The sequence below is a fragment of the Streptomyces sp. SAS_281 genome (assembly GCF_052542855.1).
Genome location: NZ_JBMNDO010000004.1, coordinates 1 through 55534, shown reverse-complemented (window position 1 = coordinate 55534; position 55534 = coordinate 1). Strand labels below are relative to the sequence as shown.

Annotated in this window: 50 protein-coding genes, 1 tRNA gene, 1 rRNA gene and 2 pseudogenes (1 of these 54 cut by a window edge); 14 read left to right on the top strand and 40 right to left on the bottom strand. The window is 69.6% G+C overall.

Going from position 1 to position 55534, the window contains the following annotated elements:
* From ACN6LM_RS03060 to ACN6LM_RS03040, 5 genes are all read right to left on the bottom strand, one after another.
* A protein-coding gene (locus tag ACN6LM_RS03060) for an NAD(P)-dependent oxidoreductase (RefSeq protein ID WP_445063699.1) crosses the window boundary here: on the bottom strand, positions 1-766 show its 5' portion. Its footprint begins 149 nt before the window's first position; the window shows 766 of its 915 coding nt (coding positions 1-766); it begins with the start codon at positions 764-766; its stop codon lies off the left edge, out of view.
* A complete protein-coding gene (locus ACN6LM_RS03055; RefSeq protein ID WP_445063698.1) occupies positions 763-1227 on the bottom strand; it encodes a PPOX class F420-dependent oxidoreductase in 465 nt (154 codons plus the stop codon). Before ACN6LM_RS03055 ends, ACN6LM_RS03060 begins: the two co-directional genes overlap by 4 nt.
* Positions 1228-1253: 26 nt before the next feature.
* Positions 1254-2072 carry a YceI family protein gene (locus ACN6LM_RS03050; protein ID WP_445063697.1) on the bottom strand — a complete coding sequence of 273 codons (819 nt, stop codon included), beginning with the start codon at positions 2070-2072 and terminating at the stop codon, positions 1254-1256.
* 213 nt (positions 2073-2285) lie between these two features.
* Positions 2286-4709, bottom strand: coding sequence for an MFS transporter (locus tag ACN6LM_RS03045; RefSeq protein ID WP_458576025.1), 2424 nt, complete (start codon positions 4707-4709; stop codon positions 2286-2288).
* Positions 4710-4810: 101 nt separating this feature from the next.
* A complete protein-coding gene (locus ACN6LM_RS03040) occupies positions 4811-5332 on the bottom strand; it encodes a MarR family winged helix-turn-helix transcriptional regulator (protein ID WP_445063695.1) in 522 nt (173 codons plus the stop codon).
* Between the two features lie 249 nt (positions 5333-5581).
* Here ACN6LM_RS03040 and ACN6LM_RS03035 point away from each other — a divergent pair, with 249 nt between their 5' ends.
* Positions 5582-5794, top strand: coding sequence for a hypothetical protein (locus ACN6LM_RS03035; RefSeq protein WP_161208819.1), 213 nt, complete (start codon positions 5582-5584; stop codon positions 5792-5794).
* Positions 5795-5968: 174 nt separating this feature from the next.
* Here ACN6LM_RS03035 and ACN6LM_RS03030 read toward each other — a convergent pair whose 3' ends face one another.
* The 5 genes from ACN6LM_RS03030 to ACN6LM_RS03010 all read right to left on the bottom strand — a co-directional run bounded on the left by ACN6LM_RS03030 (position 5969) and on the right by ACN6LM_RS03010 (position 10167).
* On the bottom strand, positions 5969-6835 hold the full coding sequence (locus ACN6LM_RS03030) for an RNA polymerase sigma factor SigF (RefSeq protein ID WP_445063694.1): 867 nt from the start codon (positions 6833-6835) through the stop codon (positions 5969-5971).
* Positions 6836-7069: 234 nt separating this feature from the next.
* Entirely contained in the window at positions 7070-7957 is an 888-nt protein-coding gene (locus ACN6LM_RS03025) for an RNA polymerase sigma factor SigF (RefSeq protein WP_445063693.1), read from the bottom strand.
* 251 nt (positions 7958-8208) lie between these two features.
* Positions 8209-8502 (bottom strand): Dabb family protein, encoded by a 294-nt coding sequence (locus ACN6LM_RS03020; RefSeq protein WP_164400049.1) that lies wholly within the window; start codon positions 8500-8502, stop codon positions 8209-8211.
* A gap of 9 nt (positions 8503-8511) precedes the next feature.
* The gene (locus tag ACN6LM_RS03015; RefSeq protein ID WP_203600732.1) at positions 8512-8676 is read right to left on the bottom strand and encodes a hypothetical protein; all 165 of its coding nucleotides are present in this window, start codon (positions 8674-8676) and stop codon (positions 8512-8514) included.
* Between the two features lie 333 nt (positions 8677-9009).
* Complete coding sequence (locus tag ACN6LM_RS03010; protein ID WP_445063692.1) at positions 9010-10167, bottom strand: DUF371 domain-containing protein; 1158 nt, start codon at positions 10165-10167, stop codon at positions 9010-9012.
* 99 nt (positions 10168-10266) lie between these two features.
* On the opposite strand from ACN6LM_RS03010, the gene ACN6LM_RS03005 reads away from it, so the two are divergent.
* On the top strand, positions 10267-10761 hold the full coding sequence (locus ACN6LM_RS03005) for a TrmH family RNA methyltransferase (protein ID WP_445063691.1): 495 nt from the start codon (positions 10267-10269) through the stop codon (positions 10759-10761).
* A gap of 11 nt (positions 10762-10772) precedes the next feature.
* On the opposite strand, the gene ACN6LM_RS03000 is transcribed toward ACN6LM_RS03005, so the two are convergent.
* From ACN6LM_RS03000 to ACN6LM_RS02980, 5 genes are all read right to left on the bottom strand, one after another.
* The gene (locus tag ACN6LM_RS03000; protein WP_445063690.1) at positions 10773-11435 is read right to left on the bottom strand and encodes an rRNA methyltransferase; all 663 of its coding nucleotides are present in this window, start codon (positions 11433-11435) and stop codon (positions 10773-10775) included.
* Positions 11436-11611: 176 nt separating this feature from the next.
* Positions 11612-11699: transfer RNA gene (locus ACN6LM_RS02995), tRNA-Ser, on the bottom strand.
* Positions 11700-11776: 77 nt separating this feature from the next.
* Positions 11777-12274 (bottom strand): tRNA adenosine(34) deaminase TadA, encoded by a 498-nt coding sequence (gene tadA, locus ACN6LM_RS02990; RefSeq protein ID WP_445063689.1) that lies wholly within the window; start codon positions 12272-12274, stop codon positions 11777-11779.
* A 9-nt stretch (positions 12275-12283) separates the two neighbouring features.
* Entirely contained in the window at positions 12284-12832 is a 549-nt protein-coding gene (locus ACN6LM_RS02985) for a tRNA adenosine deaminase-associated protein (RefSeq protein ID WP_445063688.1), read from the bottom strand.
* Between the two features lie 192 nt (positions 12833-13024).
* Entirely contained in the window at positions 13025-13270 is a 246-nt protein-coding gene (locus ACN6LM_RS02980) for a hypothetical protein (protein ID WP_445063687.1), read from the bottom strand.
* A gap of 116 nt (positions 13271-13386) precedes the next feature.
* On the opposite strand from ACN6LM_RS02980, the gene upp reads away from it, so the two are divergent.
* Entirely contained in the window at positions 13387-14022 is a 636-nt protein-coding gene (gene upp, locus ACN6LM_RS02975; RefSeq protein WP_164399753.1) for a uracil phosphoribosyltransferase, read from the top strand.
* Between the two features lie 45 nt (positions 14023-14067).
* Here the strand turns inward: upp and ACN6LM_RS02970 are convergent, their stop codons facing one another.
* The 4 genes from ACN6LM_RS02970 to ACN6LM_RS02955 form a co-directional block, all read right to left on the bottom strand.
* Entirely contained in the window at positions 14068-14664 is a 597-nt protein-coding gene (locus tag ACN6LM_RS02970) for a LytR C-terminal domain-containing protein (protein WP_445063767.1), read from the bottom strand.
* 131 nt (positions 14665-14795) lie between these two features.
* On the bottom strand, positions 14796-15092 hold the full coding sequence (locus ACN6LM_RS02965) for a type II toxin-antitoxin system VapB family antitoxin (RefSeq protein WP_018101777.1): 297 nt from the start codon (positions 15090-15092) through the stop codon (positions 14796-14798).
* Between the two features lie 69 nt (positions 15093-15161).
* On the bottom strand, positions 15162-15782 hold the full coding sequence (locus tag ACN6LM_RS02960) for an HhH-GPD-type base excision DNA repair protein (RefSeq protein ID WP_445063686.1): 621 nt from the start codon (positions 15780-15782) through the stop codon (positions 15162-15164).
* A gap of 93 nt (positions 15783-15875) precedes the next feature.
* Positions 15876-17957, bottom strand: a complete 2082-nt coding sequence (locus ACN6LM_RS02955) for a TerD family protein (protein ID WP_445063685.1) — start codon at positions 17955-17957, stop codon at positions 15876-15878.
* A 264-nt stretch (positions 17958-18221) separates the two neighbouring features.
* On the opposite strand from ACN6LM_RS02955, the gene serS reads away from it, so the two are divergent.
* Complete coding sequence (gene serS / locus ACN6LM_RS02950; RefSeq protein ID WP_445063684.1) at positions 18222-19514, top strand: serine--tRNA ligase; 1293 nt, start codon at positions 18222-18224, stop codon at positions 19512-19514.
* Positions 19515-19522: 8 nt separating this feature from the next.
* Here serS and ACN6LM_RS02945 read toward each other — a convergent pair whose 3' ends face one another.
* The 4 genes from ACN6LM_RS02945 to ACN6LM_RS02930 form a co-directional block, all read right to left on the bottom strand.
* Positions 19523-20416 (bottom strand): phosphorothioated DNA-binding restriction endonuclease, encoded by an 894-nt coding sequence (locus ACN6LM_RS02945; protein ID WP_445063683.1) that lies wholly within the window; start codon positions 20414-20416, stop codon positions 19523-19525.
* Between the two features lie 714 nt (positions 20417-21130).
* Positions 21131-23557 (bottom strand): helicase-associated domain-containing protein, encoded by a 2427-nt coding sequence (locus ACN6LM_RS02940; protein ID WP_445063682.1) that lies wholly within the window; start codon positions 23555-23557, stop codon positions 21131-21133.
* Between the two features lie 825 nt (positions 23558-24382).
* Positions 24383-25669: a 7-cyano-7-deazaguanine synthase gene (locus ACN6LM_RS02935; RefSeq protein ID WP_445063681.1), complete on the bottom strand. Its 1287-nt coding sequence runs from the start codon at positions 25667-25669 to the stop codon at positions 24383-24385.
* On the bottom strand, positions 25666-26460 hold the full coding sequence (locus tag ACN6LM_RS02930) for a hypothetical protein (RefSeq protein ID WP_445063680.1): 795 nt from the start codon (positions 26458-26460) through the stop codon (positions 25666-25668). The genes ACN6LM_RS02935 and ACN6LM_RS02930 overlap by 4 nt, the downstream gene beginning before the upstream one ends.
* 285 nt (positions 26461-26745) lie before the next feature.
* Here ACN6LM_RS02930 and ACN6LM_RS02925 point away from each other — a divergent pair.
* Positions 26746-27308, top strand: a pseudogene (locus tag ACN6LM_RS02925) (HD domain-containing protein).
* Here the strand turns inward: ACN6LM_RS02925 and ACN6LM_RS02920 are convergent.
* On the bottom strand, positions 27296-27763 hold the full coding sequence (locus tag ACN6LM_RS02920) for an NUDIX hydrolase (protein ID WP_445063679.1): 468 nt from the start codon (positions 27761-27763) through the stop codon (positions 27296-27298). The pseudogene ACN6LM_RS02925 and the gene ACN6LM_RS02920 overlap by 13 nt on opposite strands.
* Positions 27750-28287, bottom strand: a pseudogene (locus ACN6LM_RS02915) (XRE family transcriptional regulator); the annotation flags it as partial. The pseudogene ACN6LM_RS02915 and the gene ACN6LM_RS02920, both read right to left, overlap by 14 nt.
* Before the next feature lie 404 nt (positions 28288-28691).
* Between ACN6LM_RS02915 and ACN6LM_RS02910 the strand changes: the two are divergent.
* Positions 28692-28817 (top strand): hypothetical protein, encoded by a 126-nt coding sequence (locus ACN6LM_RS02910; protein WP_445063678.1) that lies wholly within the window; start codon positions 28692-28694, stop codon positions 28815-28817.
* A gap of 575 nt (positions 28818-29392) precedes the next feature.
* Here the strand turns inward: ACN6LM_RS02910 and ACN6LM_RS02905 are convergent.
* Positions 29393-32131: a P-loop NTPase gene (locus tag ACN6LM_RS02905; RefSeq protein WP_445063677.1), complete on the bottom strand. Its 2739-nt coding sequence runs from the start codon at positions 32129-32131 to the stop codon at positions 29393-29395.
* A gap of 178 nt (positions 32132-32309) precedes the next feature.
* Between ACN6LM_RS02905 and ACN6LM_RS02900 the strand changes: the two genes are divergently transcribed.
* Both ACN6LM_RS02900 and rrf read left to right on the top strand, forming a co-directional pair.
* The gene (locus ACN6LM_RS02900; RefSeq protein WP_445063676.1) at positions 32310-33347 is read left to right on the top strand and encodes a macro domain-containing protein; all 1038 of its coding nucleotides are present in this window, start codon (positions 32310-32312) and stop codon (positions 33345-33347) included.
* 189 nt (positions 33348-33536) lie between these two features.
* Positions 33537-33653: ribosomal RNA gene (gene rrf / locus ACN6LM_RS02895) — 5S ribosomal RNA — on the top strand.
* Positions 33654-33696: 43 nt separating this feature from the next.
* Here the strand turns inward: rrf and ACN6LM_RS02890 are convergent.
* The 10 genes from ACN6LM_RS02890 to ACN6LM_RS02845 form a co-directional block, all read right to left on the bottom strand.
* Entirely contained in the window at positions 33697-34689 is a 993-nt protein-coding gene (locus ACN6LM_RS02890) for a BsuBI/PstI family type II restriction endonuclease (RefSeq protein WP_445063675.1), read from the bottom strand.
* A 158-nt stretch (positions 34690-34847) separates the two neighbouring features.
* A complete protein-coding gene (locus ACN6LM_RS02885) occupies positions 34848-36407 on the bottom strand; it encodes an Eco57I restriction-modification methylase domain-containing protein (RefSeq protein WP_445063674.1) in 1560 nt (519 codons plus the stop codon).
* A gap of 463 nt (positions 36408-36870) precedes the next feature.
* Positions 36871-37464 carry a histidine phosphatase family protein gene (locus ACN6LM_RS02880; protein WP_445063673.1) on the bottom strand — a complete coding sequence of 198 codons (594 nt, stop codon included), beginning with the start codon at positions 37462-37464 and terminating at the stop codon, positions 36871-36873.
* Positions 37457-38206, bottom strand: a complete 750-nt coding sequence (locus ACN6LM_RS02875; RefSeq protein ID WP_014047307.1) for an SDR family NAD(P)-dependent oxidoreductase — start codon at positions 38204-38206, stop codon at positions 37457-37459. The genes ACN6LM_RS02880 and ACN6LM_RS02875 overlap by 8 nt, the downstream gene beginning before the upstream one ends.
* Positions 38191-39327 (bottom strand): hypothetical protein, encoded by a 1137-nt coding sequence (locus tag ACN6LM_RS02870; protein ID WP_014047308.1) that lies wholly within the window; start codon positions 39325-39327, stop codon positions 38191-38193. The genes ACN6LM_RS02875 and ACN6LM_RS02870 overlap by 16 nt, the downstream gene beginning before the upstream one ends.
* A complete protein-coding gene (locus ACN6LM_RS02865; protein ID WP_445063672.1) occupies positions 39324-40472 on the bottom strand; it encodes a glycosyltransferase family 9 protein in 1149 nt (382 codons plus the stop codon). The genes ACN6LM_RS02870 and ACN6LM_RS02865 overlap by 4 nt, the downstream gene beginning before the upstream one ends.
* Positions 40469-41044: a phosphoribosyltransferase family protein gene (locus ACN6LM_RS02860; RefSeq protein WP_147975103.1), complete on the bottom strand. Its 576-nt coding sequence runs from the start codon at positions 41042-41044 to the stop codon at positions 40469-40471. The genes ACN6LM_RS02865 and ACN6LM_RS02860 overlap by 4 nt, the downstream gene beginning before the upstream one ends.
* 46 nt (positions 41045-41090) lie before the next feature.
* Complete coding sequence (locus ACN6LM_RS02855) at positions 41091-42890, bottom strand: DUF4254 domain-containing protein (protein ID WP_445063671.1); 1800 nt, start codon at positions 42888-42890, stop codon at positions 41091-41093.
* Positions 42887-43534, bottom strand: a complete 648-nt coding sequence (locus ACN6LM_RS02850) for a hypothetical protein (RefSeq protein WP_445063670.1) — start codon at positions 43532-43534, stop codon at positions 42887-42889. Before ACN6LM_RS02850 ends, ACN6LM_RS02855 begins: the two co-directional genes overlap by 4 nt.
* A 3-nt stretch (positions 43535-43537) precedes the next feature.
* Positions 43538-44005 carry an NUDIX hydrolase gene (locus tag ACN6LM_RS02845; RefSeq protein ID WP_445063669.1) on the bottom strand — a complete coding sequence of 156 codons (468 nt, stop codon included), beginning with the start codon at positions 44003-44005 and terminating at the stop codon, positions 43538-43540.
* A 213-nt stretch (positions 44006-44218) separates the two neighbouring features.
* On the opposite strand from ACN6LM_RS02845, the gene ACN6LM_RS02840 reads away from it, so the two are divergent.
* Genes ACN6LM_RS02840 through ACN6LM_RS02830 form a run of 3 tightly spaced genes read left to right on the top strand, consistent with a single transcriptional unit; the run spans position 44219 to position 46866 of the window.
* Complete coding sequence (locus ACN6LM_RS02840; protein ID WP_445063668.1) at positions 44219-45352, top strand: helix-turn-helix domain-containing protein; 1134 nt, start codon at positions 44219-44221, stop codon at positions 45350-45352.
* 25 nt (positions 45353-45377) lie between these two features.
* Positions 45378-45947: an isochorismatase family cysteine hydrolase gene (locus tag ACN6LM_RS02835; RefSeq protein ID WP_445063667.1), complete on the top strand. Its 570-nt coding sequence runs from the start codon at positions 45378-45380 to the stop codon at positions 45945-45947.
* A gap of 4 nt (positions 45948-45951) precedes the next feature.
* Positions 45952-46866, top strand: coding sequence for an FAD-dependent oxidoreductase (locus tag ACN6LM_RS02830; protein ID WP_445063666.1), 915 nt, complete (start codon positions 45952-45954; stop codon positions 46864-46866).
* 84 nt (positions 46867-46950) lie between these two features.
* Here ACN6LM_RS02830 and ACN6LM_RS02825 read toward each other — a convergent pair whose 3' ends face one another.
* From ACN6LM_RS02825 to ACN6LM_RS02810, 4 genes are all read right to left on the bottom strand, one after another.
* A complete protein-coding gene (locus ACN6LM_RS02825; RefSeq protein WP_445063665.1) occupies positions 46951-48669 on the bottom strand; it encodes a relaxase/mobilization nuclease domain-containing protein in 1719 nt (572 codons plus the stop codon).
* Entirely contained in the window at positions 48666-49007 is a 342-nt protein-coding gene (locus ACN6LM_RS02820; protein ID WP_076967746.1) for a hypothetical protein, read from the bottom strand. The genes ACN6LM_RS02825 and ACN6LM_RS02820 overlap by 4 nt, the downstream gene beginning before the upstream one ends.
* 318 nt (positions 49008-49325) lie before the next feature.
* Positions 49326-50666 carry a hypothetical protein gene (locus ACN6LM_RS02815; protein WP_445063664.1) on the bottom strand — a complete coding sequence of 447 codons (1341 nt, stop codon included), beginning with the start codon at positions 50664-50666 and terminating at the stop codon, positions 49326-49328.
* Between the two features lie 252 nt (positions 50667-50918).
* Entirely contained in the window at positions 50919-52436 is a 1518-nt protein-coding gene (locus tag ACN6LM_RS02810; protein WP_014047320.1) for a DnaB-like helicase N-terminal domain-containing protein, read from the bottom strand.
* A gap of 276 nt (positions 52437-52712) precedes the next feature.
* Between ACN6LM_RS02810 and ACN6LM_RS02805 the strand changes: the two genes are divergently transcribed.
* From ACN6LM_RS02805 to ACN6LM_RS02795, 3 genes are all read left to right on the top strand, one after another.
* Positions 52713-53252, top strand: coding sequence for a helix-turn-helix transcriptional regulator (locus ACN6LM_RS02805; RefSeq protein ID WP_014047321.1), 540 nt, complete (start codon positions 52713-52715; stop codon positions 53250-53252).
* A gap of 162 nt (positions 53253-53414) precedes the next feature.
* A complete protein-coding gene (locus tag ACN6LM_RS02800) occupies positions 53415-53711 on the top strand; it encodes a helix-turn-helix domain-containing protein (RefSeq protein WP_014047322.1) in 297 nt (98 codons plus the stop codon).
* The gene (locus ACN6LM_RS02795) at positions 53708-55474 is read left to right on the top strand and encodes a tyrosine-type recombinase/integrase (RefSeq protein ID WP_445063663.1); all 1767 of its coding nucleotides are present in this window, start codon (positions 53708-53710) and stop codon (positions 55472-55474) included. Before ACN6LM_RS02800 ends, ACN6LM_RS02795 begins: the two co-directional genes overlap by 4 nt.
* Positions 55475-55534 lie beyond the last annotated feature (60 nt).

The window sequence follows — 55534 nt, the reverse complement described above, 5'->3', positions numbered from 1 at the left end:
ACGGGTCCCCGGGCGCCGCCGGCTCGTCGGCCAGCACATCGAGTACCGCCCGCCCCACCGCCCCGGAGCGCAACGCCCCCTCCAGCGCCACCAGATCCACCGTCGCGCCCCGCCCCACGTTGAGGAAGGTCGCCCCGCCCATCGCGGCGAACCGGTCCGCGCCGAAGTACCCGGTGGTCGCCCCGGTCAGCGGGAGCGCGGCGACCACCCAGCGGGCGGCGGCCGGTTCGTCGCCCACGACCACCGCGTCGAAGCCGGGCGGCGCCGGGCGCGGGGTGCGGACGGCGGCCACGGTCCGGATGCCGCAGGCCCGGAGCAGCGTGGCGACGGCGGAGCCGATGCGGCCGGCGCCGTGCACCACGGCGGTCTGCCCGGCGACGAGTTCGGAGTCGATGCGGCGCCACTCGGCGCGGGCGTGCTGGGCGGCGAACTCCGGGACCGACTGGCACTCCGCGAGCACCCAGCCCAGCACGTACTGCGCGATCCGCTCGCCCATCCGGCCCACGGTCCGGGTCAGCGGCACGCCGTCCGGCCAGGGCCCGGAGCGCAGCAGGGCGTCGGTGCCCGCGTTGACGCTGTGGAACCAGACCAGGTCCGCCGCGCGCACCGCGTCGGGCAGCGAGGCACCCACGTACACGAAGGGGCCCTCGCCGGGGCCGCGTTCGATGGTGCGCCCGGTGGCCGCCGCCAGTCCGCGCACGGCGGCCTCGCCGACCTCGGGCCCGGCGACGATCCGGGCCCGGTCGAGCAGGGCGGGGGAGATCACGGGGCGAGGTGGGCCGGGAAGCCGCCGGTGGCGACGGGGCCCCAGCGCTCCGGGGTGATCCGGATGATCGACTTCCCCTGCTTCACCATCGCCGCCCGGTACTCGTGCCAGTCGGGGTGCTCGCCGGAGATGTTCCGGAAGTACTCGACCAGCGGCTCGACCGAGTCCGGCGCGTCGATGACCTCGGCGGACCCGTCGATCTGGACCCAGGGCCCGTTCCAGTCGTCCGACAGGACGATCACGCTGACCCGCGCGTCGCGCTTGGCGTTACGGGTCTTGGCGCGCTCGGGGTACGTGGAGACCACGATCCGGCCCGCGTCGTCCACGCCGCAGGTGAGCGGGGAGCCCTGGGGGCGGCCGTCGGCCCGGGTGGTCAGCAGGATCGCCCGGTGCCGGGGCCGTACGAAGTCCAGCAGTGCGTCGAGTTCCACGGCGGTGTTGGTCGCGATGTCGGGTGCCATGGAACCGACCCTACGGCGGGGAGCCGTCAGACGGCGGGCAGGGAATCGCCCTGCACGGCCTGGATGTCGAGCTCGACGCGGAGCGTGGTGCCGATCGCCGCGATGCCCGCCTGGACCACCTGGTTGTAGTTCATGGCGAAGTCCTCGCGGCGCAGTCCGGCGGTCGCGCTGAACGCCGCGCGCACCCCGCCCCACGGGTCGGGGCCGGTGCCGAGGTAGCTCAGGTCGAGGTCGACGGGCCGCGTCACGCCGCGCATCGTCAGCTCGCCGTGCACGGTCCAGCGGTCGGGCCCGGCCGGGGTCAGCCCGCTGGAGCGGTAGGTGATCTCCGGGAACCGGTCGGTGTCCAGGAAGTCGGGGGAGCGCAGGTGCTTGTCCCGCATCCCGTTACCGGTGTCGATGCTCGCCGCGTCGATGACCGCGTCGACCCGGGAGCTCCGGAGGTCCTCGGAGATCTCGACGCGCCCGCCGAACTCGGTGAACCGGCCGTGCACGCTGGAGATCCCCAGGTGCTGGGCGACCGCGCCCACCGAGGAGTGCGCCGGGTCCAGCGACCAGGTGCCCGGCGGCGGCAGCTCGACCCCGCCCTGGCGGCCCAGCACCACCGTGCCCGCGTCGACCGTGCCGCTGGCCGTGACGAGGGCGGTGGAGGCGGCGGGGGCGTACCCGACCGCCGTCACGATCACGGTGTACGCGCCCGCGGACAGCGGGGTGTCGGCCCGTACCGCCCCAGCCTCGTCGGCGGCGGCGCGCAGCACCTGCGTGCCGGTCATGTCGGTGACCGTCACGACCGCGTGCTGCACGGCCCAGCCGTCCCGCGTCCGTACCTGTGCGCGAAGTCCCATCCCGTTCTCTCTCCTTGCTCATGACCCGTCCGTCCACCGGACCGGGGCATTCAATGAGTCGGGCCCCGGGGCGGGGACGGCAGGCCGTCCCCTGCCTGCCGTCCCCGCCGCCGGGGCCCATTTCCACCGGCCGGCGCCGCGCCTCCGCTCGAAGGACGCCGCCCCCGCCAGGGGTTCTGTACGGGTCCGGGGTCTACCCCCGGACCGCGTGGGTCACTCGCCCGGGTGGACGAGCTCGATGTCGTGGCCGTCGACCCCGTGACCGGCCACCGTCAGGGCACCGGCCACCGGCGGGTAGCCGGTCGCGATGACCGTGTACTCGCCCGCGTCCAGGTCGGCGAAGGCGTACGCCCCGTCCTCCCCGGTGGTCGAGGTGGCGATCACGTTGCCGGCCGCGTCGACCAGCGTGACCCGGGCGTCGGGCAGCGGGCGGCGGCTCGCACCGGCCCGCACGACGCCCTGGACCAGCGCACCGGCCTGGAGCGCGGCGTCGACCCGGGTGACCCCCTGGCCGCCGATCTCGACCGGCAGGGCCAGCGGGCGGAAGCCGGCCGCGTTGACCGCGACGGTCACCGCACCGGGGACCAGCTCGCCGAAGGTGAAGTCGCCCGCCTCGGCGGACTTCCCGGTGGCCAGTACATCGCCGCGCACATCGGTCACGATGACCATGGCGTCCGCGATCGGGGTGCCGCTCTCGGCGGCGCGCACGGTGCCGGCCAGGCCGCTCGTACCCGAGAGGAGGATGTCGTACGCCAGCGGCTCGTCGCCGACGACCACGGTGGACGCCTGCGGCTGGAACCCGTCGGCGGACGCGATCAGGACGTACGAACCGGCGCCCGGGGCGGCCAGCGCGTAACTTCCGTCGGCCTGCGCCGCGGCGATGCCCAGCTGCCGGCCGCCGAGCGAGATCAGCGTGACGGCCGCCCGGGCCACGGGTGCGCCCTCGGCGCCCCGGACCACACCGCGGACGGGGGTGCCGTCCTTGGCGAAGTCCACGGGGGCCTCGGCCTCGGCGGCCGGGGCCGCCTCGGCGGTGTCGACGGCGGTGACCCCGGCGGCGCCCTCGGCGACCGCCTCGGTGACGGTGTCGGCGGGGGCCTCGGCGGGCGCGTCGGCCTGCGCCGGGGCGTCGCCCACGGCCCGCGTCCTGAGCGCGACCTCCTTGATGAACAGCGTGATCAGGAAGGCGAGCAGCGCGGCCGGAGCGGCGTACAGGAAGACGTCACCGACGCCGTGCCCGTAGGCGGTCTCCATGACCGTACGGAACGGGGCGGGCAGCTTGTCCAGGTCGGGGATGCCCCCGCCGCCGGTGCCGCCGTGGCCCAGGGCCGCGCCCTGCGGGCCGAGGTCCGCGAGGCCGTCCTTGACGTAGTGGGTGACGCGGTTCGCCATGACGGCGCCCAGCGCCGAGACGCCGATCGCACCGCCGAGGGAACGGAAGAAGGTGACGACGGAGCTGGCCGAACCGAGGTCCTTCGGGTCCACCTGGTTCTGCGTGGCGAGCACCAGGTTCTGCATCATCATGCCGATGCCGAGACCCATCACGAACATGTAGACCGCGATGTGCCAGTACGTCGTGTCGTAGCGGATCGTGCCGAGCAGGCCGAGACCGGCGGTGACCAGGAAGCCACCGCTGACCAGCCATGCCTTCCAGCGGCCCGTCTTGGTGATGACCTGGCCCGAGATGGTCGAGGAGAGGAACAGACCCCCGATCATCGGGATCGTCATCACACCGGACATCGTCGGCGACTTGCCGCGCGCCAGCTGGAAGTACTGGCTGAAGAAGACGGTGCCGGCGAACATCGCGATGCCGACGAACAGCGAGGCGAGCGAGGCGAGCGTGATGGTCCGGTTGCGGAAGAGCCGCAGCGGGATGATCGGCTCGCTGGCGCGGGACTCGGTGAAGACGAAGAGCAGCGCCAGGGCCAGGGAGCCCGCGAGCATCACGCCGGTCTGCCAGGACATCCAGTCGTACTTGTCGCCCGCGAAGGTCACCCACAGGAGCAGCAGCGAGACGGCGGCGCTGATGAAGAAGGCGCCGGTCCAGTCGACCTTGACCTCGCGCTTGACGACCGGGAGCTTCAGGGTCTTCTGGAGCACGATGAGGGCGATGACCGCGAACGGCACACCCACGTAGAAGCACCAGCGCCAGCCCATCCAGCTGGTGTCGGTGATGACACCGCCGAGCAGCGGGCCGCCGACGGTGGCGACGGCGAAGACCGCGCCGATGTAGCCGCTGTAACGGCCGCGCTCGCGCGGGGCGATCATGGCGGCCATCACGATCTGGGCGAGGGCGGAGAGACCGCCGACGCCGATGCCCTGCACCACACGGCAGGCGATCAGCATGCCGCTGCTGGTCGACAGACCGGCGATGACCGAGCCCGCGACGTAGATGATCAGGGCTATCTGGACCAGCAGCTTCTTGCTGAACAGGTCGGAGAGCTTGCCCCACAGGGGGGTGGTCGCCGTCATGGCCAGCAGCGAGGCCGTGACGACCCAGGTGTAGGCGCTCTGGCCGCCGCCGAGGTCGGAGATGATCTCCGGAAGGGCGTTGGAGACGACGGTCGACGACAGTATCGCGACGAACATGCCGAGCAGCAGCCCGGCGAGTGCCTCCATGATCTGCCGGTGTGTCATCGGCGTGCCGTCGGAGGCGTCGTGGCCTCCGTGCTTGGCGTGGCCGCCCCGCACACCGGTTGGTGTGGTCGTAGCCATGTAAGTCCTTGTCTTTGCTTCTGTTACGCGGGTGTACGGGTGTACGAGCCGTCATGGCTGTCGTCCCGGCGGGAGTGGCATTCGCCGCTGTGCTTTCCGGAGGCGCACCCTCCGGTGCCGCGACAGGAGAAGCTGTCGCGCAGCCGGGCGAGCAACGTGTTGAGCTGTCCGACCTCGTCGTCGGACCAATCCTGAAGATGGCAGGCGAACATCTCGGTCGACCGGCGGGAGAGGTCCTCCAGCACCCCCTCACCCACGGGGGTCAGCCGCAGGATCCGGGAGCGCCTGTCCGCCGGGTCCGGGAACCGTTCGATCCAGCCCCGTTCCGCCACGTGGGCGACGTGCCGGCTGGTCACCGACATGTCGACCGCGAGGAGCTCGGCCAGCCGGCTGATCCGCATCTCCCCGTGCCGGCTCAGCAGAGTCAGCACGGCGGCGGAGCCACCGGGGCATTCGGCGGGCAGGATGCGGGCGAGACCCCTCTTGACGGCTCCGATGGCGCTCAGCTGCCGGGCCAGTTCTTCGTACTGACTCCGTGCGGCCACGGGACCCCCAGACAATCTCACCGGTCATCTTGTTGCTTAGGGCAACCATAGAAGCCGTTGGTTGCTGCAGGCAAACGAAAAGGGGCTTGCGGAAGTAAAGGAACGCAAAAGGGTACGCCGGGTGCTGGTCAAACCCGCAGTGTGTGCGGTAGAGGAGGGGGCGATGTGGTCTGTGCCACAGCAGTGGTGGATCGGTGGGCGACGCCCGGGGGTTGGGCCCTTCGCCCGAGTTCGCTAGGGTCCTGCGACATGGCACACAATCCCCACGCACCGCAGGGTCCCGAGGGCTCCTACGACCCGGCCGGCAGCACCCAGATGTTCCGCGCCTTCGTCGACGAGGGCGAACCGCAGCGCGCGCAGCAGCCCGCCGCCGTCTCCTCCGGGCCGAGGACCGGCCTGATCGCCGGAATCGTCGCGGTGGTCATCGTGCTCGGCGCGGTCGCCTGGCTCGCGCTCGGCTGACCCGACCCGTTCAGCGTCCCGTCCGCGCTCCGACCCGCATCCGTCTCCGCGCCGCTTCCTCGCCGACCGGCGAGGGGGCGGCGCTGTCGGTTTGCGGGCGCGGTCGTACGGGAACGCGCACGGCCGCCGAGGGGGCGCCTCGGCGGCCGGATGAGCGGGCTCTCGGTGCGGCGCTCAGTCCGCGATGAGCCCTTCCCTGAGCTGGGCGAGCGTACGCGTCAGCAGGCGGGAGACGTGCATCTGCGAGATGCCGACCTCCTCGCCGATCTGCGACTGGGTCATGTTGGCGAAGAACCGCAGCATGATGATCTGGCGCTCGCGCGCCGGGAGCCTGGCCAGCAGCGGCTTGAGCGACTCGCGGTACTCGACGCCTTCCAGTGCCGTGTCCTCGTAACCCAGCCGGTCGGCCAGCGAGCCCTCGCCGCCGTCGTCCTCGGGGGCGGGCGAGTCCAGCGACGAGGCGGTGTAGGCGTTGCCCACGGCCAGGCCGTCGACCACCTCCTCCTCGGAGACCCCGAGCGCCCGGGCCAGCTCCGGGACGGTCGGCGAGCGGTCCAGCTTCTGCGCGAGCTCGTCGCTGGTCCGGGTGAGGGCGAGCCGCAGCTCCTGAAGCCGGCGCGGCACCCGCACCGACCACGAGGTGTCCCGGAAGAACCGCTTGATCTCGCCGACGACGGTGGGCATCGCGAACGTCGGGAACTCCACGCCGCGTTCGCAGTCGAAGCGGTCGATCGCCTTGATCAGGCCGATGGTGCCGACCTGGACGATGTCCTCCATGGGTTCGTTACGGCTCCGGAACCGCGCCGCCGCGTACCGCACGAGGGGCAGGTTGAGCTCGATGAGTGTGTCCCGCACATAGGCACGCTCCGGGCTGTCGGTCCCCCCGGGGCCCGGGGCGGGGCCCAGCGCGGCGAGCCGCAGGAACAGGGAGCGGGAGAGCGTGCGGGTGTCGATGGCTTCCGGCGAGCTGGTGAGCGCAACGGGTGCGGGCTCGCTCTTGTCGAGCGTGAGCACCTTCGAGCTGCCCTGTTCTACGGACATGCCACCCCCTTGAGGTCGCGGACGGTCGCGGTGGCCACGACCATCGGAGGAACGCAGCCTCCACCTGAATACCGGCGGTGGGGCTGCGGCAAACTCACTTCCCGCAGAATGTCACATGTCGGCAACGCGCTGTAGTGACTTGTCGACAAGTCCAGGGGGAGTCTGCGCAGTTAACAAGGGGTGTGAGGCTTTTGGCTCCGGGGAAACGCCTCGGGAACGGTCTACCCGTTTCGGTTACGCCTCGATCCTGTTTGCGGATCGGAGTCTGGCGAAACTCCGGGCCAGGAGCCTTGACACGTGCATCTGGGAGACCCCCAGTTCGGCACTGATCTGGGACTGCGTCAGGTTGCTGTAGTACCGCAGCAACAGGATCCGCTGCTCCCGTTCGGGCAGTTGTACGAGGAGGTGCCGGACCAGGTCCCGGTGCTCGACGCCCGCGAGGGCCGGGTCCTCGTAGCCGAGCCGGTCGAGGAGGCCGGGGAGGCCGTCGCCCTCCTGGGCGGCCTCCAGCGAGGTCGCGTGGTACGAGCGCCCGGCCTCGATGCAGGCCAGCACCTCGTCCTCGGAGATCTTCAGCCGGTCGGCGATCTCCGCGGTGGTGGGCGAGCGGCCGTGCGCGGTCGTCAGGTCCTCGGTGGCGCCGGTGACCTGCACCCAGAGCTCGTGCAGCCGGCGGGGGACGTGGACGGTGCGCACGTTGTCCCGGAAGTACCGCTTGATCTCGCCGACGACGGTGGGCATCGCGAACGTCGGGAACTGCACACCACGTTCCGGGTCGAAGCGGTCGATCGCGTTGATGAGCCCGATGGTGCCGACCTGGACGACGTCCTCCATCGGCTCGTTGCGGCTGCGGAACCGCGCGGCGGCGTACCGCACCAGCGGAAGGTTGGCCTCGATCAGCGCGGTGCGCACCCGGTCGTGCTCCGTGGTGCCCTGCTCCAGGTTCTTGAGCTGCCCGAACAGCACCTGGGTGAGCGCCCTGGTGTCGGCGGTCCGGGAGCGGGCGGGGGCGGCCGTCTCGTCGGGGGTCTCGTGGACCGTCGTCTGCACCTGGCCCGGCGGCGGGGCGTACGGCCCGGCGGGCGGGGCGGCCGGTGCCGCCTGGTGGGCCTGGGGAGGCACTTGAGGCGCTGTACTGGCCGGCACGATGACGCCACCCCTTCGCGGTCGACAACTACGGCTTGCGGTCAACTTCGGTCGATCCATCCGTCAAAAGCGGTCATAGCATCACAAGACATGACCACTATGCGCAAGCACCCCATGGCGCCGTGTTGACCTCGCCCGGGTTTGAAACGGCCGCCGGGCGTCCGGCGGGCCCTGGACAAAGAAAAGCCCCTCACCGTCACGGTGAGGGGCTCGCAGGGCCGAAGGCGTCAGAACGGGTAGTCGGCGATCACCCAGGTGGCGAATGCGCGCCACTGGCCGGCGGCCGCCTGATGGTCGGGATGCTCGAGGTAGCGCTTCAGCGCGGCCTCGTCCGCGACCGCGGAGTTGATGGCGAAGTCGTACGCGATCGGCCGGTCGGTGATGTTCCAGGCGCACTCCCAGAACTCCAGCTCCGGGACGGTCCCCTCCAGCGCCCGGAACGCCTCCGCACCCGCGACGACCCTCGGGTCGTCCCGCTCGACGCCGTCGTTCAGCTTGAACAGGACCAGATGGCGGATCACGTGGTTCCCCTAGTTGACGAGCTCGGACATGAAGTCGCCGACGCTCTGCGCGGCGTCCGCGATGCCCTCGAACCCTACTTGCACCAGGTCCGCGGCCCGGGCGGGGGAGTTGATGATCGTGTAGAGCACGAAGACGCCTATCACGTAGAGAGCTATCTTCCTCGCTTGCGCCATCAGCCCCTGACTCCCCTTCGATCCCCTGCGGTTTCGATCCCCTGTGCGGTCGGGCGAGTCTATCCACACACATGCGCGGATCTGCCTGCCGTTTCCGTCACTTGTCGTCCACGGGGGGTCAGGGACCAACGTCCCGCGCACAAGGGCCCTTGGTCCGCCCGCGAACGGGGCCCGGCGAGGCAGGATGGAAGGTGAGCCCCTCGGTTTCCGAGGGGCCGGGAACGGGATCCCTGCTGGGGACCCATGCCGTGGCCTCCCCCGACCGCGGCAAGGAGCGGCAGGCCCCGTGACCGGGGGAAGCGGCACATCCCCCCGATGCCGCTTCCCCCTCCCCTACTTCTTCCCGCCGCGCTCCTCGTTTCGCGAGCCCTTGCTCCGGGAAGCCGGCGCATCGCCCAGCGCGTCGTACAGGTCCCGCCGGCTGATCCCGAACGGGCGGAGCACCGTGCTCAGGGTGCGCGCGGTGACCCCCTGCTCCACCAGCAGCGGCACCAGGGGCCGCAGGTCGACGTTCCAGGCGGCGCGCTGCGGGGGCGCGAGGACGAACACGCCCTCCTCCTCGCCCGTGAAGGCCGCCACCGCCTCGGAGAGCGGCAGCCACCTCACCCCGTGCCCGAGATCGGGATGCTCGTCCGGCACGGCGATCCGGCGGTCCTCCGCGGACCCGGCCAGCACCTCCGCGAGTGCGCCGAGGTCGGCGGCGGGCGCCCGGAACACCACGGGGGCCGGTGCCGTACGCAGCAGCTCCGCGTGCGGCGGGGCGGTGAGCGCCCGGCGGTCGGTCCGGCCCAGGTGGACCACCGGCGCGACCGGCAGGCCCGCCGCGAGCAGCGCCGCCACGGTCCCGGCCGCGTCGCCCGCCACCTCGAACCGGGCCCCCTGGCCTGCCGCGTCGGCCAGCCACGCCCCGGCCGCCTGCGAGACGCCCTCCAGCGGGCCGGAGACGGACGCGGCGATCACCCCGCCGTCCGCGAGGGCCGCGCGCGCCCCGTCGGGGACACGGGCCGCGTCCAGGTCGACCGAGGCGTCCGCGGAGCGCCACAGGAGCCCCGGGCGGCCCTCAGGGTCCGGCAGGCCGCGGCGGTGGACGAGGACCAGCGGCCGGCGCGGCCCGGTCTCGGTGACCGTCAGGGTCACCTCGGCGGACGGGTCTCCCAGCGCTGCCACGAAGTCCGGGTCGAGGTCGCTCGCCACCAGGGTGCTGCGGAAGGCGAAGGTGTCCGGTGAGGCGTGATCGCTGCGCCGGAGCACCAGGCGGTCGGTCACCTCGTGGTGCGGGTTGACCACGGCGGTGCCGGTCGCGACATGGGGCCCGGCCGCGAGGCGGACGGCGACGGGGCCGCGCAGGAGGGCCAGACCCTCCTGATCGAAGGCGGCGCCCACCCCTACGACGCAGGTCGCCCGGGGCGTGATCTCCTGCTCGCCGGTGAACTCCAGCGTCTTGGCGTGGGTCGCGCGGATGTGTCCGTGGCCCCGGGCGTGGATCTTCATTGCCTTCTCCAGGGCCTAGGTGCGTTGTCCGGACCGGTCATCGTAGTCCGCGCCCGCAGGCGCGGAGTGGTCCGGCGGGGGCCCAGTAGACTTCCCGGCATGTTCGAACACCTCCGCCATAAGCCGGGCACCCCTCTGCTCCGTAACCGCGAGCTCGTCATCGCGTGCTCGGCGTTTCGCAGCCGCGTGAATCTGTCCAGCGTGGTGCGTACGGCGGGGTGCTGCGGAGTCGAGCGGATCATCGCCTGTGGCAATGTGAAACTCGACCCGAAGATCGCGCGCGATGGTGCCGAGAACGTCGAGATCGAAATGCGCCGGAGCCTTCCGCCGGTGCTGAAGAAGATGCGCGAGGACGGTTACACCATCATCGCGCTCGAACAGGCCACCAATGCGAAGAGCCTGCACGAGATCAGCTTCCCCCGTAAGTCGGTCATCGTCCTCGGAAACGAGCGGACCGGCCTCAAGGAGGACGAGCTCGCGTGCGTGGACGAGTGCGTGGAGATCCCGGTCTGGGGCTCCCCGCACAGCTACAACGTCGCCACGGCCGGCGCCATGGCCATGTACGAGTACTGCAGGCAGTTCCCGACGGGCTGACCCGTCGGGCCTCACTCCTCGGGACCGGCCGTGACCGCTGTCAGGGTGGCGATGACCTCGGTGCTGTCGGAGTCCAGCCTGCGGGCCCACGACGAGGAGACGGCGGCGGCCTCGTCGGCCTTCGTGAGCTGGAAACCGGTGACCTTCCAGCCGGCGGCGAGCGCCTTTCCGGTGAGCACCTCTTCGACGTACGGAGGGGTCAGCTCCGGAAGGCCCTGGATGTCCCGCGGTACGGGCTCCCGCCAAATGCTGGTGCCGACCGTCGCGGTGAGCGGCGCATTCGGCTTGGCGACGGTCCGAAGCCCGCCCCAGATGTCCTCGTCGCCGCGCACGAGACCGTGGAGCAATTTCCCCCACGGCATCAGGACCAGCAAGGCGTCGGCGGCCCCCAGCAGTTCCTCCGGGGCATTCTCGATCGACGCGTTCACGAGCAGCAGATTGGGCACACCGCCCTTGGCGGGCTTGCGGCGGCTGCGAATGCTCGTCTGCGTCATCCGCTGCCAGGCCGGGTCCACGCCCACGACCAGCCAGTCCGGATTCTCCTTGGCGATGCGATAGGACGCCCGGGCGTCCCCCGTGCCGACATCGACGACGACCCGGGAACTCTCCTGGACCAGCCGCTCGAATTCGCCCTCGGCGGCCTTTTCGAGCTTCTTGCCCCGCACGATCTGCATAACGGCCAGTGCTTTCTTCTGTCGGCTGCCCGGCCGGCGGTGGCCGGCCCCGGCGGGCGTCCCGCCGCCCCCGGCATGATCCCCCAGCGCGGCGCCCGGAGACCAACCGGCACCGGGCGCGGGCACAACGCGAAACCGCCCCCGATCCGTTCGCACGGTTCGGGGGCGGTTCTCGCTGGCGGTAGCGGAGGGATTTGAACCCTCGGTGAGTTTCCCCACACTCGCTTTCGAGGCGAGCTCCTTCGGCCGCTCGGACACGCTACCGAGAGAGAGCTTAGACCATGTTGGCCGTACGTCGAAATCCGTTTCCGGGCGGCGGCGCGTGCCCCGGCCCCGGCAGGTCAGCGGTCCCGGAAGAAGGCCGTCAGCGGGGCCGCGCACTCGGCCTCCAGGACCCCGGCGACCACCTCGGGGCGGTGGTTGAGGCGGCGGTCGCGCACGACGTCCCAGAGCGAACCGGCGGCACCGGCCTTCTCGTCCCGGGCGCCGTAGACCACCCGGTCCACCCGGGCCTGCACCAGGGCGCCCGCGCACATCGTGCAGGGCTCCAGGGTGACCACCAGGGTGCAGCCGGACAGGCGCCACTCGCCGAGCGCTGCGGCGGCCCGGCGCAGCGCCAGGACCTCGGCGTGCGCGGTCGGGTCGCCGGTCGCCTCGCGTTCGTTGTGCCCGGCGGCCAGCGGCGCCCCGTCCGGGCCGAGGACGACGGCGCCGACCGGTACGTCACCGGTCGCCGCCGCACGGCCGGCCTCGGCCAGGGCGCGCCGCATCGCCGCCCGCCACGGGTCCCGTACGGGATCGGGCGGGGCCGGGGTGTGCGGACGGGATGCTTCGGTCACCCGCGGACCCTAGCGGACGGTCTCCAGGACCTCGGCCGCCCCCAGCGCGTCCGCGATCTCGGCCAGGGCGTCCGTCCGCAGCATCAGCAGCTCGGCCTCGGGGAGCCCGAGGTCGGACAGGACCCCGGAGTCACCGATCGGGCCGGCCGGGACGACGCCCGCGGAGGGCCCGTCGTCGTCATCGTCGTCGTTGGCGGTGGTCTCGGGTTCGCCGTCCTCGGTGCCGTCGAGGCCGACGAGCTCCTCCAGGGCGGCGATCGTGTCCTCGGCCCCTGGTTCGCGGCCGAGCAGTTCGTCGGTGAGCAGGATCTCCCCGTACGAGGAGCGGGCGGCGGCGGAGGCGTCCGAGACGTAGATCCGGGGGTCCTCCTCACCGTCCACCCGGACGACGCCGAACCAGGCGTCCTCCTGCTCGATGAATACGAGCACCGTGTCCTCGTCAACCGAGGCTTCACGGGCCAGATCCGTCAGGTCGGACAGGGTCTCCACATCGTCGAGCTCCGTGTCGCTCGCTTCCCACCCGTCTTCGGTGCGCGCGAGCAGTGCGGCGAAGTACACCGTGACTCTCCCACTGGTCTCGGGGCCAAGGGCCGGTCCGGGCGGGGAGCAGCCGGTGCTCCGGCTGCCCTGCGTCCCGCCCATTCGGCATCGTGACAGAAACCGGCGCTTCGCGAGAGCAGTTCGGCGGTTGAGTCGGCCATCAGTTCTCTCCACCGCCGTCACCAGCGGCTTTTCCGCAGGCCGGAGGGGCTACCAGCGGAACGTACGCATCCGCATGGCCTGGCGCATTCGGGCGGCTTTGACCCGCCGGGGCTGGACCCGGTCGCGCAGCGCCTTCGCCTCGTGGAGCTCACGGAGGAACTGGGCGCGCCGCCGTCGGCGCTGTGCGTCGGTCTCAGGTGCGCCGGGGGAGTCCGGTGCGTCGGGGGTGTCCGGTGTGCTTCGGGAAGTCCGCGCGTTCCCGGGGTTCTCGGCGCTCCGTGCCCCGTCGGCCATCGGCTCTTCACCCCCAAGGCTGGCTGCGTCGCTGGGTCCGTATGCCACCACCTTCCCCCCGAACGTGTGGATGATGCCAGCGCACGGGTGCGGGAGGCGCGGCTACGCTGGGAGTCATGCGGATCCACGTCGTCGACCACCCGCTGGTCGCGCACAAACTCACCACCCTGCGCGACAAGCGCACCGACTCCCCGACCTTCCGGCGCCTCGCCGACGAGCTGGTGACCCTGCTCGCGTACGAGGCGACCCGCGATGTGCGCACCGAACAGGTCGACATCGAGACCCCGGTGACACCCACCACCGGCGTGAAGCTGTCGCACCCCCGCCCCCTGGTCGTCCCGATCCTGCGGGCCGGTCTCGGCATGCTCGACGGCATGGTCCGGCTGCTGCCGACCGCCGAGGTGGGCTTCCTGGGCATGATCCGCGACGAGGAGACGCTCAAGGCGTCCACGTACGCGAGCCGGATGCCCGACGACCTCTCGGGCCGCCAGGTCTATGTGCTCGACCCGATGCTGGCCACCGGCGGCACGCTCGTCGCGGCCATCCAGGAGCTGATCAGGCGCGGCGCCGACGACGTCACCGCGGTCGTGCTCCTGGCCGCCCCCGAGGGCGTCGAGGTCATGGAGCGCGAGCTCGCCGGCACGCCGGTCACCGTCGTCACCGCCTCGGTCGACGAACGGCTCAACGAGAGCGGCTACATCGTCCCGGGCCTCGGCGACGCGGGCGACCGCATGTACGGCACCGTGGACTAGGCACTTCCCACCGGCCGCCCTCCGCCCCGGTGCCGTCCTCCGCAGTCAGCAGGAGGAGGGCGCCGGGGCGGGCTTCGTCAGCGCGGACAGCGCGGCGGCGACCGTCTGCGGCTTGCTGAACGCCGTGAACTTCTTGCCGATGATCAGATCGACCTCGCCGTTCTTGCGGGCGTCGGTCTTCGTCGTGGCCCCGGGCAGCTGGGCGCCCAGCACCGGGAAAGAGCCGTCGGCGGCGGCCGGGGCGCCGAGCAGGATGCCCGTACCCGGCACCTTCTTGTCGTACGCGGCGGCGGCGTTCCCCACCTCGCCGATCTTGAACCCGCGCTTCTTCAGCTCGTCGGCGGCGGACTTCGCGAGACCGCCGCGCGTGGTCGCGTTGTAGACGTTGACCGTGATCTTCGCGGGCTGCGGCAGCACCTTCGCGGGTGTCGACGCCTTGGGGGACGGGCAGCGCTCGGTCCGGTCGGCGGCGCTGGCTGTCTTGTCGCCGCCCGTGAAGACATCGATGAGCTGCAGCGTGCCCCATCCGGCCAGCCCGAGGGCGACCACGGAGGCGATGGCCGCGAGGACCACTTTGCTACGGCGGCGGGGACGGCGCATGCGGGGGTACTTGTCACCCGTGATGCGGTATTTTCCGCCCATGCCGGGGGGAGTGAGCATGCTCATGGGCGCAGCGTAGTGCGACCCGGTGATGATGCCTACTAAATGATCAATGGATCGCACCCGTCCGGGTGGGAAAACACCCGAACGAACCCCGTACGGGCTCCGAGGCGTCAGCCGAGTTCGAGCACGCGGGCGTGCAGCACCTGGCGCTGCTGGAGCGCGGCACGGACCGCGCGGTGCAGCCCGTCCTCCAGGTAGAGATCGCCCTGCCACTTCACGACGTGCGCGAACAGGTCGCCGTAGAACGTGGAGTCCTCGGCGAGCAGGGTTTCGAGGTCCAGCTGGCCCTTGGTGGTGACGAGCTGGTCGAGGCGGACCGGGCGCGGCGCGACGTCCGCCCACTGCCGGGTGCTTTCCCGGCCGTGGTCGGGATAAGGCTTCCCATTTCCGATGCGCTTGAAGATCACACGGAAAGCCTACCGGTCAAGGGCCACCGGGCGCAGCCACGATCGCCACCATGCCGCGTACGAGAAGGCTCACTTGCCCTTCGCCGCGGCTTTCGCGGCCTTCGCCGCCTGCTTGGCCTCCTGCTTGAACGCGCGCACCTCGGCCAGTGAATCCGGGCCGGTGATGTCCGCGACGGACCGGTGCGAGCCCTCCTCCCCGTACGGCCCCGCCGCCTCGCGCCAGCCCGGCGGCCGGACCCCGAACTGCTTGCCGAGGAGGGCGAGGAAGATCTGCGCCTTCTGCGTTCCGAATCCGGGCAGGGCGTTGAGCCGCCGTCGCAGCTCCGCCCCGGTCGTGGCATCGCTCCACACGGCGCCCGCCTCGCCGTCGTACTGCGCCACCAGGAACTGGCACAGCTGCTGCACACGCTTCGCCATCGAGCCCGGATAGCGGTGCAGCGCGGGTTTGGCGGTGAACAGTCCGGTGAACGCCTCCGGGTCGTACGCGGCGATCTCATGGGCGTCCAGATCGTCCTTGCCCATGCGCCGCGCCAGGGCGTACGGGCCCGCGAAGGCCCACTCCATGGGCACCTGCTGGTCGAGCAGCATGCCCACCAGGGCGGCGAGCGGACTGCGTGCGAGAAGCTCGTCCGCCGCCGGCTCCTGGGCGATCCGGAGGGTGATGTCTCGGCCATCGTGGCTCTTGGTCATGGGCGGCATCATGGCGAGCGCCGGGGGCGACGGCCAGCACAACCACCGCCGACCGAGCGGTTTGCAGCCGTTTGCCGGTCAGCGGGGCCCGGCTCAGGCCCCCACGGGCGCCGGGACCGGGGCGTCTCCCGGCTCCGGGGGCGTGGTGCGGCGGGTGCGGCGCTCGGCCTGCGCGAGGTGGGCGATCACGTGCGAGTGGAAGCGGTCCACGGCGTTGTCGACGCTGCGGATGAACCCGGTCTCCGCGTTGCCCCGTGTGGCGCCCATGCTCTTGAAGAGGGAGAGCCGGAATCCCGTGATCCGGCCGCCGTCGCGGGGAAGTACGTCGCCCGGCTCCGGACGGAGGCGTTCCAGGGTGCCGCGCGGGCCGCTCTGCCCCTCGACCAGCGTTTCGACGTGCAGATCGGCGGGTGCCTCGGCGAGCTGCCGCATCAGGCGCTTGGCCGACGTCAGCGGGTAGGCCCCCTCCGGCACCGGGATCTCCACGGAGGTGCGCAGCTTCCCGGTCCGCAGGTCGGCGACGATCCCGATGGTGCCGGGCGATCCGTCCACCCGCAGTTCGGCGGCGAGCCGCCCCTCCTCGCAGAGCCGGTCGGCGTGCGCCGCGCGCCGGGAGAGGGCGGTGGTGCCGCGCTGGGTGCGCTGGACGGGCAGGGCCTTCTGCCCCAGCTCGCCGCCGATCCGCAGGCAGACCTGGCGGATGAGCCGTTCCCAGCTCTCCACGACCTCGACGGCACGCGGGTCGCCCTGGCTGAGCGTCTCCTCGTCGATGCCGTTGCGCACGGGCACCCACGAGGGGCCCATGTTCTGGAATCCGTGGCAGCCGGAGTTCTCGTGCTGGAGGTAGTGCAGCAGCTCCTGGAGGAGCCACGCGTGGGCGGCGTTGCCCACGCCCTCGTGCCGGATGAGCATCTGGGCCTGGTGCGCCACCTCCGCCCAGGACAGGTGCCACAGGGCCACCTTGTGCTTGCGCCGCCCGTCCGTCTTGACCTCGACCAGCGGGCTGCCCTCCAGCGCCACGTCGTTGGAGAGCGTGATCACCGCCTCGTAGCCGCGGCGGGCGGCGATGTCCATGTAGTTCTGGACCTGCTCCGACTTCAGCGCGTTCCCGTTGGTCTTCGTCTCCACGAGCGCGGTCCACAGCTTCCCCGCCCGCTCGACCCGGATCACCCCGTCGGGACGCTTCGGGGTCTCGCCGTGCGGGAGGGAGACCTCGGTGAAGGTCTGCATGCGCCCGGCCGGGGCCCCGAAGGCGGCGGTGAGCCGGCGCCCGAACTCCGGCACCTGCGCCATCACGGACAGCAGCACGGAGGTCGCCCTGACCTCGCGCTCCTTGTCGCTCTTGAGGTTCGAGGCGGGGAAGAGCCGTGCGGCCCGCCAGGAGTCGTTCTCGGCGAGCGACTTCGTGGCGACGGCGGGCAGGGTCACCTTCTTCTTCGCCGTTCGGGCACGGGGCCGCTTGGGCGCGGGGGCGGACGCGGCCGGCTGCGCTTCGGCCGCCGGGCTGCGCGGGCCCGGCTGCGCGGGAAGCGCGGGGAGCGGCTGAGAAGGACCGGCGGACTCGACGGCGGACGCGGCGCCTTCCCCGTCGACCGGCTCCGCAACCCCGTCGGCGGTCTCGTTCTCCCCCTCGTCGTCCACATCGATGCCGAAGTCGGTGGCGAGTCCGGCGAGCCCGGTCTCGTAACCCTGGCCGATGGCGCGGTACTTCCATTCCGTACCGCGCCGGTAGAGCTCGCCGAAGATGAAGGCGCTCTCCACGGACGCGTCGCCGATCGAGAACCCGAGCAGCACCTCGCCGGACCGGTCGGCGACGGTCATCCGCAGGTCGTCCAGATCGCCGAAGCGGGAGCCGCCGTACCGGCTCGCGGCGACGACCAGGCGCTCGACGTCCTCGGGGACGGCGGTCAGGTCGAGGCTGATGCGGTCCTCGCTGCCACCGTCCGTCGGCGTCTTGCCGAGCAGCTGCACGCTGCCGTCGGCCGCGGCAGGGTTGTTGTAGTAGAAGAAGTCGGCGTCACCGCGGACCTTGCCGCCCGCGTCCAGCAGGAGCACGGACACGTCCGCGTCACCGTCCCCGGCGGTGCTGCTCCAGCTCAGACTCGCGATGACCGTGCCGGCATCGTCGCTGAGGTCCGCCAGCCCGACGTTGGCACCCTTGGTCATCTCACGCATGCAGTCCCCCAGACGCGCGGCCGCGTCGGGTCGAGCCCTGGCGGCGGCAGCAGGTTCTTCCGTGACACAGCGCAACTCGCCGCACACGGGAGAACCGTATCGCCCGTATGGACCAAAGGTGAAGGAACCGTGAAGTCCGATTGCGGTCCGCGCGGGGCCGAGGGGCCGGCCCCGCCGATATTGCGGGTCGCGCGCGGTGCGCTGATTGCTACCGTCGGTTCCACAACGCACCGACCCGTTCGCCGGACCAGAAGGATCTCCCTCATGCATGATGCCCGCGCCCTGATCGACATGGGTGCCGAAGCGGTACGCCGGCTCGCTCGACGCGGTTACACGCTGGACCTGCCCGCGCTGGAGGACCTCCAGTCCCGGCGCAACCAGAACATCCGCTCGGCCGACGAGCTGCGGGCGGAGTCCAAGCGGGTGGCGAGCGAGGTCCAGCAGACGGCACGTCAGGGCGGTGACATCACCAAGCTGAAGGAGCGGGCCCGTGAGCTGAAGGACGAGATCCGGGACATCGACGCGGGCCAGGAGCAGATCCAGGAGCAGTTGCGCGACCTCCTCCTCAGCATCCCGAACCTCCCGGCCGACGAGGCCCCGGACGGCGACAGCGACGCGGACGCGGTCGAGGTCAGGCGCGTGGGCACGCCGCCGGTGTTCTCCTTCGAGCCGAAGGACCACGTCGACCTCGGCGAGGCGACGGGCATCCTCGACTTCGCCCGGGCGACCAAGCTCTCGGGCCCCCGCTTCGCGGTCACGCGCGGCGCGGGCGCGGCCCTGGAACGCGCCCTGGCGACCCTCTTCCTCGACCTGCACACGCGCCGCCACGGCTACGTCGAGCACGCGGTCCCGTACCTGGTCACCCGTAAGACCATGACCGGCACCGGACAGCTCCCGAAGTTCGAGGAGGACCTGTTCAAGACCGGCGTGGCCGACCGCGAGCTGTTCCTCATCCCGACGGCCGAGGTCCCGCTGACCAACCTGTACGCGGACGAGATCATCCCGCCCGCCGAGCTTCCCGTCGCGCTGACCGCCCAAACCCCGTGCTTCCGGTCCGAGGCGGGCTCGTACGGCCGGGACACCCGGGGCCTGATCCGCCAGCACCAGTTCTCCAAGGTCGAGATGGTCCGCATCGTCGACCCGGCGGAGGCCGACGCGGAGCTGGAGCGGATGGTCGGCCACGCTGAGGCGTGCCTGAAGGAGCTCGGCCTCGCCTACCGCGTCGTCATGCTCGCCGCCGGCGACACGGGCTTCTCGGCGCAGCTCACGTACGACATCGAGGTCTGGTTCCCGAGCCAGAACACGTACCGCGAGATCTCCTCGGTCTCCAACTTCGGTACGTTCCAGGCCCGTCGCGCCCACATCCGCACCCGCGACGAGAACGGCAAGCCCAAGCTCGTCGCCACCCTCAACGGCTCCGGCCTCCCCATCGGCCGCACCCTGGCCGCCCTCCTCGAACAGTGCCAGCAGGAGGACGGCTCCCTCGTCCTGCCCGAGGCCCTGACCCCGTACCTGGGCTTCCGAAGGATCGCGGCGGACGGGACGCCGGAGGCGTAGAGGGCCCCTCAGCCGGCCGCCGCGCGCGGTACGCCGCGGAACACCTCGCGCGCGTGCCACTCGCGGTGGACCGGGGCCACCGGGTCGGCGGAGCGCTGCGGCCCGATCAGCGGCCGGCCGGCGAGCGCTATGACGTGCGCGCCGGCCGCCGCGCTGTGGCCGACGAAGCTCTGCGAGACCAGGATGCGGTCGTCGGCGCCGAGGCCGAGGACGCCCTTGTCGAACAACTTGTGGTGCAGGGAGCAGAGGCAGAGCCCGTTCTCGACGACGTCCGGCCCGTCGAACGCCCACCACCGCACATGCGCGGCCTCGAGCCCGACGGACACCGGGCCGATCCGGCCGTCGTACCCGCAGAACGCGCACCGGTACTCGTACGCCGTCAGCACCCTCTCGCGCATCCGCGGATCGCGCCCCCGGCGCCCGGCCGGGCCCGCCCCCGCGATCCCGGCCGGCTGGAGTTCCAGCCCGACCGCCTCGCACAGCTCCTCGTGCAGGGAGGGCGGGAAGTTGAGGTCGAGGAGCATCCGGGCCATCCGCCCGAGCAACGAGGGCTCCCGCCGCAACGCGTCCCGCAACTCCGGTACCAGCCGCCCGGTCGCCCCCGTCGCCCGCAGCTCCCGTACGCCGCTGCCGGGGCTCCCCGCCCCGTGGTCGGTGCGCACCTCCCACACCCCGTCGCTCACGAGGTGGTGGAACGGGTACGCGGGCGTCGTCGGGCGCCCCGGCCCGTACGCGTCGAGCAGCCGCTTCAGGTCCGCCTCCACGGAGCTGTAGCGCAGCTCATCGGCGGCATCCCGCTGGAACCGCGCGAGCGCGTAGAGCACCAGCAACGGCTTGTGCGGTGCCCGGGCCCCGCTCCGGGTCCACTGCCGCAACTTCCGGGTGCGCTCCAGCCAGTCCATCCGTCAGCCGGATCTCCTCGTGAGGGCCAAGCCCTTGTTGACGCGTCGGTGCGGCCGAGGACGAGCAGACCGGCCGAATTCCCGCCGATCATGGCACACGGCCGTCCGGCGGCATCCACGCCGCGTGCCGGAGCCTGTGGACCGGATCCTGTTTCCCGTACACCGTCCGAGATGTGGAACGGTGCTTTTTCAGGGTGACTTGGGCCCTGGAATCCATGTCCATGACAGTTGTGGCAGGCGGCGGTTACGCACCCGTCCTGCTGGTGATCCGTCGCCACGTCGACTGCTGTCGGCAGTCCAGCGCGTTGTGTCGCTGACGTAACCCGCCCGCCCGCAGGCGGCGGCCGTTTCCCTTCTCGCGGCCCTCGCTGCCGCCGCCTCGTCGCCGACCGTTTCCGGTCCGTACCGCGGACGTCGTTCCGTGCCGGGCCTACCCGTGCCGGTTCCCGGCCGGGGGTGACGCAGGGCGGCCGAGGGTGTCGCTTTCCCGGCTCCGTGGGACGGCCCCTTCCCGGCGGCGTGATCCACCACGGCACCATCACCGGCATCCTGCGCATCACCAACGCCTGATAGCCGGGGCGGAGGACAGGGGATTCGAACTCGTGAGAGGTTGCCCCCGGCACGCTTTCCACATGTTCGGGTGGGGTCCGGCGGGGGCCGTGTGCGCCCTGACCTGCGGCGGAGTTTCCAGCCCTGCCCGATCACCGACGATGCCTACGCGGGCATGACGCAGTGAACACGGGACAGTGTGAAGATCCGTTCGGCGTCACGTAGGTGGCACCAGGCTTCGAGGTAGGGCGGATCAAGTCGGAGGCGGCTGAGGGTGCGCACGGTGCGGCTTCCCGACGCGGCGGTGTATTCGACGGTGATGGCCCCACCGGTGTCGATGGCGTGGCCGAGCTGGCGGACGTCGGTGTACGTCAGCTGCTCCGCGTATCCGGCGACGATCTCCTCGGTATCCGTGCCGAAGGGGACCCCGGTGCCGAAGGGATCGGGGGCCGGGGTGGTCGGCGGGGCGGTCAGCAGCCGGGCCGCCACGGCGTACGAGTCGGCGACGGCCGGTGCCTCCGCCGCTCGGTACGTCGGGCGTCCGGTACCGGCGGCCCTGGCGGCGGCCTTCCGCGGGGCCGGAACGGTGGCGGCCCGTCGAGGGGGCACCTCCTCGATGCGTACGGTCCCGTCCGGGGCCTCGGCGACGGGGGCATAGCCTCGGTCCCGAAGCGCGGCCAGGGTCTTGTCGGGCGGGCTGTCGCTGATGACCACCGTCGGGGCGAGCTGCCGCAGCCCGAGCGCGGAGAGTCCCCGGTGCGCGGCGAGCTCGGCCAGGAGCGCCGGTTCGTCGCTGTGGATGACGCAGGCGGCGGGGGTGACGCGCGCGTGGCCGTGGCGACGTGCGGCATCGGCGATGAGGTAGGACAGAGGCTGTGGCAGAGCACCGTCGGCGATGGCGGCCAGCTCGACCGAGATCTCGTCAGGAGTGTGACCGGCGTCCAGTGCGCGGCGCATGCTGGCGGCGCTGAACCGCCATAGCGAGGCCATGCCGCCGATCTCCCGGTCCGCGGTCGCATCCAGGAACTCCGCGAGGCGTGCCGTGGGCGTGCCGGTGACGACGGCCGTGAGGTCGCCACCGAGCCGGGCCGTGTCGGTGGCAGCGGGCAGCAGGAGCCGGCACGCGGCGGTCAGTTCCTCAGTGTCACCGGTCAGCAACGCCGCACCGAGCGGGGAGAGGGCGCCCCGGGCGATGACGCCCATCAGCTCGGCCTCGCGGACCGCGGCGGCAAAAGGCGTCTCGTCGTGGAACGACGGATGAGCGAACGGACGGTGCCACGCCACGAGTGGCCCCAGATCTGTGGCGGCCTTCACGCTCTGACCTTCGGCAAGCGCTGCCGCCGCTGCGAGCAGCCCACGCCGAGCCTGCAGACAGCCGCCGCAGGGAGGAGCCCCGGTCACGGCGGGAAGTGCCTTGTTCTCCTCGTTGCGGGCCTGCGAGGGAGTGGACTGCAGGTTCCACCATGTGTGAAGCAGCTCGGCGAACCGCGCTGCGGGTTCCTGCGCCGCCCAGGTGTCGTACGCCGCGGTGGGTGCGACGCGGTCACCGTCCGCGGCCAGCACGCCGGCCGAGTACGCGATCTCCAAGGTGATGCGTACCACTGTGTCGTCGGCGTGTGCGGCCTTGCCGATCCGAGCCAGTTCACGTGCGCCGATCCCGCCGTACTTCAGCCGGGCCGGGGGAGTCGTCGAGCAGGCTGACAGGACCGAGGCGGCGTGAGCCGCGAACGCGGTGGCAGCTGCCGCTGCCTCCCGGTCCACCTCCACCGCGGGGACGGACACCAGCTCCGAGGCAGGCGGCACGGGCGCGAACGGGGCGTGCCAGTCGGGCCCGCGCAGCGCGAGCGCCACCTCGACGGACATGCGGGCCGGCCCGTATCCGTGCCGGTCACGGACCAGGAAGCCGCGGTCCAGGGCCCATCGCTCGTCCGGCCGGGAGGCGGCCTCGGGAGTTCCGAACATGATGAACTCCGTTTCTCGCGGTGCGGACATCGCTCGATGCTCAAGCAACTGCCGGGCGCCTGAAGGGGCTTTGGAGATCACGGAGGCGACGCGTTGCGGATCGCCATGGTGTTCCAGGAGGGCGGCCGTGCGCTGCTGCCTGGTGCAGGGCGGCTTGATGCCCAGTGCCGCGAGCATGCCGCGCAGTTCCTCGGAGGTCACGCCTTCCAGAAGCTCCTCCAGCGGAGCGTCCAGCCCCAGGGGCATCTCCCACGCCTGCCGCAACGGCGCAGCCAAGTGGAGCCTTCCGTCGCTGTCCGGCCATACCAGGGCATGCTCGGCCAGAGTCTCCAGCACGCCGTCCAGTTCCCGGGTGGCCGCGGCTGTCGTCGCTCCCAGCCTCCTCGCCAGGGCGCTGAGCGCCATGGGCGTTCCCAAGGCGGCCAGGGCCTCGGCCACCTGGAGGCAGGGCAGGGGAAGCTGCGACAGGGCGAGCGCCACCGAGCCGGGTCGCAGAAGACGTTCCGACAGTTCCTCCAGGGAGCGCGGCTCCGGTGGCACCGCGGCGTCCTTCCGCATCCCGAGAACGCGCGCCAGCCGTGGGGCGTCGAGACCACACAGCCGGGCTGTCAGCGTGAAGGGGGATGTCATGGAGCACACCTCGCGAGACCGGGAACGCGGCTGGGGACCGGAGCGGCCCCGAACGGAGCCAAGGATTGCGCATTCGATGGGTCCGCGGTCGGTACTCGGAAGGGGATCACCCCCGGAGGGGAGCCCCTTGAGGGCCCGGAGCGCGGGCGGGCCTGGCACACGTGTGAAACGTCGTGAACGTCGGAGACAGGAGAGACCGGAAGCGAGACCAGGACACGCAGAAGACCCCGGCCGGTTTCCCGGTCGGGGTCTTCAAGTGCCCGGTGAGGCACTGGCGGAGGATACGAGATTCGAACTCGTGAGGGGTTGCCCCCAACACGCTTTCCAAATGTTCGTCCGGGGGTTCGGCGGGGGTCGTACGGGTCTCGATCTGCGGTGGAGTGCGCGAACCAGCCCTGCCCGAACAGTCTCGGACGGAGATGAATCAGACCAGGACTGAGACCACAGAAGCGGACCGATGTGCGGATGCCGACCCGCATCGCGCTACGGCCGACCCGGCTGCTCACGCTTTGCGACGCGTTCCAGCGGCGGTCCGGATGGACCGCCTTATGCCCAGGTCGACTCCCTGTTCGTCAGCAAGCCCTGCGAAGTGGCCTGCTGAATCCGCGTAGTCGTCGGGATAGTCCGAGATGAGTATGAGGAATGCGTCGATGGAGGCGGAGTCGCCTGTACAGGCGGAGGCCAACAGCGGTGCCGACTGTTCGACGGGTGGGCCCTGAGGCACGCTGAATTCCCGTGCGATCAGAGTGAAATACGCCTCTTGCGCGCAGTTCTCACGGACGCGATGGTGATCACGAAGTTACGCAGCGCGGATCGGCGCCAGCATCAAGCCTTGCCTTCGATCTCCCGCAATTCCGATAGTTCCTCGCGACCCCGCTTGATAACGGCCAGCGTGGCTTGCGCATCCGTGCCCGGAGGGAGCGGGGTGTCGGCGATCAGGTCTCGGAGGGAGTAGGAGGCGTCGAGCCAGCTCAGCAGGGCGTGCCAGTGTTCCGCTTGGTCCCAGCTGAGACTCGGATCCCAGGGGTCGTAGTCGTACGGAGTGTGGTCCATGCCGAACAGGCCCGCGCGGCGCACCAGGCAGGGGTAGCAATGACCGCAGTTGGCGAGGCCGGAGCCATGCGGGCGGTGCTTGGGAGGGGTGCCGCAGCTCAGGGTGGCGGCGAGGTCGGCGGGGGTGAGGCCGGCGTCGAGCGCGGAGTGGCAGACCTGGCGCTTGGTGAGGTGGGCGAGCGGGTTTTGGAGGTGTACGACAGGTCCGTCTGCCACGGCAGCGATCAGCCGGTTCAGCAGGTGCAGTGTCCAGGGGTGGACGGACCGCGTCGAGCAGGCGGCGGCACGGGCGGGCGTCAGGGGCGGATTGATGGAGAGCTGGCCGTTCTCGGGGATGTGCGCGAAGGGGGCGCCCTCGGCGGCCGCTGCGCGGACGGCGGTGGTCGCGTAGAGGAAGCCACGAGAGCGGGTGGTGCGCTCCGGGTCCGGGTCCCCCTGGCCCTTGTCCTGGATGCGTACGTTCTGGCTCAGGGTGATGCGGCGGACCGGGCGGGCCCGGCGCTGGTAGATGCCGTCGTATACGGAATTCTGGAGGTGTCCGAAGTTCTGTTCACCGAAGGAGACGAGGAGCAGTTCCTCGGATGTACGGAAAGAGGCGCGTTGGCCCGCCCAGCTCAGGGAGTCCAGACCTCCGGAGAACAGGGCGACCTCTCCGGCCCTGGAGTCCGGGTCGAAGGTGAAGGGCACGTTGGTGGCCAAGTCGGCTTCACGGAATTCCACATCCCACTGGTCGGCAGTCATGGTTCGCAGCAGAGAAGTGAGAAGCGGTCGGACGGACTGCCAGCGTTCGTATGCGGCGACGGGTATGGAGAGCCGCATGTGGCGGGTCCAGCGGTCGAAGGAGGCATCACGGCGGGAGTGTTTGTCTGCGGCGAAGACCGCACGGCCGACTCGGTGCAGGTCGTCCGCCCAGGAAGGAGCAGAGCCCAGGAAGGACTGCCATTGCGGGGCGCGGGACTTTGCCTCCCAGTAGTTGTGGTCGCTCAGGGGCTGCCATCCGGCGGGTGACTTTGCCCCGCCGGGCTCGATCCAGAAGTAAGGGCGATGGGTAGCCGTCATACGGATGCCTCCTGGGCGCCTTCCTGGTGTTCCCGTACGTCCTCGACGACCAGACCCAGCACTTTGCCCACCGTGCCGGGGACCAGGCTCCGGGCGATGTCGGGTAGGGAGCCGCCAGGGTCAGCGATCACTGCCTCCGCGGACTCGGCCTCCTCCGCCAGTTCGGCCGCCTCCTCGCAAAGATTCGGTACCAGCGAGACGACCTTGTTGGCGGCCCAGTCGGCCACGTGATCACCAGGGTCGAGAACATGCAGGACAGGCACGACGAGCTTGACCTTCTCGGCAATGACCGACCGTAGGAACTCGGTCACGATGTCCGCAAAGAACCACTGGTACAGCAGGCACAGCAGATCCCCGGCGAGACGTCCCCCCGCTGCTTCCCCTCCGCTGGCTTCTGCGTTCTGTCGCTCCAAAAGCCGCTCGGCCGTGTCCGTCGCGGCCCGACGTATCGCTGCGTCGGTGATCGTGCTGCCGCTCCCGCCTACTTCGTCGGTGAATCGGGCAAGGAAGTCGTCCGCAGAAGCCTTTGGGTCGTCGTGAGCCATGGCGGCCATGGCGTCGGCAAGGCGGTAGCCGGCCTCGGTCGCGGCGTCGACGAGGCCGAAGGCGGACTGGTCTTCGCGCATGGTTCGGTGCAGTACATCCAGATAGTCATCGAGGATCTTGTCGAGAAGCCTTTCGGCCTGAGGTCCTTCGCTGTCCCATCTGGACAGCCGACTGCTTATGGCGCTCCACTCGGCTGCCGTACCTAATCGGCCACCCGGACCCAGCCAGCGTGTGGATGTGCCCATACCAACAACTCCCTCGGCTTGATGGTGTCCCCTTGCTATGGGAGCAGGAACACAAGGGCGCAGATAGAACGCAAGTCGGCCATACTCGTGGCCAGTTCAGAGGGCTCATCCCGGCCGACTGCCTTGGGCTATGGAGCTCAGATTTCCTCGGCCGCGTCGCCGCGGCTTCGGGAGCCCATCCGTACAGGGCGTTGCGCGACACGCATTACTCTGCCGAGCATGATGCGCGCTGTGGGTTTCGATGCCAGTGACTGATCTTGGTCCTTGCTGGGCATCGAACGGGCCATGGACGAAACGATGCTGGAGCGGGCGACGCAGGTAGTTGAGAAGGAGCTCTGTGACGTGCTACCCCGACGCTGGGCCCATTCACAGGGTGTGGCGGCGCGTGCCGCAGTGCTCGTCCGGCCCTGGCAGGGAACGCTGAGCTGCTGATCGCTGGGGCGGTGCTGCACGACGTGGGCCACGCACCTCGGCTGGCCGAGACGGGTTTCCATCCGCTCGACGGGGCCCGATTCCTCCGGGACGAGCACAGTGCTGATGAGCGGTTGGTCCGGTTGGTGGCGAACCATTCGTTTGCGCTGTTGGAAGCCGAGGAGCGCGGGCTGATGGAGGTACTGATACGCGAGTTCCCCTTGCTGGATGAGGGGCTACTTGTGGACGCGCTCGTGTACTGCGACATGACGACGACGCCCGATGGCGAGAGAACTACTGCATCTGAGCGCGTGGCGGAGATCGTGAGCCGCTACGGGGTGGACAGCCTCGTGGGGCGGTTCATTCGCAGGGCAGAGCCGGACATCCGTGCAGCCGTCGGCCGGGTGGAAGCTGCACTGGTCGCTCAGCCCAGGTAGGGGTACGTGCCGGCGAGGTAGTCGCCGATCTGTTGGCGCATGCTGGGGTGGATGTCGTACCGGTCCAGGTCGTCTGGCTGGACGTAGCGGACGCCGTCGGCCTCGTCGTTAATGGTGGGCTCGCCGCCTACGGGCCGGCCGATGTAGGTGTTCTCGTACTGCTGGCGGATCTCGCCGTCGGTGTAGGCCACGATGTGGTTCGGGTTCGTGTAGACCCCCAAGAAGCCCGTGATCTCGGCGATGATCCCGGTCTCTTCCAGGCATTCACGGACGGCGCACTGGGCGGCGGTCTCGCCGATGTCCTGGGCGCCTCCGGGCAGGGCCCACTGGCCGGTGTCCCGTCGGCGCTGGAGGAGTATGGCGCCGTTGTCGTCGGCGACGAGCAGGTTGTTGGCGGGGATGAGCGTGTTCGCCTTGGGGGCCTTGGGGTCGTTGTAGTACTCAGTCCTGCCCATGTGGCGAGGGCCCCTCCTGGTCTGGTGTCCAGGGCCGTGCGGTGGCCCAGACACCTTCGAAACTCTGAGCGTAGTTGTCGAACCAGCCCGCCGTGTCTGCTCTGCGGAGATGGCGGAGGGGGTTGGCGCTGGCCGGCTGGCCCCAGACGCGCGGGTTCATCAGAAGGTCATCGTCGTACCGGAACATGGAGGTGTAGAGCGTGGTGTCGTGCAGCCTCACCTCGCATCCTGCCTCGGACAACAGGGGCCGGTAGTAGGTCAGGGAGGCGCGGATCTTGGCGGCGAGCGTGTCGCCGATTCCCTCTTCGTGGCCCCGGATTGCTGCGGCCCGGCCCTTCGAGTCGCCGAAGCAGAGCCGCACTCGCACCCCGCTCAATGCGCGCTCGGCGAGCATCTTGGCAACGTGAGGGTTGGACTGGGCGAAAGAAGGTACCGGAGAAGACGAGGACGCTGATCTGCTCCTGGGCGCCGTTGAGCAGCGACAACCACGTGTCGCGCGGGACGCTCGCCCGGTTCTGGTAGGTCCAGCTCCTGCCCGCGGCCCGTGCATCCGCGTCTTGCAAGAGCAGGTCTGGCAGTCCCTCCTCCTTCACGACGAACCGACTCGCTCGCCACCTGTGAGCACGGCTTCTGCAATCGAGCAGTCTGAGGGACGCCGCATTGAAATGCATCGCGCGCGGGGCGGCATGTTCGTCGGGAGTGAGATCGAGAACGGACACTGGGCGTATCGACGGGCACATGTGGTGACCGGCCCACCCGTTGATACGCAGGCGCCTCTCCGACGCGGATCCGCACTTCAGGGGCTCACGGGCGTCCTGAGATCCTCGCCGACGCTGCGGTTGTCCTCGGCTGGTCGTCAGGTGAAGTGGCGCCGAAGGCTCATGCGTGGTGCTTCGTAGGCGGGCTGCCTCGGCGCGCGGGACGGCACATGTGGGTTTCCGCGGCCGATCGCGAGCGCTGGCGGGAGATGGTCGGTGAGAAGACTTCTCTCCCCGTGGCATCGGGGCAGGAGGAGGACGATGAAATTACCTTCGCCGAGCAGAAGATCGACTGAAACTGCCGGGCGGGTGACGAGGGCTGGTTCGGCAGCGACGCACGGCCTATCCGAGACCTGGGCCAGCCGACCGGCGTATTCACCCTGCCGCGCGTGCCGGCGCAACGGTCAGGCCACGCTGATCTTGCCCGTCGAGCGGGCTGCCGCCTCTGCGGCTCTGGGCTGCCCGCCGTGGGAGCTCGGGCCGTGCGCTGAATGCGGCCAGCTGATGCGCCGGTACGGGCGCGACACGGCCATGTTCTGCGGCGTGTGCCGTGAGGCTCTCAACAGCCGGTAGGCGCCAGCAGCCCGTTGGTGACAACTGCAACCACCAACGTCGAAGGGCCCTACCGCAAGCGGTGGGGCCCTTCGACGTATTGCCCGGTGAGAGCAATGGCGGAGGATACGAGATTCGAACTCGTGAGGGGTTGCCCCCAACACGCTTTCCAAATGTTCGTATGGGGGTCCGGCCTGGGTCGTGGGTGTCCTGACCTGCGGCGGAGTGTTCGGGGTGGACCCGTCCGGACAAGTCCGGACGGGGGTGAATGCAACCAGAACTGCAACCAGACCCTGCTCCGTTTGGCAGCGGTTGCGTGTCACCTACCCGCCGACCAGCGAGGGCGGTCAGCCAGTCGCCGCAGGGTGTCGAAAGACAGCACCCCGCGCGTCTTCACATCGACCTTGGTCGCCTGGAGCGCCTGCATTGCAGCCTTGCTGAACATCGTTGCCAGTCGGCCACAGAGCTTGACGGTCGACAGCTGCCGCAACTCATCATGCGCTGGGGGGGAGTAGCGACCCAGGTACTTCGAAGCCTTCTCCTCTCCGCGGACGCGTTCCAACAGGATGGAACAGAGAGCGGGGGCATCTTTGGTGGCCGTGTCGTGGGTCTGGGTGCTCAGCGCCGCGGCTGACTTGGCAAGGCTCACCAGCGCGTAGCCTGCCCGGTCCTTGTCAAGCGTGAAGCCGACATGGTCATCCAGAGCTAGAGCCGCGAGGCCGGCCGATGTCTGGGTCTCCGCTTCGTCCCGGAGCGAGATCGAAAACTCCACAAGGAACGCCCTGACCGCCCCGTGGTAGTCGTCATAGTCCGTAAGCTCAGGCGCAAGATTTCTAGCGTAGGCACCGGCTCTCTGCTGCCCTTCCAAACGAAGGGCGCGCAGCAGGGACACCCGTGACTCGAGGATTTTGCGGCCGGTGCCCTGCACTGCTCCCTTCGCCGCCCACACTGACTCGGGTGCCGACAGGGAGCGGGACAGCAGGTAGGCATCGCGATAGCCCTCGAGGGTTGAAGCCTTCTTCACCAGGCGCTCTCCGCCAGCTTGGCCCACAAGTTCGTAGACCTTCGAGGCAGTTCCTTCTCGGTGTAGGTAGTCAACCACCGTCGCAGCGATGGAGGGATGCCGGCAGTAGACACGGTTGCCAGCGAAGGTCACTGCGGCCTCCCGGCCGAGCGTTTGTAGAATCTTTCCGTCGGCGAAGACGGGGTCGAGCCCCGCCATGGCCGCGATCACCGACCTGCTTGCCCCCTTGCCGCGGTTGCCGCCCGTGTCGAGCGCATGCTGCATCACGCAGATGCCCCCGAAGATGTCGCCAAGGTCGACGGAGTCCGTCAGCTTGATCTCGTGCAGCTTGCGCACCAGATCCTCCACACGGGCGCCCAGACTCGCCCCGTACCGGACATCGAGAACCGCTCCGAAGAGCGTGTTGCTCTCGGCGGCCATGGCGCCGGCCGAGGCCGCGAGGCGCTCCGCGACGGTGTCGATTTCCTGGCTGCCGTTCGGCAGCAGTCCAAGCCCCTGCCAGGTCAGGGCGATGTTCCTGGCGTCGTCGTTGGTGATGCCGTGGAACAGGACGTCCTCGATCCACGGTCGCAGCGTCGAACCGGCGCCCTGCCACCACAGCCGGTCTTGGCTGGCGAGCAGAAGGGCGATGCCGGACCCCTCGGACGCCCAGACGTCCTTCGTGGACGCCAAGTCGTCCGTGATCAGGTCGGCCTCGTCGACGCAGATCAGGCTCTTCCCGGCCGCGCGGACGTCGTTCAGCCAGTCCTTGGTCAACCGCGGGGCGCCCGGTTCCCGCCACAGCACGTTCCACTCAGGTCTTGAGCTCGCCACCGCGTGCGCCACCTGGCGCAGGGCCAGGGACTTGCCCTCGCCGAGCGGACCGATGGCCACCGCACCGCCACCACCGCCGACCCGCAGGCATTCGACCACCTTCTGCTCCAAGGAGGCCGTTGAGCTGAGCACGGGCCAGCAGCCCGGCGCGGCGTCCCCCCACACCGGCTGGCTGCCCTCCGCGAAGGCCGCCGGCTGGTACGAGGCCGAGTCAGCCAAAATACGCGGCACCCGCGAGTAGCCGTAGTGAGAAGCGGGCTCCTCGGTTTCTGTCTCGTCCTGCTCCACCTCGTGGGTGAACAGTTCGTGCCCGTCGACACCGAGGTAGAGGGTGAAGCCGGGAGCACCCACGAAGTCACCCAGAGCGCCGCTCGTTACAGCCGCTGCATCTGTTTCATACGCCGCCCAGAGAACCTCTGCCTCCAGCAGGTCGGCCTTGTTGTCGAGGACCTGGCTGCGCATGCTTCTCATGAAGCTGTCGAGCCACCCGCTGTAGCCCACCACCAGCACGACCGAGTTAGTGAGCAGCCGTCTCAGCACATCGTCCAGGCCGGGGCGGGCGGAGGTGATCCTTGTCGGTACGTTGCTTGAAGCTTTGCCGGTCCAGTAGCCGTGAATATGCAGCACGGGGTGGGCGATGGCTTCGTCCAGCTGCGCCATCGCGGGGACGGTGTCGGTTGGAATGGGGATCGGCATCGCTGGAATGCCGACCTGATTGAGGGCGATCTCGATCAGCGGGTCGAAGTTTGTCGTGATGATCGGGCCCCGTGCCCGCCCGCTCAACGACGCAAAGAACTGCGCAAACCGCTGATACCCGCGGGGAATGAGCCACTTCCCCGTCCTCGCGTACTCTCGGCAGCGCTCCTCGTCCCTAGCGACATCCGCCACATCCTTCTCATGCACGTCGGGGCACGCCTGGAGCACAGCCTTCCGGATCGCCCGCATGACCGTCGGCTCACCTGCCTGCCTGGTCAACACCGCCGCCGCATTCTGGTACTTGAGGCCGGGGTCCGCGGCGTCGGCGACGGTCTCATCGAACCTGGCCAGGCCCGCCTTCGGGACGTGCTCCCGGAAGATGTTCGTGAGCTGGGGGACGCTGGGGAGGACCTCGCTGCTGATCCCCGAACCGAAGACAGTGACAAGGCGACGGTCGGCCTCCTCTGCCAGGAACCGGAGGCGGATCTTTAGGTCGGTGATGTCACCGAAGTCGGTAGGACCCATGAACCGATCCAACCACTGCGGCTCGGGAGGTGCACACCTCTCGTTGCGCCCCCACGCCACACGAATTATTTCAAGCCACCTGTAAATGGCCCTGGTTCGCCGATCACGGACAGGGCGGCGACCCTTATGATCAGCCCGTGTCGGGTCCGAGGCAGAGGGGAGGCCACCGTTGGGTCCGTTGCAGCTCGCCATCACAGCGATCCTCACAGTCGCTGGCATCGCCCTGCAGATCTGGTCGTCCGCGCCGAGTCGCGCCGAGCGGCAGTACGCCCTCCAACTCCCCTCGGTCCTTCTGTATTCACTTGCCGCAGCGCTCTTCTTGTTCTCGATCTTCCCGGACTCGATGACGGAGGGTAGGACGTTAGGGTTCGGTCTCAGCGGTGCGGCGGGATTCGCCGCCTTCTTCATGCTGATCTCCTTCACTTGGCTCGCCAAGACCCGTCGACGGGACGAACTGACCGCCCAATTGAAGAAGGCACAGCGCGAGAACACCTCGCTGCGGCGACAGTTGTTGGGTGAACGCTCCACGGGCGAGGGCCCGCGACCGCTCGCTCAGTCCACTCGGTATGACGTCCCCCTACGTGGCAGTAGGCGGCATCGGATTGGTGTGGTGACGGGAAATCTCGCGAACGTGCACGGCGTCGATGTGTGGGTCAACCCAGAGAACACCCGCATGGAGATGTCCCGCGTTGACGAGCCGACCGTTTCCGCCGCGATCCGCTATCACGGGGGTCGTCGGGACGACGCCGGACATCTGACCGACGACATCATCACCAAAGAACTTGTCGAGCGGATGGCCGGCCAGCAGCACGTGTCGGCGGGCCAGGTGCTGGTCACCGGGCCGGGTGAGCTGCTGGAGAGCCATCAGGTCCGGAAGATCGTGCATGTTGCCTCGGTCGAGGGGGAACCCGGCTCTGGCTACCGCCAGGTGATGGACCTGGGGCGGTGCGCCCGCAACATCCTGTCTGAGGTTGATCGGCTTGCTGAGGCTGGGGAGCTGCTGCGCTCGGTCGTCCTGCCGCTGCTAGGAACCGGCGGGGGCAACAGCGATCTACAGCGCACGGTGGATACCCTCCTGGCAGCCACCGTGAGCTACTTCGAAGCCCATCCCGCGTCTCGCATTCGGATTGTCTATCTGCTGGCGTACACGGACGTGCAGGAGGCCCTCTGTCGGGCTGCCCTCGACGAGCGTCCCGAACTCTCGACGGGGGCCTGAGCCGCGTATCGCCATGGCGGCAGGGACTTACTCCGGGGCTCCGGTCGGGGGCGGGAAGGCAGGGCCGTCGGCCGGTTCGCTGGAACGGTAGGCCCGCTGCCGCTCGGCGCATCCTAGGTGATCAGCTACCACCTGTCCGCCTGTATACTCTCGTCCGAATGTGCTTGCCCCTGGGCTTGCACAAAGTTTTTCGGTGACCATAGCGGTGGGGAAACGCCCGGCAACATTCCGAACCCGGAAGCTAAGACTGCCAGCGCCGATGGTACTGCGAGGGGGACCTCGTGGGAGAGTAGGTCGTCGCCGATATCTGCTTGAGGGCCGCTCCGCCTCGCGGGGCGGCCCTCGTCGTTTAGTCGTGAGTGTCGCCGTAGGGGCCGAGGAAGCGCTCGCCGTTGAAGTGCACCATGTGCGTCTCCTCTTCCGCGACCCAGACTTCCGTCTCCCACGCGATGTCGGCTGCGAACTGGCGGAACTTCTTCTTCGTCTGGAAGGCAGTGACGAAGACCAGGCCCGGGCGCGCTCCCTCGAAGAGCTTCTTGAGCTGCGCGACCCGTAGACCGTTGACCGGCCCGGTGGAGGTGACTGCCTCCACGAGCACCAGCCAGTCCCTGTCCGTGTAGTGGATGACCACGTCCGGCATCTTGCCGTGGGCATCCACGACCACGCCGAGCTCCGCGAGGTACTCGGGCTTGTTGACGATCCACTTGGAGCCCGTGTCGCCCAGGTAGACGACTGTGCCTCCGGGGGTGAACTGCGATGCGAAGCGTTCGACGACTGCACCGATGAGTTCGCTGTGCTCGCCAGGGCTTAGCTTGACCTCCGTTCCGTCAGGAAGTTTGACGGGCACTCGGTGAACCGACCTCTCGGCGGCCCAGAGCTCGATTAGCTTCTTCCATTCGGCGTGGTATTCGTCGAGCGACTCTTGCCATGCCGATGTCCCGTAGGTCGTTAGTGCCTTTATAGCCAGCTGGCTCGGGTGGTATCGGTTGTTCTTGTCGTTTGTGGCTCGTCCTGGGGCGTCAGAATTCTTGACGAGGACGCCGGCGTCGACGAGTTGGTGGACGGATTCCTTGCGCACGGACTCGCGGCTGTTCGGTGCGTACCTGCTCGGGTCCTTCGTCCCTTTCGGGATGTCGGGATAGTGGACGGCCATCCAATCCATGCACTCGGTGATGCCGAGGGTATTGGAGCTCACCTCCGCCCATTCCTGATCCGGGCGGAGGTCCAACATCGCAAGCAGGACCAGTGCGGTCCGGGTGTTCTGCTGCTTCGCAGGCATCCCTATAGAGGCGAGAATTTCCTTTGCCTCTTCAAGATTCTTTTCTTGCTGTTCCTTGGTCACTCGCTGGCCCTCCCCAGCCACATCGATGCAGTGAGTGGGGCTCAGGCTACAGGGCCTCTGGGGTGGCGCTGCCAGATGATGGGGGCCTGCCGTGAGGGACGGCAAGATTCCGCCAAGCCCGGCCTTAATCAGCCATTCTGCGGGTGGGTTCGTGGGCGCTACGCTTCGCCGGGCGAGGCGGTCTCATCCAGCGCTAGGTGACGTTCGACGAGGTCGTCGAGCTTCTCTTGATCGGGCCACCCATCCTCTATCCACTCGCCACCAATGGCCTGCAGCTGAGCTTCGCTCGGGTAGCGGAGGTTCCGCAGGTCGGTCGCATTCACTTGTGTGTGGCCGCTGAACCGACGAATGAGCCGGTCTAGCAGGGTGGAGTTGAGCCAGAAACAGAGACCGCGGGCGACGTCCCGGGGGAGCCCGGCCCCTTCCCTATGGAACACGTTTACGTGGTTCTCGAATCCGATCCGGGAGTGTGGTGTCACTTCGGGGTCGAAAACGGTAGCGACCACACGGCGCTTCTCCTCCTTAGAGGAAAGCCGCTTCACTACGACGTAATAGCCAGACGGAAAAGTCATTTTTTCGGTGTCTGGGGTGAGCATGATCGCATTATTTTTTTTGGCGCCCGGTACAGGCCAATAGATTCCGCCGTTACGCATGTGAAGCGGGTAGATGAGGGGAACTGCTCCATCCTCTGGATTGGCTCGCAGGTGCTCCTTGGAACGAAAGTCCACCACGCGCCCTGTCGAGACCTGACAGTCGATTTGTGTGAGGGTGGCGGGAAGGTTGGCGTGAGTAGCCGCGAGCTGCGCGTCTCCCTCGTCGGCGCTGATGTGGATGAAGTGCTCGCCGTCATCTGGATGCACCATCTCGCTGTGCTCCACCGACCGGCTGCGGATTTCGCCGCCGTAGCTGCGGCTTGAGGAGACGATGATGGGGCCTCGGTCAGGCTTGTCGGTGCGTGTCGCCGAGAAGATCACGTTTTCCTGGAGCACGTCTGTATCGGCGAATACTTTGTTTCGCGATTCAAACAGGTGCACGCGGTCAATGTGCATGCGGTCCAGAAGATACTTGCGGAACGGCCGGAAGTAAGGGCCATTCGCAAAGCTGCGGGGCGTGATGGCGACGAGCTGGCCGCTTGGAGCGAGGAGGCGGATCCCCAGCGCCATGAATGCCGAATAGAGGTTCGAGGTCTCTGTGCAGGCCGCAGCGACTGCCCTCCGCTCACGTGAGTTGGCGGCCAGCTTCTTGTACGGGGGGTTCATGATTACGAGGTCAAACGGACCCCGATCCTCACCGAACAGCCCTGCATCCTCGGTCGCCCAGGTGATGAAGTCGTCCTTCACTAGGGCGGTATCGACGCCTCCACCGGACGCTCGGGCCGTGCTCGCGCAGTCTTCCAACGTGGCGGAGAGGGTCTCATGAAGCTGTGGGTCGTTCTCGCAAGCGGTCACGTCGATCTGGGCTTGAGGCTGCTCCCGGAGGATGCGCGAGACGACAGAGGCGGTCAGAGACCCCGCCCCGGCACCGGGGTCGAGGAGCCGGATCGGGGCTGCGCCGTCCAGCCTCGCCAGCGAGGCAATGAAGTCCGCAGCGGGGGAAGGCGTGAAGTACTGACCGCGCTTCGCACGCTCCTTGGGGTCAAGAGCCGAAGATGACTCCTGCCTCCTCGCTTCTGTACGGGTCACAAGATCCGTTTCCACTGCTGCCACCTCTGTTGCCATAGGCACAGCGTAGCCAGGTCGCACCGGATCCGATGAGCCTGTGGAAAACCCTTCGCCTGATCGCTTCTACCCGGAATCACGGCTGCTCGCCGAGGGCGGCAAAGTGCAGAGGGAAGCTATCGGTCAGACTTGCGAGGACGGTCTTTCCCTTGGCGGGGATAGTGAACGGCGGAGGGCCAATAACTCCGGATTCGGTGTAATACCTCATTCCGTCGACGAAGAGAAAGGGGCCTGGACCGCTGTCGTGGTCCGTGTTGGTGTAGTCGTCGCGGTTCAGCTCTGGGGCAGTCTGGAAGCAGGATCGAGGTCTCGACCTCGCCAGCGTGCATGCCCGCGTGCCGATCAGAGACCAGGTCGCCGTGCTCCCGGGCTCGGGCAAGGGGACCGGCGGCACAGGGCGCGTTGGAAGGGGACGTGCGAATAAGGGCTCTCCCCACGGGCGTGGTGGCCGGATGCCAGCCAATTACTGGACAGGTCGTTGAAGACCGGGCGCCGCTCGTCGATGGACAGGCAGAAGGCGGAGTTCGGTGAACTGCCACGGGGTTCTCGATGCGGTGACGAAGGCGGCGGGGCCTTCTGGGAGACGCGTGAGGACGCCCAGGAACAGAGTGTGGGAGACCGCCAGGAGGGGGCCGTGGCGTTGGGCGGTGTGGTGGAGGAACGTGGCGCAGTGGCGGGCGCGGGTGTGTAGGTCGGTGAGGCTTTCGCCGTCTTCGCAGCGTAGAGACGGATTGGCGAGGCGCCGGGCTCGCCAGGCGCGATAGGCGGGCGGGTAGGTCTCGGCACTGCGACCGAGGACGATGCTCGGGGCGCGCCACTCGGCGAGGAGGCCGGAGGTGGCCACGATCGGCAGGCCCGTGAGATGCGAGACGAGGGTGGCGGTCTGGCGGGCACGGGGAATCGGGCTGGTGACGATCGCGCTGATGCCCTCGGGAAGGGGGAGCGAGCGGCACACCTGGTCGCGGCCCTCCATGGTGAGAGCGGCCTCGTGTGGGGCGTGGTAGCCGGGGCGGTGGCCTTCGTAGGCGCCGTGGCGCATGAGCCAGATGTCAGCCAAGGATCCAGCCTCCGTCGACGCGCAGGGTCTGGCCGGTGATGAAGCCGGCGTCCTCGGTGGCGAGGAAGGCGACGGCCGCGGCGACGTCTTCCGGCTGGCCCCGGCGTTGGACGCACTGTCGGGCAAGCTGGCGGACGGTCATGGCCTCCGGGTCGTCGACGACTGCGTCTTCGGCGGGGACGCGGATGGAGCCGGGAGCGACGCAGTTCGCGGTGACGCCGACGGGGCCGAGTTCGCGGGCGAGGGCGCGGGTGAGTCCTTCGAGCCCGGCTTTGGCACTGATGTAGCCGGCGAGCTCATGGCGGCCCGCAGCGGCGAGGACGGAGCCGATCGTGATGACGCGGCCCCAGCCGGCTGCCGTCATGGCGGGGGTGAGTTCGTGGGCGAGGAGGTAGTGGCTGGTCAGGTTGGTGGCCAGGGTGTCTTCCCAGTGGGTCGGTGTCGTCTCCGGCCACGATCGGCGCGGGTAGGCGCCGGCGTTGCTGACCAGGATGTCCACCGGGCCCAGGGCCTCTTGGGCTCGACTGCACAGGGACCGTACGGCCTCGGCGTCTCGAAGGTCTGCCGACAGGGAGATGCAAGAGGGGAGGGAGGCTGAGAGCTCCTCTGCCGTTCGGTCGTCGTCGAAGTGGGCGAGGGCGATTGTGGCGCCGTCGGCTGCGAGGCGGCGGGCAATGGCCGTGCCGAGGCCGCCGGTCGCTCCAGTGACCAGGGCGGTGCGGCCGTTCAGGGGGCCGGGCATGACGACTCCAGGGGGCAGAAGTAGGTGGAGGGGTCGAAGGCGGGGCTCATCGCTTCGGCGAGCCGGGCGAGGAGGACGAGTCGGTCCGCTGGGGCCAGGTCGGCGAGGTTGTAGACGCCGAGGATGCGCATTGCCAGGTAGGGGCGGAGAAGGTTCGCCAGGTCCGCACCGGGCCAGAGACGGTCGGCGACCGGCCGTACGAGCTGGTTCCAGTACGTGGTCACGGCGGCACGCCGGGGAGCCGCGAGCCGTGGGGCGTAGTCGATGCGGATGGTGCTCGTGGTGTGCTCGATGTCCGCTCGTCGGATCTCGGGGGTGTTGTCCGGGACGCGGGCGAACGTGGCGGGGTGGTCGGCGAAGGCCGCCGGGTTGTACATGGGCACGAGCCAGCCGCCGAGGGTGGAGGCGTACCAAAGGAAGTTGGCGAACTCGCCGGGGATGCTGTTCATGCCGGCGGTGTCGTAGTCGAACCAGGCGAGCGGGTGGGCGAGGTTGACGTCGGTGGGGTCGCCCTGGGTGAGCGCTGCCCAGACCGGCTCGGTCGCGGCGAAGTGGGCCCGGAGCCAGCGGAGGGTGGCGACCCAGTCCAGGTGGTGCCGACGGCCGTTGATGTTCAGGGTGTAGGTGTCGAGGCGGGAGACCAGGACGTCGATGAGGCCGTCGGCGATCAAGAAGTCTCTACCGCCGTAGTACTCGTCGAGTCTGCCGCTGGGGGCCGCACGGTCCCAGTACAGCTTGCGTACTGCGCGTGTCGGGTCGGTGGGCCTCGCCGTCGCGAGGATGGCCTCGCGGTACGCGGCGGTGAGTTGATCCAAGTAGGCGCGGAGGCCGTCGCTCGCCTGGCTCGCGTTGAGGAGGTCGAGCAGGAGCCCTCGGTCAGTGCCGCCGGGCAGACGTTCGTACGCGAGGAGCCGCCCGCCCGGCACACGCAGGTGGGCGTGGAGGGTTGGCACCCGGTAGTGCGGTGCCAGACGTGCGTGCCCGCGCACCTCGGCGAGGCTTCCCACCGGGTCACGCGTGTACTTCAGGAGCAACGGGCGGCCGAGGAGGTCGACGGGACAGAGCAGGTTGCGGGTGAAGCGCCGCACCGGGCCGAGCTGCAGAGGGCTGCGGAGGGTCATGGCCGCACCCCGTTGAGCAGGTCGAGGCACACTCGGGCCAGTTCGGCGGGCGGGAAGGCGTCCATGTGCATGTCGACGTCTGGGGGAATGGCGTCTCGGACGGGGCAGAGGTCGCCCTGGTGCATGCGGTCGGACAGGTCGGTGGCGACGGCGTGGTGGTGGGGGAGCCCGGTGCGCCACTTGCTGTGGCTGTGGCGCGCGTACAGGCCGATGACGGGCCCCTCTGCGGTGCGCGTCATCGCGGCGAGGTGGGTGAGGCCGGTGTCGTTGCCGACGACCAGGTCGCAGTGTGGGAAGAGATCGGCGAGCTGGTCGGTCGGCACCCCGTCCAGGTGGAGGACCTGAACGTGGCGTCGAGGGGCCTCTGCGCTGACGCGAAGGCCGTCTTCCGCGTTGCCGCCGATGAGCAGCAGCCGGGCCTGTGCTTGCTGGGCTTCGGCGATCTGCTCGGCGAGGTCGATGTACCGCTGGGCGGTGTAGTCCTTGCGCTCCGGCCAGCTGGTGGCGGTGATGGCGGCGATGGTGAGGCCGCCCAGCCAGCCCCCCGATCGCAATTCCTCCACGAGATTATTCGGGCCGGTCGCGAGGGTCGGCGCGAAGGGAGCCATGCCGGGCAGGCGGATGCCTAGGCGGCGTTCCAGCGCCAGGTAGTGGCGGGCCGGCAGGTCCGGGTGGGCGCGGCCGTCGCTCGACCAGCAGGGCGGGGCGGCTGGGTCGAGTACAAGGCTCACCACTGCCTCGGAGCCGTGCGCCTCGATCCCCGCGCGGTCTCCGATCACAGCGCGTCGACCGTGGGGCGTGGTGACTGGGGGTTGAGTGATCAGCCCGGTCCGGGCGATCAGCCCTGCGTACGGCCCCACCGCCCAGACGGAGGTGCGAACCGACCGCAGCCGCAGCCAGTCGAGCACCGCTCGGACCCCCGTAAGAGCGAGGAGGGTGTCTCCGAGCTTCCCCTCGAAGGCCACCACGACCTCGCCGCACCCGCTCAGGCGGTGGACGAGCTCGGCGGAGGCGGTCAGCGGGAGCGGCGCGCCGAGGGGGACGCTGCCACGGTCGTACCCCAGCGGGGTGGTGTGGACGGCCCCGGCGGGGACGACCACGGAACCGTGGTGGAACCGGACCCCTGGCGGCGCGACCGAGCTCACGCCGGACCGTCGATCGTGGTGAGCGCGACCAGCGGCAGCTCCAGCTCGTCGAGCAGGGCGCGGGCTCCGCGCGTGGTGTCCTCCACCAGGCAGGCCGCCGCCAGCGGGACGGCGCCGGCCTCGCGGAGGCGGCGGGTGAGGTCGGCCAGGGTCCGACCGGTGGTGATCTCGTCGTCCACGATGACGATGCGCTGTCCCGGAGCGATGCCGTAGGCGAAGACGTCGGTGCGCATGGCGTGCGGCTCGCTGAAGCGGACCGCGCCGTCCAGGGGGAGATGCAGCTTCCAGGCGATCTTGTAGGGGAGCCGGGCGGCGTCGGCGAGGGAGACGGTGGGCAGGATGCCGCCCGCGTCCAGGCCCAGGAGGAAGTCCACGGAGCCGGCGCCGTCCGGCAACTGCTCCTGGACCAGACGCCACAGATCGGCCCCCGTGCTGGCGAGGGTGTCGGGATGTACCGGGCTTTCCAGGCCGTCCAACGAGTGGATGACCCGCTCGCGGCGGCTCGTGGCTCCGACGCTGAGCCGCTCGACGATTCGGGCGGAGAAGGGCGGCACGGTGAGGATTTCGGGCATGACGAAGCTCCTGTCGGTGGAAAGGGGAGAAGGAGAGGCGCGTGGTTCAGGCGGCGAGCTGGAGCGCGTACCAGGTGAGGAGCTGGTCGACCGCCGCGGTGATGGGCTTGAGCACGAGCTCGGTGTCACCGGTACGCCAGGCGTTCGCGACCTCGGCCAGAGGAGGGACCGCGAGGGCCGTCAGGCCCGGCATGCGGGAGGCGGCGGCGAGGATCCGGTCGGGGCCGGACTCCCACTGGTTGTGCTCGCGCAGGAGAAGGCGGCAGGCGAGCACGAGGTGCTTGTAGAGCTGCCGCAGGGCGGTCGTTCCCTCCGCAGTACGCAGACGGCGCATGGTGAGCATGACCTGGGGCAGTTCGCGGACGGCGGCGAACGCGAGCTCGTCCCGGCTGATCATCGGAAGTTCGAGGTCGGATGCCGCGTGCAGGACGGGGCTGCCCTGCTGGAGCTGGTGAAGGACGAAGCCCAGGCGCGGAGTGAGGCGTCGGGCGGTCAGTTCTCCGGGCGTGACGAGGGTGGGGCCGAGAGAGGCCGCATTGCCGAGGGCCGTCCGGTACTGCTCCAGGGCCTCTTGGATGCCGCCGCTGACCTCGTGCTCGGCGATCACCATGAGGTCCAGGTCGGACCAGCCGGCGATCCAGGTTCCCTCTCCGGGGCTTCCGGTCAGGGCGACGAGCCGGACGCCGGGTCCGTACGCCCGCACCGCGTCCGTGAAGTCGGCCGTCGCCGCCGCGACTGCTGCCGGAAGACCGAGCCCGTACGGGGTGGCCACGCGCAGCCGAGTCGTGGAGGGCGGGGCGGCGATGCGCCGGAGGCGGGCGCGAAGGGCTGCGATGCTGCCGGTGTTGTCGATGACGTGGTCGGCCAGAGCGGCGACCTGATGGGCGCCGCGGCTCATCTTGATCTCGTCCTTCGCGGCGACGGCCTGGGCCGGTGTGCCGGACCGCTCGACGCGTACGGCGAAGGGGGCGTCCAGGTAAACGATCTGGAGCGTGTCGCCCATGAGCTGCTTGAGCTCGGCGATCGAGGCATCGTCGTGGACGGACTCGATGGTGAACAGCTTCGTGTCGACGTGGGCGTCCGCGAAGCGGTTCAGCTCGCCGAGGAGCAGTTCGGCCTGCCGACGGGCCGAGAGTGCGTACGGGTCCGCGAGCCCTTCCCGATGGGCTGCCTGCCGTAACAGGAAGCCCATCTTGAGGCGTTGGGCGCCGCAGGTCCGCTGGACGAACTGTGCGCTGGTGCTCTTCCCGCACTCGCTCAGCCCGCCGAAGGCGAGTACCTGGCGCAGTTGCCGACCCGGCTTGATCTCCGCCGGAGCGACGTCCTCCCGCCCGTACAGCTTGAAGCGGGCCGGCACGGGGAGCCGACGACGGCCGGCGACGACATCGGAGACCAGCGCGTCGAGGGCGGCGCACAGCTCCTCACGTTGCCCGTGAAGCGCCGGGACACGTCGCGCGGCCAGCTCGTCGCGGCCCGCCGCACGCTCGCTGTGCCAGATCCGCAGCGTCAGCACCGACATGCGGTCCACGACGGAGGCGAGCGTCTCGGTGTGCAGTGGCACATCGGCACGGCCCGCGTCCGCCAGCGAGCCGAGCACTTCGTCAGCCCGTTCGGCGAGGGCGTTGCGTTCGGCGTTGAGCTGGTCGATCTCTCGCTTGCAGTCGGCGACCTGGGCGACGGAGAGCAAGGTACTGCGCACCCGGTCCTCGGTGTCCCACAGACGCCCGTTGACGGTGTGGAGCCGGGTGACGGTGTTGTCCAGGCGCTGCCGGTCCTTGTCCTGGAGGGTGGCCATGGCGCGGACGAGCCCCGGAGGCAGCACCAGGGGCGGGGAGTTCTGAGTCATCGGGGACTCCCGTCGGTGAGTGGAGCGAGGTCAAGGTGATCGAGTACGTCGCTGTGCACGTCGTCCAGGGAGCGGTTTTCGCAGTCCACGACGGCGGCGTACGTGCCGTGGCCGGCCTGGTGAAGCAGAACAGCGTGCAGTGTCTTCTGATAAGCCGGGTAGATCCCGGTCCACGGGCGGCCCTCGCGGGCGCTGGTGATGGCGTAACTGCGCTCGGCGTCGAAGGACGCGAGCAGCAGCACCGAGGTCTCCGATGCGGTGGCGCGCGAACCCGCGATGTCCGTCACGGTCTTGAACGCCTCGCCCACCGTCAGCCCGTCCTTGACCACGCTTGTTGCGGTGGCCACAGCGAGGAGCATGGGCAGGCCACGGTCCAGCAGTCCCGTACGACCGGGCTCGCGTGCGGCGGCCCGCTTGGCATGACCGACGAGCAGCATCTCCGTCAGCTCGACCGTTGTGGACGTCTCGAACCACCACCGGGCGTAGTCGTCGGCCGCTACCCGCGCCCACGGCTCGGGATCGTGCTCGTGGACAGCCCCCAGCGACTGAAAGATGTGTCGGCGCGTGGCCAGCCGATCGAGATGCGTCGTCTTGCCCACGTTGTCAGGGCCGTTGAGGCTGACGAAGTCCGGCAACCGCTCCATCGCTCATGCCTCGCGAATCGGTGTATCGAGGACGGAGGTGATCGCGGCGGTGTTCGTGGCGATGAACTCGGCCAACTCCGGCGGCATCAGCTTCAGCTCACGGACGGCCTGGGCGGTGAAGGGCACCCGGACCACCTCGTACCCGCCCCGCTCCGGCTTGTCGAACTCGGTGCCCGTCCGTGCGGCCAGGTCCATCGACTCCAGGCGCGCCGCGAAGATGTGCTGGACTCCGACGCCTCCCTCCAGCGCGTCGGTGATGAGGTGCACGAGCTCGGCGCGCTCCAGCTTGCCGCCCAGCTCCTCGAACACCTCCCGGTGCAGCGCCGCCTCGATGGTCGCGTCCTCTTCCTCGACGCCTCCGCCGACCGACACCCAGTACGGCTCCCTGCCGGGCTTGGTGCGCTTGATGAGGACCAGTTCGTCGCCGTCGAGGAGGATGGCGCGGGCGTTGCGCTTGACGATGTCGGTCATGCCGTTTGCTCCTTGGGTGTGTAACCGGAGAGAACGGGCGGAGGGGCGCCTTTCGGCTGTGGCCACTTTCCCCGGTTCGTAAATACAGCATGGTGCAAACTGATCGCTGAGTGTGACGCACGGGTGCTGCAGCAATGCCGCAGTTATGCCGAACAGGACTGCCCGCGCAGGGTGTTTCGGCGTTTCACCAGGTGACGGACGGGGGGTACGACGGTGGTGACTGTGCAGAGATGGTCCGGCCGCGAGGCACGGCTGCTGCGCGAAGCCCTTCGCATGAGCCTGCGTGACTTCGCCGCCTACCTCGGAGTCAGTGACCGGACCGTGTCGAACTGGGAGGGTGGCGGTGCGGGTTACCAGCCGCGTGCCGAGTCCCAGGCTGTGCTCGACACCGCGCTCGACCATGCGTCGGGCGAAGCGCAGACGCGATTCGCGGCGGCGCTGGGAACGAACGGCGCTACGCCACCCGCGACAGGCCGCATCGAAGTCGACTCTCACAAGTTCCTGCCAGTTTTCATCGGCGTCGAGCGCGCCGGCCGCCTCCGTGCACACATGAGACCGAGTGAGCACGGCGAGTGGTTGGAGTCCTCCTCGGCCCGCGTCGACCACCCCGAAGCGCAGCAGTGCGTCCTTCACGTCTTCGCGTGCGGGGTGGCCGTCTTCCACCTCGTTCAGCCGCACCAGCCTGCCGCGCTCACCGACCTTGCGGTCTGGCGGTACCGCTCCTACGCCTCCGACCTGCCCTGGGCACGAGACAAGCTCCGCGACCTCCTGGACGAGGAGCCCGCCCGCGTTCCCAACCCCGAGTACGTCCTCTCCCTCTACTGGCTCACCTCGGGCCCCTGGTCCGGCGACGCCCACGACACCGCACTGCGCCTGCTGTCCACGCCCTCTGTCCTGGTCGACCGCGGCGCCCCGGATGGCCCCGCTCCTCTGGGCGGTGCGGTCGAGGAGTCTCTCCTCGCCACCGGCTTCGACCACCCCGACATCGTGTCCTTCGGCGTACGGGGTGTGTCCACCGCCTACGCGGGCTGGTCCGGCGTCGCCTACGCCTCCCACTCCCGCGAGCGCAGCCTCACGATCGACGAGTTGGTCACCTGCGAACTGATCGTCCAAGCCCTCTGGTGCTTCACCCGCCAGGTGCAGCAGATGATTGAGGACGGCCAGGACCCCTTCATGCCCGAGCAGTACGGCTGGCGCTTTCTGCGTGCCGCCTCCTCCCGGCTCACCACCGCCCGAGCCCAGGAGACCGCTCAACACGTTCTGATGCGGGAGGCCATCATGAAGACCAGCGGTCTGGCCGAACGGCTGCGCGCCGCGCAGGACGCTCTGCGAGAGGGCGTCGGGTGAGAACACAGGGCAGGAGAAGCAACGAATGGACATCGGCAGCGCCGCGCTGGTCGTGATCGACATGCAGAACGGCTTCGTGAACGAGCGAAGCCGCCACGCCGTGCGGGCGGTCTCTGATCTCGTCGCCCAGTGGACCGGCGCCGGCCGGCCCGTGATCTTCACCCGGTACTTCAACTATCCGGACAGCCCGTATGAGCGCTTCTTCCAGTGGCGCCGACTCCAAGAACCACCTGAGACCGACATCGTCCCCGAACTCGCGGAGGCGGCAGCCCGCGCGCACGCGGTCGTCGACAAGACCGGCTACACGCTCTTCACCCCCCAGGCAGCCGAACTGGTCCGTGGGGGCGGCTGGACCGACCTCGTCTTCTGCGGGATCGCTACCGAGAGCTGCGTCCTGAAGTCCGCGGCCGACGCCTTCGAACACGGCCACGCACCCTGGATCGTCACCGACGCCTGCGCCAGCGACGCCGGCCCTGACGTACACGACGCCGGACTCGTCGTCGCACGCCGCCTGATCGGAACCGGCCAACTTGTCACCACCGAGCACGTGGTCGACCAACTCGCGGCGTATGCAGGGGCCCCGGTGCTGGAATAGCTCCATGGGCGACACGCTGTACGACACCGACCTGATCATCATCGGCGGCGGACCCGCCGGATGTGCTGCCGCACGTATGGCCGCCAGCGTCGGCATGCGCTCGGTTCTGGTCGAGCCGGACCGGCTGTGCCGAAACCTGTACCGGATCCCTGCCCTGAACAACGTCCTCGGCGGCTACACCAGCGGCCCCGAGCTGGCCGACGCCATCGTCGCCGAGCTCAAGGGCACGGAGCTGTGCCGCCTCGAACTCGGTCGGTACGTCACCGAGCTCCGCGCCGACGACGACCAGGTGACCGCCACATTGGACACGGGCGCTTCCCGCACCGCCCCGTATGCCATCGCCGCCACGGGCGTCGGCCCTCTCCAACCCGGCGACGCGACCTGGATCACCGCCCCCGCCGGCCTGACCCTGCCCGCGCTCTGGCAGGCCGACGCCGACGACGCCCAAGGCCGGACCCTCCTCGTCCTCGGCGGCGACCGCCCGATCGGCACCTTCCTGCGCGCCCACCCGACCACGGACACGCGCCTTCTCGTGGCGTACCCGGCGACGGACGCGTACAAGATCGACGAGAGCCGCAATGACCCACGGGTCACGCTGCTCCCCGTCGATCACCTGACGCTGCACGGTGGGGAAGGCGCCCAACTGTCGGCCGAGGCAGTGGGAAGGGACGGCACCCACCGGACGATCACGGCGGACGCCGCCTTCCTCAGCCTGGGAAGTGCCCCTACCGCCCCACCCGGAGACCTGACCCGTGGCACGGACGGATACTGCCCGCCCACCAGTCAGCACCCCCGCGTCATCGTGGCCGGCGACCTCCGCTCCGCCCGCTTTCAACGGATCATGACCGCCCTGGGTTCCGGCAGCGAGGCAGCGCTGCACGCGTACTACGCGGCCAGGGCCTTGCCCATCAAGGGGTGAGGTCACGGTGCGATGCAGGGGGTGCTGTCCGAACCGTGGACAAGGCTGACCTGCGGCCTACTGTGTCCAGCTCGTACTTGTGTTTCAGCGTCGCCGGGGGGAACTGTTCGCGGGCCTGGCTTCGATTCGGGCCAGACGTTCCGGTGGGGCGACCGGGCGCTTTCCGTCAGCGGGCGGGACCTGGAGTTGCGGGGGGTCAGCAGGAAGGTCGGCTGACCGCCGTAGCCGCCATACGAGTACGTCACTCATGTGCGCCGCCGTGCCCAGTTCCCTACGGGCCGCTGCCTCGGTGAGCGCAGCAGTGGGGTTGTGCCCGGCTGCCTGAACTTCGTCGAGAGTGGCGACGAGAGCGTGCCATCCGGGTTCGGCGATGATCCGGCTTGCCAGTTCGGGCAGGGCTTGCTGTACGAGGGCGGCATGGCGGTGTTGCCTGGAAGGGGCCATGCGCACGCCTCGCTGGTGAAGAACCGCTATCGGGCGCTCGGCGGCGGTCCGGTAAGCCATGCGGAGATGTTCAGCAGCCCGTTGCGCGGCTTCGGCCTGCTGGGCGTGCTGCTTTCCCGCGTGCCAGTGAGCGGCGGCAGAGACCAGAAAGATGAGCATGTCGAGGGCCATCGCGGTGGCGGCACCGTCCTCGCCTCGGCCGAAGGCCGGGCCGCTCTGCACGAGGTCACGGGCGGCTCGGCGCAGGGCGTGGTCGTGGCCGCGTGCGGCACGTACGTGAGAGCGGGAGGCGCGCTCGAACGCGGATGCTGCGGCTTGGAGGTCGTGGCGGGTGTGCGCCGCAGACGTCTGAGCGAGGGCGTCGAGAACTTCACCGGTGGCGGCAGTCTGGGCGGCGACGGCGCCGTCCTCGCCGTGGTCGACGACGAACAGGCCATGCCAAGCAGCACTGGTGACGCGCCGTCGTGCGGATGCGGGTCCGGTTACCGAGGGCAGGGCCGATTGCTGGGCGGGGTGGTCAGGATTCCCGTCCCAGCGTTCGCGGATACGGGGCAGGGAGAGATCCGGGGCGAGCTTGGAGCCGGAGTAGAAGACCGGCTGGCCCTTGGCGTTGCGGTCGCCGGGGAGGGCGACGGTATAGCCGAGGGTGTCGCCCGACGGCGCGACACGGCGTCGCACGAGCAGGCCGGCCCCGGCGAGGCGATCGAAGAACTCCTCCTCGCCCCCGGCACCGGCCACCGAGCGCCGGACCGCCTCCCGCAGTTCTTCGCGCGGGGTGCGCTGCCGACCTCGGCGGTCGGCCTTATGGCGTTCGGCGCTGGTGGGCCGCTTGGCGGCGGTGCCATCGCCCGGCGTGACCCGGCGCAAGCCGTAGTCCGCCTCGATGAGGCGGGCCTCGGCCTGAGCGCGGCGGGCTTCGTTGTGCAGGCGGGGCCGTCGCCCGTCGTCCCGGACCAGGGTGGCGACGATGTGGATGTGGTCGTCTGCGTGCCGGACGGCCGCCCATCGGCAGGCGGCGTCGTCGCCCTCGGGGCCGATGCCGGTGGCGGCGACCATGCGGCGGGCGATGGCTGCCCAGGCGTCGTCGGGCAGAACCGGGTCTTCAGGGCTGGCGCGTACGGACAGGTGCCACACGTGCTTGTCAGGGCGTCGGCCGGCGGGCAAGGCGTTGACGGGCTGGTCGAGCAGCCGCTGCAGCTGCCCGTAGGTGGCCTGCGGATCGCGGCCCGGGTCGGGCATGAGCGGGTCGAAGGCCGCCACGAGGTGTGGGTCGGTGTGCTCCTCGTGCGAGCCAGGGCCGTACAGGTACCGGATGAGGCCGATCGTCGCGCTGCCGCGCTTATGGATTCGAGGGATCATGCCGGGCAGCCACCGTCCCGGTGGGCGAGCAGGGTGTCGGCGGCGTCCTCCATCCGGCGGGCAGCGTTCAGGACGGCCTGAGCGGCGGCGTCGAGGTGGGGTGCGTCGGCGCCGGAGTTGAGCGCCTTGGCGACCTGATTGAACAGGCCATGAATCCGCCCCAGGTGCCGGCGGGCGGCGAACACCTCATCGAGGACTTCCCGCTCGGTGGCGATCTCGGCCGCGGTGCGGGTCAGGTCGCGGGCGGCCTTGTCGACGGCGTAGGCGAGGAAGGCTGCGTTGGTCATCTGACACTGGGCGGCTGCGTCGGTGAAGCGCTGGTACTCGGCGTCGTTCATGCGGCAGCTGGGCTGGTGCAGGCGCTTGCGGGGCTTCGGCTGACGGGCGCGCTGACGTCGCCGCGACAGGGATTCGGCCTGCCGTGCCGTTCCTGGCTGAGGTCCGCCCTCGGTCGCAGCCTGCCGGTCCGGCGCCCCCTGGCGCAGGGCCGGTCCCGCCACCCCGGGGGCGGGAATTCCGGGAGCATTGCTCCCGGGACAACTTGCTCCCCCTTCTGCTGGGGTGGTGGTCGGCTGCTGTTGGGACGCGGCGGGTTCGTGGTGGAGGTCGTGCACGGGATCTCCGTCTCGGGTCGGGGCGAGTGGCCGGGGCGATCGTCAGCTCTGGCGGGCGGCGTTTAGTTCGGCCTTGACCTCGCGGACGATGAGGCCGGCGGTGTCGCTGGCGATGGTGTATCCGTCGCCGCGCACGACCTCTTCCAGGAGGTCGCGGGACAGACTGCCGTGCTCGTGAAGGAGCCGGTGGGCATAGTCGCGAAGGACGTCGTCGGTGGCGCGCGGCTTGCTGCCGGGTCGCTTCGGCTTCGACGTGGGGCGCTTGGCCGGTGCGGTGTGCGAGCCACTGCCCGTGGGTGGTGGAGACGCTTCTGGCGGGCGGACTGTCGTTTCCGGGCTGGAGCGGGTGAGGTCCGGGCCTGCAAATTCCGGGCGGGCGCCCGGCTGGGGTTCCTTGCCGCCCGGGTCTGCTGGGCGCGGGCAGACACGGTCCTCTGCCCGCCCGTCGCCGTCCGCCCGATTGGCAGCCTCCGCCCGAGATCGGTCGGGCTGTGCTGCGGGCCGCCCGGAGGGCAGGGTCCACCGCCCGGGCAGGTCGATGGTGGCTAGATCGGCCGCCTGACGGCGGGTGGCGAGCTGGCGCAGCAGTTGCTCGTTGCGGAGCGTGTCGGCATCTACACCGGAGCGGGCGAGGGCCTTGGACAGTCGACGCACGGTGCGTCGGCCCTTCCGCCCGGTGCGCTGCCCGGGCGTCATCTCGGCGAGACGGGCGGCCAGTGCGACGGCTCGGCGCGTGGCCCGCTCATGGACGATCTGGGCGGCGCCCTGGTCCCGCTCGACGATCCCGAGGCGGGCGAGCAGCCGCTCGCGGGCTTGCCGGATGAGGACGGCTGCGAGCCCGCGGGAGGCGGAGTCGGGTGTGTGCTGGCGCAGCTCGATGCCCATGGCCAGGTGCCACAGCACCGCGGCCATCACGGGGCCGGTGAAGGCACGTACGGTGCCCCCGACCGGTCCGGACTCGGCGTACGCGGGGATGGTTTGCACTGTGGTTATGGCCCAAACCAGGACTCCGGGCAGCCCGGCCGCGCTCCTCGGCCCGTGCAGATTCTGGCGGGCCATCAGCGCCATCGAGAACAGTGCGAGCTCAGCGGCTGCGAACATCACGGCGCGTTCGGTGGTGTCACGCATGCCGAGGTGGTGCGCGGCGAACCGCCAGCTCGTGTCGGCGCTGTAGGCGGTGCACACGAGTGCCGCCACGGCAGCGGTGACGACTGCTGCCGAAGGCTTCCGCTTCAGATCACGGGCGGGACGACGGCTGCGTCGGGTCCTCAGGCCCACACGCAGCAAGCCCGCCGCGACGGCCAAGAGGATCACGGCGAGGAGCGGGCTGTCGGCGTTCGGGAGCGAGATGGTGGCGAGCGTTTCGGATATTGCGGGGCGCATGTACGGGGCTACTCCGTGCCAGGGCAGGGAAGAGGATCACGGCGTTCACGGAGGGGGCGTACACGCGGGCCCCCTTCTAAAGGGGGGCCCGCGCGTGATCGCTCGGGCGTGTGAGCGGCGTGAACGCTTGCGTGATCGCTTGACCTGCGGTTTTTCTGTGAGCGTGTGTGCTGTGAGCGGTTCACGACGGTTTGCGACTGTGGGGGTCGCGTGCACGGTCGCGTGAACGCTCCGACTGGGCCGGAGCGAGGATCAGCCCACGGAGATGAGGTGGCGAGCGGAGGCGTAGTAGCGGGCCTGCTGGCCGCCTCCGACACCTCCGGCGATGCCGTCGGTCTTGGTGGCAAGGCTGCTGTCGACGAGGCGGCTGAGATGGCGTCGCGCCTTCTCGACATCGGCTCGCTCGGGATCGCCACCGACGAGGATGGTGGCCAGTTCGCGTGCGGTCAGCCCGCCCGGGGCGTTCCGCAGCAGGACGGCGGGGTCCTTGGTGGGGTCGACGGTGGTGGTCCCACGTACATGGTCGTGGGTGACATCCAGGGGGCCGACTTCGCCGGTGGGCGTCTTGAGGTGATGCAGAGTCACCGCAGGGTCGCCTGCCCTGCCGGTGACGAACAGGACGCTGCCCGCGCCGGCGGTGAACCAGGTGGACCCGTAGACCTGGTCCAGGCTGGGGCGCTGGCCGCGTGGTGCGTCGGCGGTCGCCTTGCGCTGGTGGTGCAGTTCCAGGATCTCCACCCCGTTGCGCAGAGCGCGCATACGGGCGTTGTGGAAGGCGACCGCGAGGCTGTCGTCGACCATCGTGCTGACCGCGTCCTTGAGGCTGTCGATCACGATGGTGTCGGCCTGGTGGGCGGCGGCGAGGTCGGCGAGGAGGTCGGGTTCCTTGTCGAGGGTGGTGGGCAGCGGGCCCTCCCAGACCACGAGCCGCTCGCGGAGGATCTTCTCGTCGGTGGGGAAGACGCGGCGGGCCATGGCCTTGGCGATCTGTTTGGGGCGATCCATCGCCAGGTAGAGCACGCGCCTGCTGGGGGCTACGGGCATCTCCAGGACGGTCTCCGTCAGGCCGAGGCGAGCGAAGATCACCTGATGGGCCAGCGTCGTCTTGCCGACGCCCGGAGCGCCGACGATCATCAGGCTCTCGCCAGGGGCCCAGACGGTCTTCTCGCCCGTGCCCCACAAGGGCTCGGCGTTCGCGCCGCTCTCTTTGACGAACGACCATCCGTCGGTGGCGAAGCGGGACAACCGCCCCTGGCCCGACGCGAGTGCGCGTTCGCGTTCGGCGCGTACTTCCGTCTCGATCTCGCTGCGGATCGCCTCGGGATCGGCGCCGGGCTCCCGGACCCGCTGGAGAGTGCGCACGGCTGAGGTCACCAGGCGGCGCAGGTCCGCCTTGGCGCGGACGATCTCCGCGTGATACTCCGCGCTGCTGGTGCCGTAGGGGGCATCGGCTAGCTGGGACACGTAGACGGGGCCGCCCACGCGCTGAAGGTCGCCCTGCTGCTGGAGCAGCTCGGTGAGGACGATCGGGTCGGTCGGCTTGTCCTCGCGATGCTGCGCGAGGAGCGCCCGCCAGATGGTCTCGTGCGCGGGCCGGTAGAAGGCGTCATCGCCGAGGATTGGCCTGACCGCGGCGATGATGCCGGGTTTGTGCATGCAGGCACCGAGGACCGCGCACTCGGCGTCCAGGTTGAACGGCTGCTCCGTCGGGGTGGAGCCTTCGTCGAAGCGGGATGGCGTCTGGGAGGGCAGGGTCGTACCCTGGTTCACGGAGCTCCTCACCCGGAAGGCCATATGGGGCGGCAACCCCGGCCTTCGGTTTCGATCGTTCAGGGATGGATGGTTGTGCGGTGGAGCCTCTACTTCGGCCCCGGTGTTCGTAGCACCGGGGCCGCTTGCATGTGCGGTTCCGTCCGTCGTTGTGCGGCGGAGTACGACCATAGCCGAGATTTTCGGCAACGCAATGCCTTGCATTTCAATCCGCAACGATGTTTAGTTGCGGATGCTGGATCGGTCGGATCTGTCGTCGTGAGAAGGGAGGCGCGAGTGAGCAGCGAGGAAGGCGCGGAGCGCGCCGGCCCAGGTCGACCGGTGCCGGAAGACCACGTCGCCGCACGCGTCAAGCTGGAACGCGAGGTCCGCGGTTGGAGCACGGTGAAGCTCGCCGAGGAGATGGCCGCCGTCGGCCATCCGATTAACCAGTCCGCGATCTGGCGCATCGAGAGCGGCAAGCCCCGTCGCAGGGTCAACCTCGACGAGGCGCTCGGCTTCTGCAAGGTTTTCGACCTCACCATGCAGGACCTGACCGGACCACCGGACGAGCTGGCCACGCCCCGTATCCGCCAGCTCGCGCAGGAGTACGTCCAGATGACCCGGGAGTACCACCAGCTGCGAGCGGCGATCGACCGGAACCAGATGCACCTGGGCGAGATCCAGAGGGAACTCGATGCCTACGGGGACAAGGGACCCGAGCGGAGAGGGCAGGTCGACGAGCTCCTCCGGCTCGAAGAGCGAGCGTTGATGAGAAGCATGCACCCGTCCCGGGCCCACCTGCGAATGCAGGGGCAGCCCCCCGCCAGCGAATAGCCGGCCACTGCCCCTTCCACGGCGTTTCGAACGCCGAGAACACCACACGTGGCGACCTCCGTCGCCGACGATCAACCATCCATCCCTGAACGACACCACCGGCCAGGCCGACGGGAGTTGCCGCTCCCGCGACGCCGCGAGGCTGGCGGGAGGAGTATCCCCATGCCGCAGCCCACGCTGCCCATTTCCCAGATAGCCCAGCTTCTGGACGTACCCGAAGACGCCCTGCGCACCTTGATGGTCGAACGCCGATCCGTCGGCGACACGACCTTGGTCGCCCTGACCGTCTCCGAGGCCGCCCGTCGAATCGGCATCGGCCGCACCAAGCTCTACGAGTACGTCTCCTCCGGCGAGATCGCCTCCGTCAAGATCGGGAGCTTGCGCCGCATCCCAGCTGAAGCAGTGAACGAGTTCTTGTCCCGCCGCCTGTCGGCGACCGACTTCGGGGCCGCCGCGTGACTCGCGCCTCCGAATCGAAGTCCCGCCAGCCCAACGGCGGCTCCTCGATCTTCCACGGCAAGGACGGTCGTTGGCACGGCTACGTCACCGTGGGCGTCAAGGACGACGGCAAGCCGGATCGGCGCCATGTCAGCCGTAAGACTCGCCCTGAGGTCACCAGGGTCGTCCGCGAGCTGGAGCGTCAGCGCGACAAGGGGACGGTCCGCAGGGCCGGCCAGAGCTGGACGCTGGAGACCTGGCTGACGCATTGGGTGGAAAACATCGCCGCCGCGCACGTCTCGGAGAACACCATCGACGGCTACCGCGTCGCGGTGAACCATCACCTCATCCCCGGCCTCGGTGCCCACCGCCTGGAGAAGCTGCAACCCGAGCACCTGGAGCGCTTCTACAAGAAGATGCAGGACAGCGGCAGCAGCGCCGGGACCGCCCACCAAGTCCACCGCACCCTGCGCACCGCCCTCAACGAGGCGGTCCGCCGCGCCCACCTCGCGGTCAATCCCGCCACGATCGCCAAGGCCCCGCGCCTGGAAGAGGAGGAGGTCGAGCCGTACTCGGTCGAGGAGGTCCAGCACCTTCTCGCCGAGGCCGCCAAGCACCGCAACACCGCCCGCTGGGTCATTGCGCTCGCCCTCGGCCTGCGTCAAGGGGAGGTCCTCGGCATGCAGTGGGGTGACGTCGACTTCGACCTCGGCGTCATCCGCGTACGGCGCGGCCGGTTGCGGCCCCGCTACAAGCACGGCTGCGGCGAACGCTGCGGACGTAAGCCTGGCTTTTGTCCCCAGAAGATCAACACCCGACGTGAGACGAAGAACGCCAAGTCCCGCGCCGGCCAGCGGCCCATCGGAGCCCCGGACGAACTCCTGCAACTCCTGCGCCAGCACAAGGAGGAGCAGGCCCGCGAGCGGGCCCGGGCCCGGGACCTGTGGACGGAGAAGGGGTACGTGTTCACCTCGCCCACCGGCGAGCCCTTGAACCCGAACACGGACTACCACAAGTGGAAGGAGCTGTTGAAGGCCGCTGGCGTCCGCGACGCCCGCCTCCACGACGCCCGCCACACCGCGGCGACCGTCCTGCTCATCCTCGGCGTCCCCGACGCGGTCGTCGACGCCATCATGGGCTGGGAGCCCGGCAAGTCCGCCCGGATGCGCCGCCGCTACCAGCACGTGACCAGCCGCGTCCTCAAGGACACCGCCGCCAAGGTCGGCGGCCTTCTGTGGGGCACGGACGAGACGGCGGGAAGCGCGGCTCCGGAGGCTGGCCAGAGCCCCGTCCCCGCTGAGCTGGTGGTGCACGTCGCCCGCCTTGGCGAGCGGCGAGTTCCCTTCCTCCACCGCGAGTACGCCGATGAAGTCGTCGCACGATGGAGCGAGGACTGGCCCGACCACACCGCCGAGGTCGAGGAATGGGACCGCTGGCGCTGGGAACACCAAGGCCCTGGCGGCGCGAGCGCCATCCGCGACCGCGTACCGGAGCGGTCCGTGGTCTTTCACGCCCGGGCCTTGTTCCTCCCCGGCGGCGACCGCATGGCGACCGGACTTCCCGAACAGTGGTCGGTGCCTGCCTGGGACTTCGAGACCGACCGCTACACCGACCGCGCCTCGGCTTGGCGCACGGCCCGACGGCCCGGCGCGGGCCAAGAGGTCGAGGCCCAGGTGCGAGGCACGGACAAGGACGCCGTGGAGGCGGCCTTCGCCGAAGCGTGCGCACAGGCTGTGGACCGTGCTCGTCATCCGGGGAGGTACGGCGACACCGACGAGTGGTAGCTGCGCGGATTGTGCAGCCGAGCTGGACAAGCGACAGGGGGCCCCGACCGAGCCGGTCGG

What these genes read in the sequence shown, in the direction of transcription:
- ACN6LM_RS02930 (WP_445063680.1), bottom strand. Translation starts at nt 26,460, where the DNA reads ATGGGCACATCCACACGCTGGCTGGGTCCGGGTGGCCGATTAGGTACG.
- ACN6LM_RS03005 (WP_445063691.1), top strand. Translation starts at nt 10,267, where the DNA reads ATGTTCGAACACCTCCGCCATAAGCCGGGCACCCCTCTGCTCCGTAAC.
- ACN6LM_RS02815 (WP_445063664.1), bottom strand. Translation starts at nt 50,666, where the DNA reads ATGCGCCCCGCAATATCCGAAACGCTCGCCACCATCTCGCTCCCGAAC.
- ACN6LM_RS02910 (WP_445063678.1), top strand. Translation starts at nt 28,692, where the DNA reads ATGTGGGTTTCCGCGGCCGATCGCGAGCGCTGGCGGGAGATGGTCGGT.
- ACN6LM_RS03015 (WP_203600732.1), bottom strand. Translation starts at nt 8,676, where the DNA reads ATGGCGCAAGCGAGGAAGATAGCTCTCTACGTGATAGGCGTCTTCGTG.
- ACN6LM_RS02845 (WP_445063669.1), bottom strand. Translation starts at nt 44,005, where the DNA reads ATGACCGACATCGTCAAGCGCAACGCCCGCGCCATCCTCCTCGACGGC.
- ACN6LM_RS02800 (WP_014047322.1), top strand. Translation starts at nt 53,415, where the DNA reads ATGCCGCAGCCCACGCTGCCCATTTCCCAGATAGCCCAGCTTCTGGAC.
- ACN6LM_RS02835 (WP_445063667.1), top strand. Translation starts at nt 45,378, where the DNA reads ATGGACATCGGCAGCGCCGCGCTGGTCGTGATCGACATGCAGAACGGC.
- ACN6LM_RS02955 (WP_445063685.1), bottom strand. Translation starts at nt 17,957, where the DNA reads ATGCGTGAGATGACCAAGGGTGCCAACGTCGGGCTGGCGGACCTCAGC.
- upp (WP_164399753.1), top strand. Translation starts at nt 13,387, where the DNA reads ATGCGGATCCACGTCGTCGACCACCCGCTGGTCGCGCACAAACTCACC.
- ACN6LM_RS02875 (WP_014047307.1), bottom strand. Translation starts at nt 38,206, where the DNA reads ATGCCCGGCCCCCTGAACGGCCGCACCGCCCTGGTCACTGGAGCGACC.
- ACN6LM_RS02980 (WP_445063687.1), bottom strand. Translation starts at nt 13,270, where the DNA reads ATGGCCGACGGGGCACGGAGCGCCGAGAACCCCGGGAACGCGCGGACT.
- ACN6LM_RS02860 (WP_147975103.1), bottom strand. Translation starts at nt 41,044, where the DNA reads ATGCCCGAAATCCTCACCGTGCCGCCCTTCTCCGCCCGAATCGTCGAG.
- ACN6LM_RS02945 (WP_445063683.1), bottom strand. Translation starts at nt 20,416, where the DNA reads ATGGACTGGCTGGAGCGCACCCGGAAGTTGCGGCAGTGGACCCGGAGC.
- ACN6LM_RS03030 (WP_445063694.1), bottom strand. Translation starts at nt 6,835, where the DNA reads ATGTCCGTAGAACAGGGCAGCTCGAAGGTGCTCACGCTCGACAAGAGC.
- ACN6LM_RS02850 (WP_445063670.1), bottom strand. Translation starts at nt 43,534, where the DNA reads ATGGAGCGGTTGCCGGACTTCGTCAGCCTCAACGGCCCTGACAACGTG.
- ACN6LM_RS03045 (WP_458576025.1), bottom strand. Translation starts at nt 4,709, where the DNA reads ATGACACACCGGCAGATCATGGAGGCACTCGCCGGGCTGCTGCTCGGC.
- ACN6LM_RS02820 (WP_076967746.1), bottom strand. Translation starts at nt 49,007, where the DNA reads ATGAACGACGCCGAGTACCAGCGCTTCACCGACGCAGCCGCCCAGTGT.
- ACN6LM_RS02830 (WP_445063666.1), top strand. Translation starts at nt 45,952, where the DNA reads ATGGGCGACACGCTGTACGACACCGACCTGATCATCATCGGCGGCGGA.
- ACN6LM_RS02940 (WP_445063682.1), bottom strand. Translation starts at nt 23,557, where the DNA reads ATGACATCCCCCTTCACGCTGACAGCCCGGCTGTGTGGTCTCGACGCC.
- ACN6LM_RS03050 (WP_445063697.1), bottom strand. Translation starts at nt 2,072, where the DNA reads ATGGGACTTCGCGCACAGGTACGGACGCGGGACGGCTGGGCCGTGCAG.
- ACN6LM_RS03000 (WP_445063690.1), bottom strand. Translation starts at nt 11,435, where the DNA reads ATGCAGATCGTGCGGGGCAAGAAGCTCGAAAAGGCCGCCGAGGGCGAA.
- ACN6LM_RS03010 (WP_445063692.1), bottom strand. Translation starts at nt 10,167, where the DNA reads ATGAAGATCCACGCCCGGGGCCACGGACACATCCGCGCGACCCACGCC.
- ACN6LM_RS02905 (WP_445063677.1), bottom strand. Translation starts at nt 32,131, where the DNA reads ATGGGTCCTACCGACTTCGGTGACATCACCGACCTAAAGATCCGCCTC.
- ACN6LM_RS02825 (WP_445063665.1), bottom strand. Translation starts at nt 48,669, where the DNA reads ATGATCCCTCGAATCCATAAGCGCGGCAGCGCGACGATCGGCCTCATC.
- ACN6LM_RS03035 (WP_161208819.1), top strand. Translation starts at nt 5,582, where the DNA reads ATGGCACACAATCCCCACGCACCGCAGGGTCCCGAGGGCTCCTACGAC.
- ACN6LM_RS02885 (WP_445063674.1), bottom strand. Translation starts at nt 36,407, where the DNA reads ATGGCAACAGAGGTGGCAGCAGTGGAAACGGATCTTGTGACCCGTACA.
- ACN6LM_RS02935 (WP_445063681.1), bottom strand. Translation starts at nt 25,669, where the DNA reads ATGACGGCTACCCATCGCCCTTACTTCTGGATCGAGCCCGGCGGGGCA.
- ACN6LM_RS02855 (WP_445063671.1), bottom strand. Translation starts at nt 42,890, where the DNA reads ATGACTCAGAACTCCCCGCCCCTGGTGCTGCCTCCGGGGCTCGTCCGC.
- ACN6LM_RS02920 (WP_445063679.1), bottom strand. Translation starts at nt 27,763, where the DNA reads ATGGGCAGGACTGAGTACTACAACGACCCCAAGGCCCCCAAGGCGAAC.
- ACN6LM_RS02960 (WP_445063686.1), bottom strand. Translation starts at nt 15,782, where the DNA reads ATGACCAAGAGCCACGATGGCCGAGACATCACCCTCCGGATCGCCCAG.
- ACN6LM_RS02870 (WP_014047308.1), bottom strand. Translation starts at nt 39,327, where the DNA reads ATGACCCTCCGCAGCCCTCTGCAGCTCGGCCCGGTGCGGCGCTTCACC.
- ACN6LM_RS03055 (WP_445063698.1), bottom strand. Translation starts at nt 1,227, where the DNA reads ATGGCACCCGACATCGCGACCAACACCGCCGTGGAACTCGACGCACTG.
- serS (WP_445063684.1), top strand. Translation starts at nt 18,222, where the DNA reads ATGCATGATGCCCGCGCCCTGATCGACATGGGTGCCGAAGCGGTACGC.
- ACN6LM_RS02970 (WP_445063767.1), bottom strand. Translation starts at nt 14,664, where the DNA reads ATGGGCGGAAAATACCGCATCACGGGTGACAAGTACCCCCGCATGCGC.